This window comes from Bradyrhizobium ingae, from assembly GCF_055791185.1.
Genome location: NZ_JBVUBB010000007.1, coordinates 228925 through 283984 on the forward strand (window position 1 = coordinate 228925; position 55060 = coordinate 283984).

At 63.9% G+C, this 55060-nt stretch carries 61 protein-coding genes and 1 pseudogene (2 of these 62 running past the window's edge); 28 read left to right on the forward strand and 34 right to left on the reverse strand.

All coding sequences use genetic code 11. The annotated features are described in order from the left end of the window. The 6 genes and pseudogenes from ACV1FX_RS13775 to ACV1FX_RS13800 form a co-directional block, all read left to right on the forward strand. Positions 1–578, forward strand: the end of a protein-coding gene (locus ACV1FX_RS13775; RefSeq protein ID WP_473118094.1) for an MFS transporter. The gene continues 634 nt to the left of window position 1, outside the view; 578 of the gene's 1212 nt are visible here — the last part of the coding sequence; its start codon lies beyond the left edge, outside the window; the stop codon is at positions 576–578. A gap of 25 nt (positions 579–603) precedes the next feature. Then, complete coding sequence (crcB, locus tag ACV1FX_RS13780; protein ID WP_473118095.1) at positions 604–993, forward strand: fluoride efflux transporter CrcB; 390 nt, start codon at positions 604–606, stop codon at positions 991–993. A 5-nt stretch (positions 994–998) separates the two neighbouring features. Continuing rightward, the gene (gene crcB / locus ACV1FX_RS13785; RefSeq protein ID WP_473118096.1) at positions 999–1427 is read left to right on the forward strand and encodes a fluoride efflux transporter CrcB; all 429 of its coding nucleotides are present in this window, start codon (positions 999–1001) and stop codon (positions 1425–1427) included. A 2-nt stretch (positions 1428–1429) separates the two neighbouring features. Then, the gene (locus ACV1FX_RS13790; protein WP_473118097.1) at positions 1430–1783 is read left to right on the forward strand and encodes a DUF190 domain-containing protein; all 354 of its coding nucleotides are present in this window, start codon (positions 1430–1432) and stop codon (positions 1781–1783) included. A 39-nt stretch (positions 1784–1822) separates the two neighbouring features. After that, positions 1823–2128, forward strand: coding sequence for an ATP-dependent Clp protease adapter ClpS (gene clpS / locus ACV1FX_RS13795; protein WP_473118098.1), 306 nt, complete (start codon positions 1823–1825; stop codon positions 2126–2128). Between the two features lie 261 nt (positions 2129–2389). Beyond that, positions 2390–3860: pseudogene (locus ACV1FX_RS13800) on the forward strand (FAD-dependent monooxygenase). A gap of 23 nt (positions 3861–3883) precedes the next feature. Here ACV1FX_RS13800 and ACV1FX_RS13805 read toward each other — a convergent pair. The 5 genes from ACV1FX_RS13805 to fabI form a co-directional block, all read right to left on the reverse strand. After that, complete coding sequence (locus ACV1FX_RS13805) at positions 3884–5065, reverse strand: radical SAM protein (RefSeq protein WP_473118099.1); 1182 nt, start codon at positions 5063–5065, stop codon at positions 3884–3886. Between the two features lie 442 nt (positions 5066–5507). Next, positions 5508–6704 (reverse strand): adenylate/guanylate cyclase domain-containing protein, encoded by a 1197-nt coding sequence (locus ACV1FX_RS13810; RefSeq protein WP_473118100.1) that lies wholly within the window; start codon positions 6702–6704, stop codon positions 5508–5510. A gap of 55 nt (positions 6705–6759) precedes the next feature. Then, on the reverse strand, positions 6760–7848 hold the full coding sequence (gene aroC, locus ACV1FX_RS13815) for a chorismate synthase (RefSeq protein ID WP_473118101.1): 1089 nt from the start codon (positions 7846–7848) through the stop codon (positions 6760–6762). Positions 7849–8010: 162 nt separating this feature from the next. Then, positions 8011–8610 (reverse strand): histidine phosphatase family protein, encoded by a 600-nt coding sequence (locus tag ACV1FX_RS13820; RefSeq protein ID WP_473118102.1) that lies wholly within the window; start codon positions 8608–8610, stop codon positions 8011–8013. Between the two features lie 13 nt (positions 8611–8623). Next, on the reverse strand, positions 8624–9439 hold the full coding sequence (fabI, locus tag ACV1FX_RS13825) for an enoyl-ACP reductase FabI (RefSeq protein ID WP_473118103.1): 816 nt from the start codon (positions 9437–9439) through the stop codon (positions 8624–8626). 171 nt (positions 9440–9610) lie between these two features. On the opposite strand from fabI, the gene ACV1FX_RS13830 reads away from it, so the two are divergent. Further along, positions 9611–10099: a sigma-70 family RNA polymerase sigma factor gene (locus ACV1FX_RS13830; RefSeq protein ID WP_473118104.1), complete on the forward strand. Its 489-nt coding sequence runs from the start codon at positions 9611–9613 to the stop codon at positions 10097–10099. 130 nt (positions 10100–10229) lie between these two features. Then, complete coding sequence (locus tag ACV1FX_RS13835) at positions 10230–11000, forward strand: anti-sigma factor family protein (protein ID WP_473118105.1); 771 nt, start codon at positions 10230–10232, stop codon at positions 10998–11000. A 344-nt stretch (positions 11001–11344) separates the two neighbouring features. Here ACV1FX_RS13835 and ACV1FX_RS13840 read toward each other — a convergent pair whose 3' ends face one another. Together ACV1FX_RS13840 and ACV1FX_RS13845 are read right to left on the reverse strand one after the other, a co-directional pair. Next, positions 11345–12295 carry a DnaJ C-terminal domain-containing protein gene (locus ACV1FX_RS13840; protein WP_473118106.1) on the reverse strand — a complete coding sequence of 317 codons (951 nt, stop codon included), beginning with the start codon at positions 12293–12295 and terminating at the stop codon, positions 11345–11347. A 113-nt stretch (positions 12296–12408) separates the two neighbouring features. After that, positions 12409–12822 (reverse strand): RT0821/Lpp0805 family surface protein, encoded by a 414-nt coding sequence (locus ACV1FX_RS13845; RefSeq protein WP_473118107.1) that lies wholly within the window; start codon positions 12820–12822, stop codon positions 12409–12411. A 113-nt stretch (positions 12823–12935) separates the two neighbouring features. Here ACV1FX_RS13845 and pdxH point away from each other — a divergent pair, with 113 nt between their 5' ends. Genes pdxH through ACV1FX_RS13860 form a run of 3 tightly spaced genes read left to right on the forward strand, consistent with a single transcriptional unit; the run spans position 12936 to position 15148 of the window. Next, entirely contained in the window at positions 12936–13577 is a 642-nt protein-coding gene (gene pdxH, locus ACV1FX_RS13850) for a pyridoxamine 5'-phosphate oxidase (RefSeq protein ID WP_473118108.1), read from the forward strand. Positions 13578–13598: 21 nt separating this feature from the next. Further along, on the forward strand, positions 13599–14351 hold the full coding sequence (locus ACV1FX_RS13855) for an SDR family NAD(P)-dependent oxidoreductase (protein ID WP_473118109.1): 753 nt from the start codon (positions 13599–13601) through the stop codon (positions 14349–14351). Positions 14352–14377: 26 nt separating this feature from the next. Next, the gene (locus ACV1FX_RS13860) at positions 14378–15148 is read left to right on the forward strand and encodes a class I SAM-dependent methyltransferase (protein WP_473118110.1); all 771 of its coding nucleotides are present in this window, start codon (positions 14378–14380) and stop codon (positions 15146–15148) included. Between the two features lie 115 nt (positions 15149–15263). Here ACV1FX_RS13860 and ACV1FX_RS13865 read toward each other — a convergent pair whose 3' ends face one another. After that, a complete protein-coding gene (locus tag ACV1FX_RS13865) occupies positions 15264–15482 on the reverse strand; it encodes a hypothetical protein (protein ID WP_473118111.1) in 219 nt (72 codons plus the stop codon). 188 nt (positions 15483–15670) lie between these two features. Then, complete coding sequence (locus tag ACV1FX_RS13870) at positions 15671–16648, reverse strand: magnesium transporter CorA family protein (protein ID WP_473118112.1); 978 nt, start codon at positions 16646–16648, stop codon at positions 15671–15673. A 345-nt stretch (positions 16649–16993) separates the two neighbouring features. On the opposite strand from ACV1FX_RS13870, the gene ACV1FX_RS13875 reads away from it, so the two are divergent. Further along, positions 16994–17671 carry a L,D-transpeptidase gene (locus ACV1FX_RS13875; RefSeq protein ID WP_473118113.1) on the forward strand — a complete coding sequence of 226 codons (678 nt, stop codon included), beginning with the start codon at positions 16994–16996 and terminating at the stop codon, positions 17669–17671. Positions 17672–17705: 34 nt separating this feature from the next. Here ACV1FX_RS13875 and ACV1FX_RS13880 read toward each other — a convergent pair whose 3' ends face one another. Further along, positions 17706–18797: an extensin family protein gene (locus ACV1FX_RS13880; protein ID WP_473118114.1), complete on the reverse strand. Its 1092-nt coding sequence runs from the start codon at positions 18795–18797 to the stop codon at positions 17706–17708. A gap of 64 nt (positions 18798–18861) precedes the next feature. Between ACV1FX_RS13880 and ACV1FX_RS13885 the strand changes: the two genes are divergently transcribed. Beyond that, positions 18862–20490, forward strand: coding sequence for a fatty-acid--CoA ligase (locus tag ACV1FX_RS13885; protein WP_473118115.1), 1629 nt, complete (start codon positions 18862–18864; stop codon positions 20488–20490). Positions 20491–20551: 61 nt separating this feature from the next. Here the strand turns inward: ACV1FX_RS13885 and ACV1FX_RS13890 are convergent, their stop codons facing one another. Continuing rightward, positions 20552–21748 carry a hypothetical protein gene (locus tag ACV1FX_RS13890; RefSeq protein WP_473118116.1) on the reverse strand — a complete coding sequence of 399 codons (1197 nt, stop codon included), beginning with the start codon at positions 21746–21748 and terminating at the stop codon, positions 20552–20554. A gap of 196 nt (positions 21749–21944) precedes the next feature. Here ACV1FX_RS13890 and ACV1FX_RS13895 point away from each other — a divergent pair, with 196 nt between their 5' ends. Then, entirely contained in the window at positions 21945–22799 is an 855-nt protein-coding gene (locus tag ACV1FX_RS13895; protein ID WP_473118117.1) for a DUF1499 domain-containing protein, read from the forward strand. Between the two features lie 102 nt (positions 22800–22901). Here the strand turns inward: ACV1FX_RS13895 and ACV1FX_RS13900 are convergent, their stop codons facing one another. From ACV1FX_RS13900 to ACV1FX_RS13915, 4 genes are all read right to left on the reverse strand, one after another. Then, on the reverse strand, positions 22902–23822 hold the full coding sequence (locus ACV1FX_RS13900; protein WP_473118118.1) for an MBL fold metallo-hydrolase: 921 nt from the start codon (positions 23820–23822) through the stop codon (positions 22902–22904). Between the two features lie 183 nt (positions 23823–24005). Further along, positions 24006–25220, reverse strand: a complete 1215-nt coding sequence (locus ACV1FX_RS13905) for an acyl-CoA dehydrogenase (RefSeq protein ID WP_473118119.1) — start codon at positions 25218–25220, stop codon at positions 24006–24008. Positions 25221–25349: 129 nt separating this feature from the next. Beyond that, the gene (gene ribB, locus ACV1FX_RS13910; RefSeq protein ID WP_473118120.1) at positions 25350–26426 is read right to left on the reverse strand and encodes a 3,4-dihydroxy-2-butanone-4-phosphate synthase; all 1077 of its coding nucleotides are present in this window, start codon (positions 26424–26426) and stop codon (positions 25350–25352) included. A gap of 170 nt (positions 26427–26596) precedes the next feature. Further along, entirely contained in the window at positions 26597–28321 is a 1725-nt protein-coding gene (locus tag ACV1FX_RS13915) for a cation:proton antiporter (RefSeq protein ID WP_473118121.1), read from the reverse strand. Positions 28322–28388: 67 nt separating this feature from the next. On the opposite strand from ACV1FX_RS13915, the gene ACV1FX_RS13920 reads away from it, so the two are divergent. Beyond that, a complete protein-coding gene (locus ACV1FX_RS13920; RefSeq protein ID WP_473118122.1) occupies positions 28389–28922 on the forward strand; it encodes a DUF3124 domain-containing protein in 534 nt (177 codons plus the stop codon). A 65-nt stretch (positions 28923–28987) separates the two neighbouring features. Next, positions 28988–30223, forward strand: coding sequence for an aminotransferase-like domain-containing protein (locus ACV1FX_RS13925; RefSeq protein ID WP_473118123.1), 1236 nt, complete (start codon positions 28988–28990; stop codon positions 30221–30223). A gap of 8 nt (positions 30224–30231) precedes the next feature. Here the strand turns inward: ACV1FX_RS13925 and ACV1FX_RS13930 are convergent, their stop codons facing one another. Next, positions 30232–30504 (reverse strand): helix-turn-helix domain-containing protein, encoded by a 273-nt coding sequence (locus ACV1FX_RS13930; RefSeq protein WP_473118124.1) that lies wholly within the window; start codon positions 30502–30504, stop codon positions 30232–30234. Positions 30505–30707: 203 nt separating this feature from the next. Here ACV1FX_RS13930 and ACV1FX_RS13935 point away from each other — a divergent pair, with 203 nt between their 5' ends. Both ACV1FX_RS13935 and ACV1FX_RS13940 read left to right on the forward strand, forming a co-directional pair. Further along, positions 30708–31175: a hypothetical protein gene (locus ACV1FX_RS13935; RefSeq protein WP_473118125.1), complete on the forward strand. Its 468-nt coding sequence runs from the start codon at positions 30708–30710 to the stop codon at positions 31173–31175. An 87-nt stretch (positions 31176–31262) separates the two neighbouring features. Further along, the gene (locus tag ACV1FX_RS13940) at positions 31263–31484 is read left to right on the forward strand and encodes a hypothetical protein (RefSeq protein WP_473118126.1); all 222 of its coding nucleotides are present in this window, start codon (positions 31263–31265) and stop codon (positions 31482–31484) included. Positions 31485–31544: 60 nt separating this feature from the next. On the opposite strand, the gene ACV1FX_RS13945 is transcribed toward ACV1FX_RS13940, so the two are convergent. The 13 genes from ACV1FX_RS13945 to ACV1FX_RS14005 form a co-directional block, all read right to left on the reverse strand. Then, positions 31545–32363: an aldo/keto reductase gene (locus ACV1FX_RS13945; RefSeq protein WP_473118127.1), complete on the reverse strand. Its 819-nt coding sequence runs from the start codon at positions 32361–32363 to the stop codon at positions 31545–31547. Between the two features lie 154 nt (positions 32364–32517). Next, entirely contained in the window at positions 32518–34092 is a 1575-nt protein-coding gene (locus tag ACV1FX_RS13950; protein WP_473118128.1) for an alkaline phosphatase D family protein, read from the reverse strand. A 113-nt stretch (positions 34093–34205) separates the two neighbouring features. Continuing rightward, positions 34206–34616, reverse strand: a complete 411-nt coding sequence (locus ACV1FX_RS13955) for a hypothetical protein (RefSeq protein ID WP_473118129.1) — start codon at positions 34614–34616, stop codon at positions 34206–34208. 134 nt (positions 34617–34750) lie between these two features. Continuing rightward, positions 34751–36190, reverse strand: a complete 1440-nt coding sequence (locus ACV1FX_RS13960) for a M20/M25/M40 family metallo-hydrolase (RefSeq protein ID WP_473118130.1) — start codon at positions 36188–36190, stop codon at positions 34751–34753. Positions 36191–36285: 95 nt separating this feature from the next. After that, positions 36286–36777, reverse strand: a complete 492-nt coding sequence (locus tag ACV1FX_RS13965) for a RidA family protein (RefSeq protein ID WP_473118131.1) — start codon at positions 36775–36777, stop codon at positions 36286–36288. A 23-nt stretch (positions 36778–36800) separates the two neighbouring features. Then, positions 36801–37223: a c-type cytochrome gene (locus ACV1FX_RS13970; protein ID WP_473118132.1), complete on the reverse strand. Its 423-nt coding sequence runs from the start codon at positions 37221–37223 to the stop codon at positions 36801–36803. Beyond that, positions 37223–38818 (reverse strand): flavin monoamine oxidase family protein, encoded by a 1596-nt coding sequence (locus tag ACV1FX_RS13975; protein WP_473118133.1) that lies wholly within the window; start codon positions 38816–38818, stop codon positions 37223–37225. Before ACV1FX_RS13975 ends, ACV1FX_RS13970 begins: the two co-directional genes overlap by 1 nt. A gap of 147 nt (positions 38819–38965) precedes the next feature. Beyond that, positions 38966–39967, reverse strand: a complete 1002-nt coding sequence (locus tag ACV1FX_RS13980) for an NAD(P)H-dependent flavin oxidoreductase (protein ID WP_473118134.1) — start codon at positions 39965–39967, stop codon at positions 38966–38968. Positions 39968–40026: 59 nt separating this feature from the next. Next, on the reverse strand, positions 40027–40764 hold the full coding sequence (locus ACV1FX_RS13985) for an SDR family oxidoreductase (protein ID WP_473118135.1): 738 nt from the start codon (positions 40762–40764) through the stop codon (positions 40027–40029). 209 nt (positions 40765–40973) lie between these two features. Beyond that, a complete protein-coding gene (locus ACV1FX_RS13990) occupies positions 40974–42593 on the reverse strand; it encodes a DHA2 family efflux MFS transporter permease subunit (RefSeq protein ID WP_473118136.1) in 1620 nt (539 codons plus the stop codon). Next, positions 42590–43618 (reverse strand): HlyD family secretion protein, encoded by a 1029-nt coding sequence (locus ACV1FX_RS13995; RefSeq protein ID WP_473118197.1) that lies wholly within the window; start codon positions 43616–43618, stop codon positions 42590–42592. Before ACV1FX_RS13995 ends, ACV1FX_RS13990 begins: the two co-directional genes overlap by 4 nt. 336 nt (positions 43619–43954) lie before the next feature. After that, the gene (locus tag ACV1FX_RS14000) at positions 43955–44101 is read right to left on the reverse strand and encodes a hypothetical protein (protein ID WP_473118137.1); all 147 of its coding nucleotides are present in this window, start codon (positions 44099–44101) and stop codon (positions 43955–43957) included. Positions 44102–44133: 32 nt separating this feature from the next. Further along, positions 44134–44493: a PRC-barrel domain-containing protein gene (locus tag ACV1FX_RS14005; RefSeq protein WP_473118138.1), complete on the reverse strand. Its 360-nt coding sequence runs from the start codon at positions 44491–44493 to the stop codon at positions 44134–44136. Between the two features lie 153 nt (positions 44494–44646). Here ACV1FX_RS14005 and ACV1FX_RS14010 point away from each other — a divergent pair, with 153 nt between their 5' ends. The 7 genes from ACV1FX_RS14010 to ACV1FX_RS14040 all read left to right on the forward strand — a co-directional run bounded on the left by ACV1FX_RS14010 (position 44647) and on the right by ACV1FX_RS14040 (position 49890). Next, positions 44647–46434 (forward strand): thiamine pyrophosphate-requiring protein, encoded by a 1788-nt coding sequence (locus ACV1FX_RS14010; RefSeq protein WP_473118139.1) that lies wholly within the window; start codon positions 44647–44649, stop codon positions 46432–46434. A 3-nt stretch (positions 46435–46437) separates the two neighbouring features. Further along, complete coding sequence (locus tag ACV1FX_RS14015) at positions 46438–46665, forward strand: hypothetical protein (protein ID WP_473118140.1); 228 nt, start codon at positions 46438–46440, stop codon at positions 46663–46665. Positions 46666–46765: 100 nt separating this feature from the next. Next, positions 46766–47320 carry a DUF4142 domain-containing protein gene (locus tag ACV1FX_RS14020; RefSeq protein WP_473118141.1) on the forward strand — a complete coding sequence of 185 codons (555 nt, stop codon included), beginning with the start codon at positions 46766–46768 and terminating at the stop codon, positions 47318–47320. A 216-nt stretch (positions 47321–47536) separates the two neighbouring features. Continuing rightward, positions 47537–48427, forward strand: coding sequence for an SDR family oxidoreductase (locus ACV1FX_RS14025; protein WP_473118142.1), 891 nt, complete (start codon positions 47537–47539; stop codon positions 48425–48427). Positions 48428–48503: 76 nt separating this feature from the next. After that, on the forward strand, positions 48504–49073 hold the full coding sequence (locus tag ACV1FX_RS14030) for a phosphatase PAP2 family protein (protein ID WP_473118143.1): 570 nt from the start codon (positions 48504–48506) through the stop codon (positions 49071–49073). Then, entirely contained in the window at positions 49070–49417 is a 348-nt protein-coding gene (locus tag ACV1FX_RS14035) for a DUF3147 family protein (RefSeq protein WP_473118144.1), read from the forward strand. The genes ACV1FX_RS14030 and ACV1FX_RS14035 overlap by 4 nt, the downstream gene beginning before the upstream one ends. Beyond that, positions 49417–49890 carry a DUF3147 family protein gene (locus ACV1FX_RS14040; protein ID WP_473118198.1) on the forward strand — a complete coding sequence of 158 codons (474 nt, stop codon included), beginning with the start codon at positions 49417–49419 and terminating at the stop codon, positions 49888–49890. Before ACV1FX_RS14035 ends, ACV1FX_RS14040 begins: the two co-directional genes overlap by 1 nt. Here the strand turns inward: ACV1FX_RS14040 and ACV1FX_RS14045 are convergent. After that, positions 49879–50076: a hypothetical protein gene (locus tag ACV1FX_RS14045; protein WP_473118145.1), complete on the reverse strand. Its 198-nt coding sequence runs from the start codon at positions 50074–50076 to the stop codon at positions 49879–49881. The two genes, ACV1FX_RS14040 and ACV1FX_RS14045, sit on opposite strands and share 12 nt — an antisense overlap. 334 nt (positions 50077–50410) lie before the next feature. Here ACV1FX_RS14045 and ACV1FX_RS14050 point away from each other — a divergent pair, with 334 nt between their 5' ends. Continuing rightward, positions 50411–50659 carry a hypothetical protein gene (locus ACV1FX_RS14050; RefSeq protein ID WP_473118146.1) on the forward strand — a complete coding sequence of 83 codons (249 nt, stop codon included), beginning with the start codon at positions 50411–50413 and terminating at the stop codon, positions 50657–50659. Positions 50660–50799: 140 nt separating this feature from the next. Here ACV1FX_RS14050 and ACV1FX_RS14055 read toward each other — a convergent pair whose 3' ends face one another. The 3 genes from ACV1FX_RS14055 to ACV1FX_RS14065 form a co-directional block, all read right to left on the reverse strand. After that, on the reverse strand, positions 50800–51006 hold the full coding sequence (locus tag ACV1FX_RS14055) for a hypothetical protein (protein WP_473118147.1): 207 nt from the start codon (positions 51004–51006) through the stop codon (positions 50800–50802). Between the two features lie 94 nt (positions 51007–51100). After that, a complete protein-coding gene (locus ACV1FX_RS14060) occupies positions 51101–51235 on the reverse strand; it encodes a hypothetical protein (RefSeq protein ID WP_473118148.1) in 135 nt (44 codons plus the stop codon). 119 nt (positions 51236–51354) lie between these two features. After that, positions 51355–51552, reverse strand: a complete 198-nt coding sequence (locus tag ACV1FX_RS14065) for a hypothetical protein (RefSeq protein ID WP_473118149.1) — start codon at positions 51550–51552, stop codon at positions 51355–51357. 95 nt (positions 51553–51647) lie between these two features. Here ACV1FX_RS14065 and ACV1FX_RS14070 point away from each other — a divergent pair, with 95 nt between their 5' ends. Continuing rightward, the gene (locus ACV1FX_RS14070) at positions 51648–52172 is read left to right on the forward strand and encodes a DUF4142 domain-containing protein (RefSeq protein WP_473118150.1); all 525 of its coding nucleotides are present in this window, start codon (positions 51648–51650) and stop codon (positions 52170–52172) included. A gap of 4 nt (positions 52173–52176) precedes the next feature. Here the strand turns inward: ACV1FX_RS14070 and ACV1FX_RS14075 are convergent, their stop codons facing one another. Beyond that, on the reverse strand, positions 52177–52467 hold the full coding sequence (locus ACV1FX_RS14075; RefSeq protein ID WP_473118151.1) for a hypothetical protein: 291 nt from the start codon (positions 52465–52467) through the stop codon (positions 52177–52179). A 288-nt stretch (positions 52468–52755) separates the two neighbouring features. On the opposite strand from ACV1FX_RS14075, the gene ACV1FX_RS14080 reads away from it, so the two are divergent. Then, positions 52756–55060, forward strand: the 5' portion of a protein-coding gene (locus tag ACV1FX_RS14080; RefSeq protein ID WP_473118152.1) for a HAMP domain-containing protein. It continues 3983 nt past the right edge of the window; 2305 of the gene's 6288 nt are visible here — the first part of the coding sequence; its start codon is at positions 52756–52758; its stop codon lies off the right edge, out of view.

Genomic DNA, 55060 nt, shown 5'->3' on the forward strand with positions numbered 1-55060 from the left:
CCGCGGCGATGCGGCAGCTTGGTATGGCCTATTGGCACGTCGTGGCGATCGGCATCGTCTTCACGCTGGCGCGCTTCAGCGAGGCCTTTCTGATCCTGCGGGCGCAGAATATCGGGCTGAATGCGATGTGGGTGCCGGCGGTTCTGGTGCTGATGAATATCGCCTATGCGCTCTCGGCCTATCCGGCCGGCGCCTTGTCGGACCGTATCAACCGCACCGCCCTGCTGGCCCTCGGGCTCGCTTTCCTCGCCGGGGCAGATCTGGTGCTTGCGCTGCTCCCAAGCCTCGCGGGCCTTGGGCTGGGCGTCGTGCTGTGGGGCCTGCACATGGGACTGACGCAGGGGCTGTTCGCGGCGCTCGTCGCCGATACTGCGCCGTCAAACCTACGCGGCACCGCATTCGGCTACTTCAACCTGTTCACGGGGCTTGCCACCCTCGCAGCCAGCATCATCGCGGGCGCACTATGGGACGCCTATGGACCGGCCGGCACCTTCCTTGCGGGGCTCGGCTTTACGTTGATCGCGCTTGCGGGACTGCCTGCGATCGGCAAGAGCTTGGCGAAACCGACGGGGCATTGATGGAAAAACTGGGGGATCATTCGACGTGGTGAGCGGTATTCTTGCAATCGCAATCGGCAGCGTGCTCGGCGGCTGCGTGCGCTATTTCCTCTCCGGCGCGATCGCGCGGCGCTTCGGCGAGACGTTTCCCTGGGGCACGATGACCATCAACGTCACGGGCGCTTTCCTGATCGGTATTTTCGGTGCGCTGGCGACACATCCGGGCTCGATCTTCGCCGCCCCGACGCCATGGCTGTTCGCGGTGACCGGCTTCCTCGGCTGCTACACCACCGTCTCTTCGTTCAGCCTGCAGACCCTGACGCTGGCGCGCAACGGCGAGCAGCTTCACGCACTCGGCAACATCGTGTTCTCGGTCAGCCTGTGCCTCACCGCGGTGACCTGCGGCTTCCTGCTTGCTGACAGCTTCGGAGGCTAGAGGCGATGACCACCCTCACCTCCAAGGATCGCTGGCGCAGCGCTGTGCTTTACGCCTGGGTCGCCGCCGGCAGCATCGCCGGCGGGATGACGCGCTGGCTCGTGGGGCTCTTGCTTGACACCGGACCCGGTTTTCCCTTCGCGACGCTGTTCATCAACGCCACGGGATCCCTGATCATCGGCTTCTACGCGACGCTTACCAGCCCCGACGGCCGCGTGCTCGCGCGGCCCGAGCACCGGCAGTTCGTCATGACCGGCTTTTGCGGCGGCTATACCACCTTCTCGACGTTCAGCCTCGAGACCTTCCGCCTGTTCCATGGCGGCATGAAACATACCGCGCTGGCCTATATCGCCGCCTCGCTGATCTGCTGGCTGGTGTCGGTGTGGCTCGGCCATATGATGGCAAGCCGCTACAACCGCTTGAAAAGGAGCTGACCATGCAAATCCCAAATCAGGTCCCAAGGCAAGCAGTCCTGCTCCGCATCTTCATCGGCGAGAACGACCATTTCGATGGCAAGCCGCTCTATGAAGCGATCGTGATCAGCGCGCGCGAACGGCATCTTGCCGGCGCCACCGTGCTGCGCGGACCGATGGGTTTTGGCAAATCGAGCCGGCTGCACACCTCGAAAATCCTGCGGCTGTCGGAAGACCTGCCACTGGTGATCGAGATCGTCGACAGCGAGGACAACATCAACGCATTCCTGCCAATCCTGGATGGCATGATGTCGAGCGGGCTGATCACCTTGGAGAAGGTGCAGGTCCTGCAATATGGTGAGAAGGCCGCACCTTGAGCGCCGCGGCTGGAACCCCGGACGTGTTTCGGAGGCGGAATGAACGACACCGTCACCAAGCCGAAAACAAGGACGAAGACCAAGGTCGAGCGGCCGAGGCTGCACAAGGTCATCCTGCTCAACGATGACTACACGCCGCGCGATTTCGTCACCCTGGTGCTGAAGGCCGAATTCCGCATGACTGCGGACGAGGCCTATAAGGTCATGATCACCGCGCACAAGCTGGGCGCCTGCGTCGTCGCCGTCTTCACCAAGGACGTCGCCGAGACCAAGGCGACGCGCGCCACCGACGCCGGCCGCGCCAAGGGCTATCCCCTGATGTTCACCACCGAGCCAGAGGAATAGAGCGCGCCAGCGCGGCGCCCCGTCGAAGCAGCGCGCGATAAATCCGGAGCCCACAGCCTGGTGGCCAAGGGACAGAAAGACGCCAAGTCAAAACAAGCTGGGAAGACAAAACAAGCTAGGAAATTCCGCTCTGTCGCGGACGGACGGAGGACGGCAACACCATTGCCTCCCACTTAAATATGTAGCGCGCAAGGGTCTTGCTTCAAGACCCCGACCATCCCGTAGAACCGCCGCCCAAGCCAGAACCTGCGGGAGCGCGGAATGACTGAATTGCTGTGGACCAGGCATGCGGTGGTAATCGTCGGAGCAGGTCCGACGGGATTGATGCTGGCAGGCGAGTTGGCGCTGGCGGGCGTCGACGTCGCCATCGTCGAGCGGCGCGCCGACCAGGATCTTATCGGCGCGCGTGCCGGCGGATTGCATGCACGCACCATCGAGGTGTTCGATCAGCGCGGACTGGCCGACCGGTTCCTTGCACAGGGACAGGTGGCGCAGGTTGCAGGCTTCGCCTGGATCCGCCTGGACATCAGCGACTTTCCCACCCGGCACCCCTATGGCCTCGCGCTATGGCAGAACCAGATCGAGCGCATCCTCGCCGGCTGGGTCGATGAATTGGGAGTGCCGATCTATCGCGGACGCGAGGTGACCGGCATCGCGCAAGACGAGACCGGCGTCGCCGTCGCGCTCGCCGATGGCCATTCGCTGCGGGCGGACTATCTCGTCGGGTGCGACGGCGGACGCAGCGTGATCCGGAAAGGGGCCGGCATCGACTTCCCCGGCTGGGATCCGACGATCAGTTGCCTGCTCGCCGAGATCGAGACGGCCAACGAGCCGCAATGGGGCCTTCACCGCGATGACAGGGGCATCCATTCCTTCGCTCGCCTGCAGAACGGCCCGGTGCGCGTCATGGTGACCGAACGGCACGTCGCACGAACTGCTGAGCCCACGCTGAGTGATCTCAGCGAGGCGCTCATCGCCGTCTATGGCACCGATTATGGGATCCACAACCCCACCTCGATCTCCAGATTCACGGACATGACGCGGCAGGCGGCGTCGTATCGGAGCGGACGAGTCCTGCTGGCCGGCGACGCCGCACATGTGCATCCGCCGATGGGTGGACAGGGCCTCCAGATCGGTGTGCAGGACGCGGTAAATCTGGGATGGAAGCTTGCCCAGGTAGTGAACGGCACCTCGTCGGAAAGTCTCCTCGACACCTACCATTCCGAGCGCCATCCGGTCGCCGCGCGCGTCCTGCGCAACACGATGGCGCAGACAGCGCTGCTGCGCTACGACGACCGTATCGAGGCGTTGCGCGAGGCCGTGTCCGAACTCTTGGGCATGGATGAGCCGCGCAGGCGGGTCGCCGCGATGATGTCGGGTCTCGACATTCGCTACGATCTCGGTGCGGGACATCCACTGCTCGGACGCCGCATGCCCGATCTCGATCTCGTCACGGCGAACGGCCCGCTGCGAGTCTTCTGCACGACGCACGACCGGTCCTGCTCAACTTCGGTGAGCCTGCCCGCCTCGACATCGCGCCGTGGCAGGATCGGATTACGGCGCTCGATGCAAAATGCGCCGCTACCTGGGATCTTCCGGTGATCGGCGCAGTGGCGGCACCCGACGCCGTGCTGGTTCGGCCCGACGGCTATGTGGCGTGGGTGGGCGACCGGACGCGGTCCGGGCTCGCCGACGCGTCACCACATGGTTTGGACCGCGCGTTGCGGCGTAGCGTGGGTTCGGTTCACGCGTCCGTTAGGTACCCGCCAACGTGTCGCGCAAATTGATGCGGTCGCCGTCCGGCTTGCTGACATAGAGGTGGCTCGCCAGGGCGGATTGCATGGTCTCAAACATCGAATAGAGATCGTCGCAATAGACCGAGGGATTATCGTAGCCGTTCTTCTTGGAGAAACGATGCGGAAGATAGCCTCCCCCGCAGGCGTTCATGAATTTGCATGAACGACATTTCGCGCAGAGATTGATCGACGCATCGCGCGCGGCTTTCCAGCGAGGCTCGTTCCTGACCTCGTCGATCGCGTGATCGAAGATGTTGAAGCTCGTATTCGTGAAACCATCACCTGCAATCCGCAGCACGTCGTGAGCCTCGACGGTGCCATCGGTCATGACAGTGCAAAGCTCGACGGGTTTGTGGCCCACGCCCTCCGTCGGCGAATTGTTGCCAAGCAGGGCCGTGATCATGTCGGAAATGATACGGATATCGGACGTCGGCTTCGTGCGATTTGCCTCCAGCCACAGGTCGAACAGCCCTTTGTAGAATGCGGCAATGGATGGCGGCTTCTCGTCCACCGTCGCGTCCGGGATCATGATGTCGTAGTTGGAGATGCCGCACGCGGCGAAAAAGTCGGCATATTGCTGCGGCGCGTAGGCGGGATTGCAGACCGCCAGCGCAATGACGCTGATGTTGCGCGATGTCAGCATGCGCGCTGCACGCTCCACGGCGGCATGGGTGCCCGTGCCCTGAAACGTCTTGCGGTGAAGGTCGTGAATATGTGCCGGCCCGTCCAGACTGATCGCAACCGAGATGTTGCGGGCCTCGAAGCAGCTTAGCCATTCGTCATCGATCAAGACACCATTGGTCGTGACCGCAATGGGTATGTCGCAGCCCGTCCGTGACGAAATACTCTCGCAGGCTTCGGCAAACCGGTGGAAGTTCTCGACGCCCCACAGCAGCGGTTCACCGCCATGCAAAATGATGGGAAAATCGACGAGCACGTATCTGGCGACGTGCTCCTCGATGCGCTGCAGCAATTTCTGCTGCACATCAGGGCTCATCAGCTTGGGCTTGCTGTAAACGGAGGCGTCGCGGAACCAGTAACAATAGGAGCAGTCGATGTTACATCGCGTTGCGACCTTGACCAGCAACTGCGTGATCGGCTGATCCTCGAAGGCGGTTAAATCTGAACCGTCAGCCGACATGCCGACACCGAGACGGGGTTGTAGGACCTAGTATCCTCGAACAAATCCCCCTCGGCGGAACGCGCCCACGCCGGGAGCGTATCCCCCTCTGCGAAAGGCGCCAGCATTTGGCCCTTTGGCAAAAGCTCCTCGTCTGAAAGCGGCCTGGGTCACTACGGGTTCGCCGGAGACGACGCCTTGCTCCGCACTCTGCCCACGCAGGTCGTTCAATAGTGCGTCGATGCCCTGATGGTCGCTTTGAATTGTTGCGCCTGGCCCATGCAGCTGGATGAGGCTCGCCAAGACCTTCAGCGTCGTAATCGGCATGGTGATGCCCCTCTTTTCGCGACGCAATGCAGGATCGAACGAAAGGCCGGTGTGTCGAACCGGCTGAGCAATGACGAATAGTATACCCTTTCTATTGTAGCGGCAATGTGTCGGGCCCAGTCCCGCTGGATATGCCCTACGCCATCTCCACCGGCGCTTCCTCTGCAAGGCCATAGACGCGCTGCGCCTTCGAAAAGCCCGCGATCGGAAATTCGCCGAGCTCGTTCCACGCGGCGCCGCAGGCGCGGACGAAATTCTCGGAGGCCACCACCGTCCGTCCCATGCGGCCGGCGATCTTCTCCAATCGCGCGGCAAGATTCACGGCGGGACCGATGCAGGTGAAGTCGAGACGGTTGCCGCCGCCGATATTGCCGTAAAGGATGTTGCCGACATGCAGCGCGACGCCGAAGCGGAAGCGCTCGATCGCCTCACCAACCGGATACGCCAGCGCATCGACACTGCAGCGCGACTCGCGCGCGGCCTCGAGCACGCGCGCGCAGACGTGGTTCGCATCCCCGATATATTCGTCGATCGGAAACACCGCGAGCAGGCCGTCGCCCATGAACTTCAGCACCTCGCCGCCGTGAACGCGGATCGATGCGACCTGGCAGTCGAAATAATGGTTGAGGATCTCGACCACGGTCTCGGCCGGCAAACGGTCCGACAGCGCGGTGAAGCCACGCAAGTCGGAGAGCCAGATGACGGCCTGCATGCTGTCGGTGTGGCCGCGGCGGATCTGGCCGCCCATGATGCGCTCACCAGCACGGTTGCCGACATAGGTATCGAGCAGCGTCGTGGCGGTGCGGCGCAGCGTGATGATCTCGGTGAGGCGCGTCAGAGGTTTCGTCAACGCGCGCAACACCGCGACCTGCGCATCGCTGAAGCCGCCGGGTTGTTTGGTGGTCCAGGTCATCGCGTGGACGGTATCGTCGAGGAAGCGCAGCGGCGTCGCAACGTAATCCGTGGCGCCTTCCTCCTTGAGGTCCTGCAGAAAAGGAAAGCGCTCGACGTCGCCGGGATCGTCGGGATTGCCGCGCACCTCGAGACCCTGGTTGAAAACGAGGCTGAGCGGGCTCTTCTTGAACTCCGGCGTCTCCTGGATCTCGAAATCCACAGTGCCGACCTCGACCTCGGCCGCGCCTTGCCGCCAGATGAAATTGCGGCCGAAGATTTCGGGGTGCAGCGTGCGGATGAAGACGCCGACCCGCCACAACGGCAGTCCGGCCGCGACCAAGCGCTCGCAGCATTGGGACACAAGCTGGCTCGGCATCGGCGCCGAGCGTGCTCCGTCGATCAGCCAGTCGGTGATGGCGCTGATTTCAGATGCATCCATGGCGCCACAATTTGCGGGCGAACGGTTCGAGCCGTCAAGCAGCGCCGACGGCTAGTTAACGCCCGACCTGCCCGCGGTCGCGCAGGAAGTGGTCGGCCAGCACGCAGGCCATCATGGCCTCGCCCACCGGAACCGCGCGGATGCCGACGCAGGGATCGTGGCGGCCCTTCGTGAAGATCTCGGTATCAGTGCCCTTGCGATCGACGGTCAGGCGCGGCTGCAGGATCGACGAGGTCGGCTTCACCGCAAAACGCACCACCACCGGCTGTCCGGTGGAGATGCCGCCCAGCACGCCGCCGGCATGATTGGACAGGAAGCGCGTGCCGTCATTGCCGGTGCGCATCTCGTCGGCGTTCTCCTCCCCGGTGAGTTCCGCCGCGCCAAAACCTGCGCCGATCTCGACGCCCTTCACCGCGTTGATGGTCATCATCGCCGCCGCGAGATCGGAATCGAGCTTTGCGTAGATCGGTGCGCCCAATCCTGCCGGCACGCCCTCGGCCACCACCTCGATCACGGCACCGATCGAGGAGCCGCTCTTGCGGATGCCGTCGAGATAGCTCTCGAAGAACGCCGCCTTGTCCTTGTCCGGGCAGAAGAACGGATTCTTCGCGATCTCCTCCCAATCCCATTTGTCGCGGTCGATCTTGTGCGGACCGATCTGAACCAGCGCGCCGCGCACGCTCACACCGGGCAGCACCTTTCGCGCGATGGCGCCGGCGGCGACCCGCATCGCGGTCTCACGGGCCGAGGAACGCCCGCCGCCTCGATAGTCGCGCAGGCCATATTTGGCTTCGTACGTGAAGTCGGCGTGGCCGGGGCGAAACTTGTCCTTGATCTCGGAATAGTCCTTCGAGCGCTGGTCGGTGTTCTCGATCAGCAGCCCGATCGGCGTGCCCGTGGTCACCTGCTCGCCGGTCTCCGGATGCGCCATCACGCCGGAGAGGATTTTCACCTGGTCCGGCTCCTGGCGCTGGGTCGTGAAGCGCGACTGACCGGGCCGGCGGCGATCGAGGTCGCGCTGGATGTCGGCCTCGACGAGCGGGATGAGCGGCGGGCAGCCGTCGACCACGCAGCCGATCGCCACTCCATGGCTTTCGCCGAAGGTGGTGACACGGAACATATGGCCGAAGGTGTTGAAGGACATCGCTGCTCGCTGGATCGTAAGTCGGTTCGGACTTGTGGTAGCGCTCAGGGAGCGGGCGTTCAACCCTGTTCCCGTCATTCCGGAGCGCCCGAAGGGCGAACCCGGAACGACGAGTTTCCGGGTTCGGTGCTTCGCACCGCCCCGGAATGAAGACGCCCTGGGTTAACTATGCTTCTCCAGCCGGCCGTCCCGGAACACGTAAACGACACCCTGCTCGATATAGAGCTCGGCGGCGCTCGCGGGGGTCTCCAGCCCGAGCGTCACCATCAGGGCACGCGCGGTGCCGCCATGGGCGACCGCGACCGTGTCGGTCCGGAGCTGGTCGTACCAGTCGCGCATGCGGGCCTGGACGTCGGCATAGGTCTCGCCGTCCGAGGGCGCCACCGTCCACTTGTCGATCAGGCGCCGCGCGTAGACATCAGGGTCGGCGGCTTCGCTCTCCGGCAGCGTCAGTCCCTCCCAGGCGCCGTAGCCGATCTCGCGCAGGCGGTCGTCGAGCGAATAGTCGGCAATCGGAAGGCCGAGCTTGCCGCGCGCGAGCTCCATGGTCATGCGCGCGCGCCCGAGCGGGCTCGAGACATAGGGCAGCAAAGCCTTGTCGCGGCCTTCGCGAGCAAAGAGATCGGCGAGGATGCCGGCGGCCTGCACGGCCTGGCCGCGGCCGCGCGCGTTCAGCGGGATGTCCTGCGTGCCTTGAAGGCGCCCGAGCGCATTCCACTCGGTTTCGCCGTGGCGAAGGTAGTAGATCGTGGGCGCGGGCATTGTCGAACGGAGGTTAGTCCTTCCCGCCCAGCGCCATATCCGGCGCATCCGGCCGCTTCATGCCGAGCACATGGTAGCCGGAATCGACGTGATGCACCTCGCCGGTAACGCCGCGCGACAGGTCCGACAGGAAATAGAGCGCGCTGCCGCCGACGTCCTCGGTCGTCACGTTGCGCCGCATCGGCGCGTTGACCTCGTTCCATTTCAGGATGTAGCGGAAATCGCCGATGCCCGAAGCGGCCAGCGTCTTGATCGGCCCCGCCGAGATCGCGTTGACGCGAATGTTCTTCTCACCGAGATCGGCAGCGAGATAGCGCACGCTGGCTTCCAGCGCGGCCTTCGCCACGCCCATGATGTTGTAATGCGGCATCCATTTCTCGGCGCCGTAATAGGACAGCGTGATGATCGAGCCGCCATCCGTCATCAGCTTCTCGGCGCGCTGCGCGATCGCGGTCAGCGAGTAGCAGGAGATCAGCATCGACTTGGTGAAGTTCTCCTGCGTGGTGTCGACATAGCGGCCGTCGAGCTGCTCGCCATAGGCGATCGCGTGCACCACGAAGTCGATCTTGCCCCATTTCTCCTGCACGACCGCAAACGCCGCATCGATGGACGCAGCGTCCGTCACGTCGCAATGGCCGAGCACGAGGCCACCGATCTCGGCGGCGAGCGGCTCGACCCGCTTCTTCAGCGCATCACCCTGATACGTGAATGCGAGCTCGGCGCCGGCGGCGTGGCATGCCTTGGCGATGCCCCAGGCGATCGAGCGGTTGTTGGCAACGCCGAGGATCACCCCGCGCTTGCCCTGCATCAGACCCGAATTCTGCGCCATGCCTGTCATCCAATCGAGCTGGTCAAGAGATCTGGAGGTACACCAGCGCCTCCCTGCGGTACAGTCCTAATCCGCGGCGTTAACGCTGTTTCGTTTGCCGGAATAGCCGTTCCGTTCGGGTGTTATGATCAGTGAAGGCGCTCGCGCCGAACGAAGGACAATCGAGGCGGCATGAGCGCGTTTCGCCAGAGTGTTGAAGCCATGATCCCGGCGCTTCGGCGCTATGCTCGTGCGCTCGCACGCGACGCCGACATCGCCGACGATCTGGTGCAGGACACGCTGGTGCGCGCGCTGCGCTCGGAGCGGCTGTTTCTCGGGGGCGACGTCAGGAGCTGGCTCTACACCATCCTGACCAACCTCAACAAGAACCGTCGCCGCTCGCTTGCGAGGCGACCGCAGTTCATGCAGCTCTCCGAGAACAATCCCGACGCCAGCGGGACGGAGGCAGAAGGGCGGGACATCGAGAAGGCGCTGGCGACGCTGGTGGAGGAGCAGCGCTCGGTGCTGCTGCTCGTGATGCTGGAAGGCTTGAGCTACCGCGAGGTCGCCGACATCCAGGGCGTGCCGATCGGCACGGTGATGTCGCGCCTTGCGCGCGCCCGGGCCCACATCAAGGCGGCGCTGGACGGCGAGCGGCCGGTGCTGAGAAGGGTCAAATGATGGCAGGGTTCGAGCAAAGGCCCACACATCGGATTTTCCGCGGGATTTTCGTCGCTTTATGCATGCTGCGGGGACGAATGGATTTGAACGGCAAACGATATTTCGAGCCGACGAGTCAGAGACGAGCGAAATGACCGAGCGCAGGATTTCCGTAACCGAGGACGAATTGCACGCCTATGTCGACGGCGAGTTGCCGGCTGAGCGCCGCGCCGACGTCGAGGCCTGGCTTGCCGCCCATCCCGAGGAGGCCGCGCGGGTGAACTCCTGGCGCGCGATGGCCGAGTTGCTGCACGTACGCTACGGCACCGTGGCACAGGAGCCGGTGCCGAGACGCCTGGAGCTCGAGCGGCTGGTGCGCCGCCCCAGGCAATGGCTCTATGGCGCGGCGGCAGCGGCCCTGCTGGCCTTCGTCGCCGGCGGCGCGGCCGGCTGGGTGGCGCACGGCGCCGCCAACAGGCCCTCGACCTTCCAGAGCTTCACCGAGGATGCGCTGGACGCCCACCGCCTCTACGTCGTCGAGGTTCGCCACCCCGTCGAGGTCCCCGGCAATGAGCGCGACCATCTCCAGGCCTGGCTGACCAAGCGCTGCGGATGGACGGTGTTCGCGCCGAATCTCGAGGCGAGTGGCCTCAAACTCGTCGGCGGCCGGCTGCTGCCGGGGCCGAACGGCCCGGCCTCCTTCCTGATGTATGAGGGCGCCTCCGGCGAACGGTTCACGATCTACACCGCCAAGACCGCGACCGGCGAAACGCAGATGCGTTACACCACGATGGACAAGGATGGCGCCTTGTTCTGGGCTGACCGCGGCGTCGGCTACGTCGTGAGCGGCGGCGGCGACCGCGACCGGCTCACCAAGGTCGCGCGCGCCGTCTACGACCAGGCGGAGAAGAACGGCACCTAGACAACCGCACAAGCGCGTTCGCCAAGATTCCGACATTGAAAATTTGGAATCAAGACATCGACACGTCTCATTATCGCACCGGATGATCACGCGAAAATGAGTAGCGTTCGATCCGCCGATCGGCGCAGGCGGCCTCGATTGGGGTTTTTGGTACCGCGCTGGTCCCCCTCTCGAGGCCGCACTCTTTTCGCGGCTGCCTTGCGGCAGCCGGCACGCCGGACACGACTGCGCCAGAGCGCCGCCGCGCTCCATGCGTCTATCGGAGCATTACCTGTTGGGGAAAATGCTCTCTGCGAGCGCACGATCCATTCCGACGAGCGCACCCCGCTCGTCCCGATCATGCGTTAGCCGAGCCCACTACGCGGATTGTAGGGGTGCTGGTCCCGCCACTTCTGCATCAATGCTTCAAGCTCGGCATCGTTCCCGTCCGGCAGCATGATGCGGGTGGTGACGAAGAGGTCACCCGTCCCACCCGATTTCGGCAGACCCTTGCCCTTGAGCCGGAAAGTCCGGCCGCTCGAGGTGTTTTTCGGGATCGTCAGTTCGACCGCATTGCCGAGCGTCGGCACACGGACCTTGCCGCCGAGCACCGCCTCATAGAGCGTGACCGGCAAATCGATCCGCAAATCGGCGCCATCGACCTTGAAGAACGGATGCGGGCCAATGGTGACGGTGATGAGCAGGTCGCCCGGCGGATGGCCGGGGGCGGTCTCGCCCTGCCCCTTAAGCCGGATCTGCTGCCCGCTCGTAACCCCGGCCGGAATCTTGACGTTGAGCTCCTTGCCGGTCGGCAGCCGGACGCGCTTGTCCCCGCCATGGACCGCCTCTTCCAGCGATACAGTCATGGCGACGTTGAGGTCGAGATCGACCCCGACCCCGCCGGTGTCGAACTCGAATTGCGGGCCGCCACCGGGGCGTGCACCGCGTGCCGCGCCGCCGAACATGCTGTTGAGAATGTCCTCGAACGCGCCTCCACCCGGACCGCCGCCGCCGGAACGGAATGAGTATTCGAAGCCACCGGGGCCGGCGCGCCCGCGCGGGCCCCCGCCGCCCGGAAAGCCCTGGAAGCGCGGCTTGCCGTCGGCATCGATCTCGCCGCGATCGAACTGCTTGCGCTTGTCCTCGTCGCCAAGGATCTCGTTCGCAGTGTTGATCTCGGCGAAGCGCTCGGCTGCCTTCGGGTCGTTCTTGTTGCTGTCGGGATGATGCTTCTTGGCGAGCTTGCGATAGGCGCTCTTGATCGCGGCAGCGTTGGCGCTCCGCGGCACCCCCAAGACCTCATAGGGGTCGCGCATCCGTCACGTCTCCCTTCACGGAAATCGATGGTGTCAAAAAGGGCTCCCCGCCCCACCTGTCAATCATCTGGGGTGCCCGTGGCATTTTTGCAACTAGGCTCGCTGAGCGAATCCTAGCTCCGCCATGGCTTTAGCGTATGAATCTCCCAACGGCCATGGCCGGTCTGGCAGCCGGCGCCCTGGAGCCAGCTTTCGGTCCGGCCGTTGACGTAGCTCGCCAGGAAATCCCGGCATTTGCGGCCGTCTTCGGCGGCGTAGGACTGCGCGATCGGGGTCACCGAGCCGCGTGCTCCGGTCTGCGGATTTTCCCAGTGCTGGCTGGCATCCTTGTCGCCCTGGCTCAGCACGTCTGAGGCCGCGTTGCGGGCGAAGGCGAGATCGCTCTCGGTCGGCGCCTGAGCGGTGATCGCCCCGGTGACATCGCTGTCGTCCATCTTGGCGAACGGTCCCTTGGCCAAGGCGCTGCCGCCATCAGTGCGTGAGAGGCTGCAGCCGCCTGCGCCGAGCCCGATTAGAATCATTGTCATGACGAGGCCGGAGGGCCGGATCGCCGATAGGCCAACGGTGCCCCATGCCCTATATAGGGCGGAAGCGGACAACACCACGCTTTGGGCCGCAGAACGCAACTCGGACTCCAGACATGACCGACACGACCTCGATGAAACACCAGACACCCTTAACATCCGGTGATTTCACCGCCGCCGACGAGCCGTTCGCGCTGTTCGAGGCCTGGCTGAACGAGGCGATCAAGAGCGAGCCGAATGATCCCAACGCGATGGCGCTCTCGACCGTCGACGCGGACGGCCTGCCAGACGTGCGCATGGTGCTGATGAAAGGCTTCGATACCGACGGTTTCGTCTTCTACAGCCACATCGCGAGCCAGAAGGGCCGTGAACTCGCCGCAAATCCTAAGGCCGCGTTACTTTTTCACTGGAAGTCGCTGCGCCGACAGGTGCGCATCCGCGGCAACGTGACGCCGGTGACCGACGCGGAAGCCGACGCCTATTTCGCCACTCGCCCCAAGCAGGCGCAGATCGGCACTTGGGCCAGCAAGCAGTCCGAGGCGCTGGAGAGCCGGTTCGCCTTCGAGCAGGCGATCGCCAAGGTCGCCGCCAAGTACATCATCGGCGAGGTGCCGCGGCCGCCGGGCTGGAGCGGCTGGCGCATCACGCCATTGCGTATCGAGTTCTGGCACGACCGCCCGTTCCGATTGCACGACCGCATCGAATTTCGCCGTGACGCGGTGGGCCAGCCATGGTCCAAGACGCGGATGTATCCCTAAGGCCCGAAACTGAAAGACCCCATGCCGCATTCATCCAACGCGCCGCGCCGCACGCTGCTCCTGACCGGGGCGAGCCGCGGTATCGGCCACGCCACCGTGATCCGCTTCTCGTCGGCGGGCTGGCGCGTCATCACCTGTTCGCGGCATGCGTTTCCCGAGGACTGCCCGTGGGACGCCGGCCCGGAGGATCACATCCAGGTCGACCTTGCCGATCCCGCGGACACCTCGCGCGCAATCGATGAGATCCGCCGTCGCCTCGAAGGCGGCACGCTGCATGCGCTCGTCAACAACGCCGCGATCTCACCGAAGGGCCCCGGCGGCGGCCGGCTAGGCTCAGTCGATACCGATCTCGACACCTGGACGCACGTCTTCCACGTCAACTTCTTTGCGCCGATCATGATCGCGCGCGGGCTGATCGAGGAGTTGAAGGCTGCGAAGGGATCGGTGGTCAACGTGACATCGATCGCCGGCTCGCGGGTGCATCCCTTCGCGGGCGCGGCCTATGCCACCTCGAAAGCCGCGCTCGCCGCGCTCACGCGCGAGATGGCCTCCGACTTCGGTCGCGTCGGCGTGCGCGTCAATGCGATCGCGCCGGGCGAGATCGACACCTCGATCCTGTCGCCGGGCACCGAGAAGATCGTCGACCAGCAAATCCCGATGCACCGTCTCGGCACGCCTGACGAGGTCGCCAAGATCATATACGTGCTATGCACGGAAACGTCGTCCTACGTGAACGGCGCCGAGATCCACATCAACGGCGGCCAACACGTGTAGATGAGGAAAGGACCGCGGGAGGAGCGATGGGTCGGTTCGCAACGACGGCTGCGCTCTACGAGGACCTGCGGCCACCTTATCCGCCGGAATTCTTTCGCAGCGTCGCGCAGAAGCTCGCCCTCACCGAGCGATCCGCGCTGATCGACCTCGGCACCGGCCCCGGGCTGCTCGCTCTGGGCTTCGCCCCCTATGTCGGCCGCATTGTCGGCGTCGACCCGGAACCGGACATGGTCGAGGCCGCACGGCGTGCGGCCGCGCGCGCCGGCCGGAATCTCAGGCTGATCGAGAGCAAGGCCGAGATGCTTCCGGCCGGCATCGGCACTTTCGACCTCGTGACAATCGGGCGTGCCCTGCATTGGATGGATCGTGCGTCCATCCTTGCAGTGTTCGAGCGGCTGGTCGCGCAAGACGGCGCGATCGCCATCTGCGTGTCGTTTTCAGCCCCCGATGGACGCAATCCGTGGCTCGACGATTACAATGCGGTGCGCCGCAACTGGTCACAAGCCGGCTTCTGGGCGGATGCCGGCCGCGGCGAGCGAATACACCGCGACCTGCCGGACTTTTTCCAAGGTAGCGCATTTCACGTGGCGGACGTGATCAGGGTCGAGACGAGGCACGAGATCAGCGTGACTGATCTGGCGCGGCGCGTGCTCACCTTTTCCTCGTCATCGCCCGAAGTATTGGGTGACAATGTCGAGGCGATGCTGCGCGATGTCGAGGAGCGTCTTGCGCCCTTCAGCCGCAATGGCGTGATCACCGAAACGCTGCTGACTGTGGCGGAGATCGTGAGGCGCTAAGGGATTGCGCGACGATGCGGCTTTTTTTCAAGTATGACCCGTACCTGGAAACGGAAGCAAGGCAATCCAGACAAAGCCGCCGCAAGACCTGGATTGCCTTAACCCCTCCCGTTTCTCAATCGGCACGAATGCGACGCGACGTCTCGCGCAGCCGCGGAGCGGCTACGTTGAATGCTGTCGAGCAGTCGTCGTCGTTCTCACCATCGAGCAGCGGAGCACCACAGTGCCGGCACAGCCGTGCCGACATCGACGACGCCTTGCCGTTCGCCACGACCTGACGATAGCTCGCCAGATCGATGACGTTGCGGAGCGTCGTTATGCTTTTTTCAACCATGGCTGTTCCTCGCGGCTTACCCGCTGCTTATCGCAGACAAGTTTCGCCCAAACGTTCAGCCCAACACTCAAATTTTAGCTGAGGAAATGAGGCAGAGATTGTGACCCAGATACTGTCTACACAGCGCCACATTTCACAACGCGCGTTCACCGTCTCTCCGCAAACGGCGTAACCGTTCGGTAGCTATCTCACAGCCACTTCTTCCACTTGAATATCCAGTACGGAACAATCGCGGCAGCAAGCATCATCACCAGCGCCATCGGATAACCATGCGCCCATTCGAGCTCCGGCATCGCCTTGAAGTTCATGCCGTAGATTGACGCGATCAGCGTCGGCGGCATCAGAACCACGGCCATCACCGAGAACAGCTTGATGATGTTGTTCTGCTCGAGGTTGACGACGCCCAGCATGGCGTCGAGCACGAAGGTGATCTTGTTCGAGAGATAGGAGGCATGGTCGGTCAGCGATGCCACGTCACGCTGCATGGTCTTGAGCTGCTCGCGCATGTCCTTGGACCATTTCACGCCTTCCACGATCGCCGACAGGAAGGTGACGACGCGGCCGATCGACACCAGACTCTCGCGAACCTTCGACGTCAGGTCGCCCTTGCGGCCGATTGCGATCAGTATCTGGGAATATTGCTTGGCATGACCGTGGCGCTCGCTCTCGGGCTCGAAAATGTCGTGCGAGACTTGGTCGATGTCGGCGCCGCAGCGTTCGAGAATGTCGGCGCAGCGGTCGATCACGGCGTCCAGAAGTTCCATCAGTACCATCTCGCCGGTGATGGCGGGGGTGCAGGCGCGGGCCAGCTTGGCCTCGACCAGCGCGAAGGGCTTCGGCAGGTCATAACGTACCGTCACAAGCCGATGGTCGCCGAGGATGAAGGTGACCGCGGTGGTCCGGGGCATGTCGGTATCGGAGTGGCACATCAGCGTCGCCGTCATGTAACGCGCGCTGTTCTCGATATAGAGACGGCTGGAAATCTCGATCTCCTGCATGTCCTCCCGGGTCGGGATCGCGATACCTGCGAGCCGTTCCACCGCTTTGTCCTCCGCGGCGGTAGGATTGAACAGGTCGATCCACACCGCGTTCTCCGGCAGCACCGCGAGATCTTCTACGACGGCCTTCTTCAGGGAGGACTCGGAGGGAACGAACACGGAAAACATGAACTACTCCAGTGGGGGACCGAAAGGCGGGTTTACGGCCCTTAGCGCGATTCTGGCAGGTGCGGGATGACAATCACATTAACGGGGCGTTCGCATTTGTGGCCGGCCGATGGCGCAACCGTGGCGCGGAATCGCCTACTCGGCATCACTTGCTCAAAAATCGGCCCAGAGCCCCCAAAACTTGCGGCAAAAAAGCCACAGCTTGGGCCTTGCAGCGCGGGATAAAGCCCTAAAAGCTGGAATTGTGGCAGGTTTCAACCGATAATAGGTCTATCGGAATCGTGGAACTTGGGCGGCAAGCTCGAGGCCCGCGCATGGGTATTTGTTTCGATTGGAACCAAGCCAATGTCGTCGCTGAAAGTTAAGTTGGGAATCCTGGCCGCCGGCCTGATGCTGTCGGGCTGCATGCAAGCCACGCATTACGAGGCGACCGATACCAAGGCCTTCAAGCCGAAGGACAAGGAACTCCTCGCCAAGATTCGGTACGAGAACACCCCCGTCGCCGAGCCGTTCCGCCGCGCCATCGTCGATTACCACCGCAAGGAATCGCCGGGCTCGATCGTGGTCGATTCCGACAATCATTACCTCTACTACGTGATGGATGGCGGCAAGGCGATCCGCTACGGCATCACCGTCGGCGAAGAAGCCATGGCGTGGTCGGGCATCGCCAAGGTCGGCAGCATGACCGAATGGCCGGCCTGGCATCCGACCCCCGGCGAAATCTCGCGCCTGGGCGTGCCGACCTATGTGGCGCCGGGTCCCGACAATCCGATGGGCTCCCGCGCGATGTATCTCTACTCGGGCGGCAAGGACACGCTGTTCCGCATCCACGGCACCAACCAGCCCGAATATATCGGCGCCTCGATCTCGTCGGGCTGCATCCGCCTGACCAACGAGGACGCGATCGACCTCTACAACCGTGTCAAGGTCGGCACCATCGTGGTTGTGCTCGAGCCGAAGCACGGCGATTCCCCGTACAATTCACAGCTCGCGCTGCGCGGTGGCGGCAATTCACAGTACTAGGCTTGTCTGAGGCTTTCGAAAAAGCGCCGGCTCGCTACCGGCGCTTTTTTGTTGCCGGCTTCCGGGGCGCCTGGGGCGCGCCGGCGGGCTCGTCCGGCTGTGGCGCGCCAGACCTCGCCGCATCGCCCTGCTCCGCGCCCTCCTTGGTCTCCTCCGACTTGGAAGCCGACTTGGCATCGGACTTGGCATCCGACTTGGCCGCCACCTCGCGCGGCGGGGCTTCCTCAGGCCGTTCGGCCGGCAGCAGCGGCGCGACCTGCGGCAGTTGATCCCAGACGTTCCACTGACAGATCCGGTAGTTGTTGCGGCGCTGCATCAGATCGAGATGGATATGGTCCTCGTGATACCAGTCCGATCCCGGCCCCAGCACGGTCGAAAAACGCGCGCAGACCGAATGCAGCACGCGCTCGCGCAACTCCCGCGGCACGGTACGGTCGGTCAGCCCGATCGACTGCCCGTTGGCGAGCTTGAACGCGCGCACGTCGAGCGCGTTGGCGCGGCCATGCTCGGACAGCATAGCGCCAACGATACGATTTCGGCCGCGACACTCGAAGGAATCGAAATTGTCGAGATCGCTGATGGTGCTTCCAAGGCTCGTCGCGAGCGGCGCCATGTCCGAGCGCACCCAGTCGGCAATGGCCGACGCCATGCCACAGCGAAGGATAGCGGCCGGCTTGACCTGCACCTTGCGCTTGTCCGGCAGCACGATCGCCTCGAGCCGCACCAGATCCTCGCCGCCGCAGGCCCCCGGACCATGAATGTCGGGGATCGAGGGTGCGATGGCAATTTCCTCGGTCAGGGCGAGGCGACAGGCCGAGGCCTGCTTCTCTGGCGGCGGCGCCGGTTCGACCGTCTTGTCGGCAGGCGGCTTGCCTTCTGCGGCCGGAGCTTGCGGCTCGGTTTTTGGCGCTTCGTCCGGCCGTGGCTTCGGCAAGGGGATCTTGGCCGCGTGAACCGTTCTGTGAGGCCAGGGCGCGCCGAGGCCGAACAGGTCAAACGGTGGGGCGAATTTCCGCGCCTCGGCAGGCGCGAGCGACAGCAGCGCGACGGTAACCATTGCCGCGCCGGCGGACATATAGCCGCGACAAGACCATTTGCGGCAAAAGTCCGGCACGCTAAAATTCATGACAATTCTTTGGCCCAGAGCTGAGAGCAATAACAAGTCCAGCCCTATTCGGAGGAACATCGGAATGCTTGGTTTGATGCAAGATTGGCCTCTGCTCTGCCACCGGATCATCGAACATGCCGCTCGGATTCATGGCAAGCAGGAGGTCGTCACGCGCTCGGTCGAAGGACCGATCCATCGCACCAACTATGCCGAAATCCACGCGCGCGCCCTGAAAGTTTCGCAGATGCTGGAGCGCGACGGCATCAAGCTCGGCGACCGCGTCGCCACGATCGCCTGGAATACCTGGCGCCATCTCGAGGTCTGGTACGGCATCATGGGCATCGGCGCCATCTGCCATACCGTCAATCCCCGGCTTTTCCCCGAGCAGATCGCCTGGATCATCAACCATGCGCAGGACCGCATCGTGATGGCCGACATCACCTTCGTTCCGATCCTGGAGAAGCTCGCCGACAAGCTGCCGAGCGTGGAGCGCTATGTCGTGCTCACCGACAAGGCACATATGCCGCAGACCACGCTGAAAAACGCCGTCGCCTATGAGGAGTGGATCGGGGAGGCCGACGGCAAGTTCGCATGGAAGGATTTCGACGAGAACACGGCCGCCGCCATGTGCTACACCTCCGGCACGACGGGCGATCCCAAGGGCGTCTTGTATTCGCATCGCTCCAACGTGCTGCACGCCCTGATGGCCAACAATGTCGACGCGCTCGGCACCAGCGCGTCCGAGACAATGCTGCCGGTGGTGCCGCTGTTCCATGCCAACAGTTGGGGCATCGCCTTTTCCGCTCCTTCGCAGGGCACCAAGCTCGTGATGCCCGGCGCCAAGCTCGACGGCGCCTCGGTCTATGAACTGCTCTCGACCGAGAAGGTGACCCACACGGCAGGCGTGCCCACGGTGTGGCTGATGCTGCTCCAGCACATGGCCGCCAATAATCTGAAGCTGCCGGACCTGAAGATGGTGATCTGCGGCGGCTCGGCGATGCCGCGCTCGATGATCAAGGCCTTCCTCGACATGGGCTCGAACGTGCGCCACGCCTGGGGCATGACCGAGATGAGCCCGATCGGCACCGTCGCGGCGCTGAAGCCTCCGTTCCAGACTGCGACCGGCGAGGCCCGGCTCGACGTGCTGCAGATGCAGGGCTACGCCCCGTTCGGCGTCGAGATGAAGATCACCGACGATGCCGGCAAGGAGCTGCCTTGGGACGGCAAGACCTTTGGCCGCCTCAAGGTCTCCGGCCCTTCGGTCGCCAAGGCCTATTACCGCGTCGACACCAATATCCTCGACGACGAAGGCTTCTTCGACACCGGCGACGTCTCGACCATCGATGAGGCCGGCTACATGCGGATCACCGACCGTTCCAAGGACGTGATCAAGTCCGGCGGCGAGTGGATCTCCTCGATCGATCTGGAAAACCTCGCGGTCGGCCACCCCGCGGTGGCGGAGGCCGCCGTGATTGGCGTCTACCACCCGAAATGGGACGAGCGTCCGCTCCTGATCGTGCAGCTCAAGCAAGGCCAGAACGCCACGCGCGAGGACATCCTGAAGTTCATGGACGGCAAGATCGCGAAATGGTGGATGCCCGACGACGTCGCCTTCGTCGACGGCATCCCGCATACCGCGACTGGCAAGATCCTGAAGACGGCGCTGCGCGACCAGTTCAAGGATTACCGCTTCCCGAACGCGGCGGCGTAACGCATCGCAAGCATCAGCAATGCGGCCCCTGCGAGATCGGGGGCCGCATCGTTTCGGGCGCTCACAATTGCGAGCAGCGAAAGCCCTCCTCCGGCCGGCTGAAGAACATCCGCTGCTCCTTCACGACGAGCACGAGTTGATTGCGGTCGCGCAATGTGCCGCACAGGTCTTTCGCAATGGCCTTGAATACGCGTGTCTCGGCATAGGGCGTCACGTTGAGGTCCTCGATCGCCCAGCGCTGGAGATTGAGCACATTAGTGTTGTCGGAGGTGTGGACGAGGCGCGACCTGACGCTGCTCGGCGTTGTCGCTGCGCCGAGATCGCTGAGATAGATCTGCGCCTCCGTCAGATTGCCGGAATAGAGCGCCGAAGACAGGTAGGAATCCCAGAGATTGAAGAAGCTCAGCATGGGCAGCACGGCGAACAACGCCAAGGCCGCGCCGTGACGAAGGTCGCGTACGTTCCACACGACGTCGCGCCAGGAGAAGTCAGCCTCCCCCGAAAACAGCAGCACGTCGAAGACCCCCATCGTCGCGGTCCATGGCCAGACGACGTTGTTCCAGTTCAGCCCGAGCGGGCCGAACATCGCCAGGATGAAGACATGCATGGCGACCGCGGCGACCAGCGAGACGCGACGGAAACGCCGCGTCAGCAAACCAGCGCCGAACGCCACCTGGATGAAGGGGACCGCAAAGCCGAAGGCATTGAGAACGCTGCCGAGCGACGGGAGCAGGCCCGTGATCGGCGTGACGACCCAGGGAAAATCGTACTCCATGAAGTTGAGGTTGATCTTCTGGAGACCTGAGAAGACGTAGGTGAAGGCAACGACCAGCCGGGCTACGTTGAGCGTGCGCAGGTCCTCGGCATGATCCGCGCCGCGGCTTTCCCCGAGCACCAAGATCGCGAGTAGGCAGCTGTATTGAAAGACCCAGGGTTGCCACCGCGTCTGGTCCGCGAGGCAGAACGCTGCGACGATGGCGAGGAAGCCGGTGACCGACCAAGGCGAGCGGGGAGCCAGCACGGCGAGTCCCGCCAACACGAACAGCGCGCCATAGAGGATGACCGCGACGGTGCCCTCGATCGGGGGCAGGATCGAGACGACCGGCACCTCCGGATAGGAACGCGGCCCGATCCACAAGGCCGGACACATCAACAGCCCGACGCAGAACGCAGCGAGGATGGCCAGACGGAGCAAAAATAGCCTCTGCGCCAGAGCCGCATCGCCAAGACGATCGCGCCGATTGTCCCGCCTCACCATGGTCCCTCCCCCGCAAACAGCCATACACAATTGGTGGTTTACGAAGGACTATGGTTCGATCGCCGCGGTTGGGGGACGGAACGGGGGATAAGACCGGGGATAAACCGCTTCACAGGCCTGCGGAAAATGCGCTAGGTCAGCTTGCTCCCGTCGCCCGTGTCCCGCAACCGGCGACTGACATCGATGATGGAACAGCATGGCTCGCAGGTTTTCCGCTCCCTACCAGTCGGAGCCCGTCTCCGGGCTCGCCAGTTGGGCGCGCAATCTGGCTGTGTTCGCGGTGGTGGCGGTCCTGGTCTCGATCATCATCGTCCGCTTCGGCTTTCTGGAGATCAAGCCGGCGCTGGCGACCTTCTTCGGCGGGCTGGCGATCGCGGTGCTCTCCATCCTGTTCGGGCTCGCGGGCTTTGCTGCGATCTGGCAGAACGGCTCGCGCGGCATGGCGCGCATCCTGCTCGCCTTCCTGATCAACGGGCTGATCCTCGCCTATCCCGCCTATCTCGCCTTCCAATACCGCAGGCTGCCGGCGATCCACGACATCACCACCGATCCGATCGACCCGCCGCGCTTCGAGGCCTTGGCGCGCCTTCGCACCGGCGACGGCGCCAATCCAGCCGTCTATGCCGGCCTCTATTCGGCCGAGCAGCAGCGCCATTTCTATCCGGACATCGAGCCGATCGAGCTCGAGATTTCCGTCGACCGGGCCTACGCACTGTCCCTCCAGATCGCCAACAAGCGCAAATGGCTGATCATCGACGAGCGTCCGCCGCAACCGCCGCGCCGCATCGGCCGCATCGAAGCGGTGGCACGCACACCGATCATGGGTTTCCGGGAGGATGTCTCGATCCGCATCGTACCTGACGGCGACGATTCCCGCGTCGATATCCGCTCGGCCTCGCGTTACTTCGACAGCGACCTCGGCAGCAACGCCGCACGCGTCAGCAAGTTCATCGACGATCTCAACACCGCGGCCGACGCCGATGCGCTGAAGCCGGCGAAGAAGGCACCGGTCGTCCCCGTCAAGCCGCCGGCGAAGACGGTGAAGAAATAGCGCTCTAGCGTCATCCCGGGGCGATGCGCAGCATCGAACCCGGATCTCGATATTTGTGGCGCGAAATTCCGGGTTCTCGCTTCGCGAGCCCCGGAATGACGATCAGGCTGCCAGCCGATACGTCCCCGAAATCACGGGATCGCCGTCCGTCGCCACCACGCCACGGGCGACGAGGTCCTCCAGATGCGCCAGCACCGAATAGCCGGCCGCCGTCGTGAGCCTCGGATCGATGCCGATATAGATCGCGCGTACCATGGTCGGGATGTCAGCCTCGCCCTTGGCAAGGCGATGCAGGATCGAGGCTTCTCGCGCCTTGCGGTGGCGGATCAGGAAGCGCACATAGCGCGGCCCTTCGGGAATCTCGGCGCCGTGGCCGGAGAAATACAGATCCTCCTCGCGCGCAGCGAGCCGGTCGAGCGAGTCCATGTAATCGATCATCGAACCGTCGGGCGGAGCCACGATCGAGGTCGACCAGCCCATCACATGATCGCCGACGAAGCTGAATTTCCGTTCGGGCCAGGCGAAGGCAAGATGGTTGGCCGTGTGGCCCGGCGTCGCGACGGCTTCGAGCCGCCAGCCTGAGCCTTCGATGATGTCGCCATGCACCACCCTGACGTCGGGCACGAAGTCACGATCGGACCCCGATTCCGGATTGTGCTTCTCGCTCTCGAAGCGCGGGCGCGAGGCGCGATGCGGGCCTTCGGCATAGACAGTTGCGCCGGTCGCCTGCTTGATGCGGCCGGTATTCGGCGAATGGTCGCGATGAGTGTGAGTGACGAGAATATGCGTCACGGTCTCGCCGCTGACGGCATCGAGCAGCGCCGCCGCATGGGCTTCGTTGTCGGGACCGGGATCGATGATCGCAACCTTGCCCTGGCCGACAATGTAGCTGACGGTACCGGTGAAGGTGAACGGGCTCGGATTGTTGCAGAGCACGCGGCGCACGCCGGGACGGACTTGCTCGACGACGCCGGGCTTCAGCGGAAAATTGCGGTTGAACGGGACGTCGTCGTTGTCGGACATTGGGCTTCCTGCACGTACCGCCACACCTTGGTCATACCCCGCGAAGCGGGGTATCCAGTACGCCGCAGCGTCCGAGGCGAAGGCGAGGTCTCTGGAATACTGGATCCCCCGCCCCAGTGCGCAATTGAGCACAAGGCGGGCGATGACAACGAAGCAGATCAACTTCGTCCGAGAACTTGCCGCTCAGAAAAACGCCTGGATGCCCGTGATCGCGCGGCCGAGGATCAGGGCATGGACGTCGTGCGTGCCCTCGTAAGTGTTGACCGTCTCGAGGTTATGGACATGGCGCATGACGTGGTACTCGATCGAGATGCCGTTGCCGCCATGCATGTCGCGCGCGGCGCGGGCGATATCGAGTGCCTTGCCGCAATTGTTGCGCTTGACGATCGAGATCATCTCGGGCGCGAACTTGCCTTCATCCATCAGGCGGCCGACGCGCAGGCTGGCCTGGAGGCCCAGCGCGATCTCGGTCTCCATATCCGCGAGCTTCTTCTGCACGAGTTGGGTTGCGGCGAGCGGCTTGCCGAACTGCTTGCGATCGAGCGTGTATTGCCGGGCGCGGTGCATGCAGTCCTCGGCCGCGCCGATGGCGCCCCAGGAGATGCCGTAGCGGGCGCGGTTGAGGCAGCCGAACGGCCCCTTGAGGCCGGACACGTTGGGCAGCAGCGCACTTTCGGGCACCACGACCCCGTCCATCACGACCTCGCCGGTGATGGAGGCACGCAACGACAGCTTGCCGCCGATCTTCGGCGCGGAGAGGCCCTTCATGCCCTTCTCCAGCACGAAGCCGCGGATCTGGTTGTCGTGCTCGGCCGACTTGGCCCAGACCACGAACACGTCGGCGATCGGCGCATTCGAGATCCACATCTTGCTGCCGGTGAGGCGATAGCCGTCCGAGACCTTCTCGGCGCGCGTCTTCATGCCGGCCGGATCGGAACCGGCGTCGGGCTCGGTCAGGCCGAAGCAGCCGACCCACTCGCCGCTGGCAAGCTTCGGCAGGTATTTCTTGCGCTGGTTCTCGTCGCCATAGGCGTAGATCGGATACATCACCAGCGAGGACTGCACCGAGTTCATCGAGCGATAGCCGGAATCGACCCGCTCGATCTCGCGGGCGACGAGGCCGTAGGCGACGTAGCCCGCATTGGCGCAGCCATATTCCTCCGGCAGCGTGATGCCGATCAGGCCGAGTTCGCCCATCTCGTTGAAGATCTCACGATCGGTCTTCTCTTCGAGATAGGCCTTGGTGACGCGCGGCAGCAGCTTGTCCTGGGCGTAGGCTCGCGCGGTGTCTCGCACCATGCGTTCGTCTTCGGTGAGCTGCTCGTCGAGCAGCAACGGATCGTCCCACTGAAAAGAAGCCGCAGCCGGCTTGTCCTTGGCCTGAGGGCGCACGCTCATGAAACGTCCTTTCGCGTCTGGTTCCGTATAATTGACCGTTAAATTAAAGCGCCGAAGCGCGAGTTGCAATTGCGTCCTGGTTACGGGCGTTCCGGGACCGGCGTGGTGCAAGCACGGAACGACCGCGCGTCAGCTCTCGAATGGCTCGTTGGCCACGATCTCGATGCCGAAGCCGGACAGGCCCTTGTAGTCATGCACCGACGACGTCAGATGCCGGATGGAGGTAACCCCGAGATCGCGCAGGATTTGCGCGCCGACGCCGACCTCGCGCCATTGCCGGTTGCGGTCGGCCTCAGCCGTTGATTCATCCGGCAAGGGCGCCACGGGAACGCCGGCCGCGCCATCGCGCAAGTAGACCAAAACGCCGCGACCGGCCTTCTTGAAATGATCGAGCACGAGCTGCATGCGCTTGTGGCCGGTGAAGATGTCCTTGACGATGTTCGGCTTGTGGAAGCGCGTCAGCACGTTCTTGCCGTCGCCAACGCCGTTATAGACGAAGGCGACATGGGCGATGGAATCGAAGGGCGAACGGTAGGCATAGCCCTGCAACGGCCCGATCGGGCTTTCGGTCACGAAGGTCGCGACCCGCTCGATCAGCTTTTCGCGCGCCTGGCGGTATGCGATCAGGTCGGCAATCGTGACATGCTTGAGCTTGTGCCGGGCGGCAAACTGGGCGACCTGCTCGCCCTTCATCACGCTGCCGTCGTCGTTCATCAGCTCGCTGATGACGCCGACGGGCGGCAGGCCGGAGAGCTTGCAGAGATCGACGGCGGCCTCGGTATGACCGGAGCGCAGCAGCACGCCGCCATCCTTGGCGATCAGAGGAAAGATGTGGCCAGGACGGGCGAAATCGCCGGCGCCGACGTTGGGATTGGCGAGCGCGCGGCAGCAGGAGGCGCGCTCCTCGGCCGAGATGCCGGTGCCGCCGTCGGGCTTGTAGTCGATCGAGACCGTGAAGGCCGTGGTGTGGGCGGAGTCGTTATGGGCGACCATCGGATCGAGCCGCAGGCGCCGCGCGTCCTCCGTGGTGATCGGCGCGCAGACGATGCCCGAGGTATGGCGGATGATGAACGCCATCTTCTCGGCGGTGCAGAGCGAGGCGGCGACGATGAGATCGCCCTCGCCTTCCCGGTCCTCGTCATCGGTGACGACGACGAGCTCACCCTTGGCAAAGGCCTGCAAGACTTCCTGTATGGTATCGGGCATGTCCAATCTCTGGCTATGGTGGCCGGAGGCTTAGCCGGACTTCGATCCGCGCGCTAGTGTCCCGGACGCAACCGCTTATGCCTTCGGCAGGTCCCGCCAGCACGGGCTTGCGCCGGAAATACCAGAGATATAGGCCCCGCCCGGCCGCGTGGAAGGCCGCCCGAGCGAGCCTATGGCAGCACTTCGCGCCGCTCGCTCAATCGCAGGTCAAGCTCGGTCCGCTTGTCCTCCAAAAGGCCGGCCTGAGCTGCCTCGATCACCGTGAACAGCTCATGCGCATCGCTGAGGCGGGTGACGGTGACATAGTTGGCGCCCGCCGCGTAGAGTTCGCCGACATCGGACAACAGATCGGCGGTCGCCACGATCAGGGCGCTCGGGTTGAGCGCCCTGACGTGGCGGACCAGCTTCTCGTTGGTGGCGCCTTTCAACAGCGCATCGGGCACGCTGAGAATAATTATCTCGGACTTGCCGACGCCGGCATGGACGAGCGTGTCGACGTTGCTGATGTCGCCATAGATGACATGCAGGCCGCGCGAAAGCAGCGTCTGGTACACATTCGGGTTGAAATCGACGACCGTGATCTGCTCCAGCAGCACCGGCGCCTGCCGCTCGATCTCCGCGAGCAGCGCGCTCGCCGCACGGAAAAAGCCGAGGATGACGATCCGCCGCGCCTCGTCATGGCTCCCTTCGTGCCCTTCCTCGGCGTGAGCGTGATCGAGGTCGCGCAGGCCAATCCGCTTCAAGGGGATGATCGCCCGGCGTGTGATCTCGTCGCTCCTCACCATCACGAAGGTCGAGAGCACTGCGAGCACCACGAAGGCGAAGGAGGCGGCGTTGGCCGTTTCCTGGGCTATGTGGTTGTCGGTAACGCCGGTCTGGATCACCACCAGCGAAAACTCGCTGATCTGCGCCAGGTTGATCGCCGGCAACAGGCTCGCGCGCAGGCCCTGCTGCATCAGATAGAGCGGCACGAAGGTGGTCACCAGCCGGCTCACAACCGTGAAGGCCGCGATCATCAGGGCCAGCCCGATCACCGACACGTTCGGCACCGGAATGGTCATCCCGAGCGCAACGAAGAACAGCGTGATGAAGAAGTCGCGCAAGGTCGTGACCTTGGCGGTGACGTCGAGCGCGTAAGGAAAGGTCGAGAGCGAGACGCCCGCGATCAGCGCCCCCATCTCGCGCGACAGCGACAGCCGCTCGGCGGTCTCGGCGACGAGGAAGCACCAGGCGAGCGCGCCGAGCAGGATCAGCTCGGGGCGGCGGGCAATCTGGTGGAACAGGCGCGGCAGCACGAAGCGGCTGACGAGAAGCGCGGCCGTGACCAGCACTGCGACGCGCGCAATCGAGAGCAGGACGACGCTCGCTTGCAGATCCGCAAGGCTCGGCTGCACGGCGAGGAAGAGGATGGCGAAGATGTCCTGGAGCACAAGGACGCCAAGGGTGATGCGGCCGGGCAAGGTGTCAAGCTCGCGCTTCTCATAGAGCACCTTGACGATGATGACCGTGCTAGAGAGCGCGCAGGCGACGCAGAGATAGAGCGCATCGAAATGACCGCCGCCAAGCGTCAGGCCGATGGCGGCGAAGAACAGGATGCCGAGCAGACAGCCGCCGAGGAGTTGGCCACCGGCTGCGAACAGGATCACTCGTCCCGCCCGCACGATCTTCTTCAGATCGATCTCGAGCCCGATCATGAACAGCATGAAGATCAGGCCGAGCTCGGAAATGACGCTGATCGATTCCTGTGACTTGACCCAGCCGGCGCCGAATGGACCTATGCAGAAGCCGGCGATAAGATAGGCCAGGATCAGCGGCTGGCGGGAGAAATGGGCCACAAGCCCAAGCATCCAAGCGAACAAGATACAAAGAGTGATATCGCCAATGAGTTCGTGCATCTCGAAGCAGTCCTTTTTGCCGCACCCTAGAGGCGGGGTGCAGCGCGGCAAACGAGCAATTCGTCACATGCCAATCGTCCTGGCAATCATGCTCGCATTGATAGGTGGCCTGCTCGGCGCGGCGCTGCCTGCCGCGGCACAGCCCAAGGTCAATATCGAGCAGAGCTTCGCTGATTCGCTCACGCTAATGCCGAAGGAAGAACTCGCCGTTTCCGGCGGCTTCTACGTGCCGGCTTATTCCAGCGTCGCGATGAGCCAGGGCAAGCTGCGGGTCGACTTCTCGGTGACGCTGAGCATCCACAATGCGTCGGAAACCCTCCCTTTGGTGCTGAAGCGAATCGCCTATTTCGACACCGCCGGCAAGATGATCGAGAGCTACCTGAAATCGCCCGTCACGCTGAAGCCGCTCGCGACGGTCTCCATTGTCATCCCGACCGAGGACGTCCGCGGCGGGACGGGCGCCAACTTCATCGTCGACTGGGCGGCAGCGAGCGAGATTGCCGAGCCTGTGGTCGAAGCCTTGATGGTTGGCGGCGTTGCCAATGCGCACTACGCTTTCATCAGCCAGGGACGCCCGACCCGGACGGTCGGCAAGAACTAAGGCAACAACCACAAGGCCTGCCGGCGCAACGCCGGCCGGCTCAACAAGAACAGAGGAAACTGCCCATGACCGCCAAGTTCGACTTCGCGCCCCTGTTCCCGCCGGGGCTGCCGGCTCCTTCTGCGCGCTGGACCGGGCTTGCCAAATACAGCTTCGTCGGCGGCAACAATGATTCCGAGCAGGTGCCCGTCGATGGCCTGATCGAGGCGGTTGATACGGTGCTAAGGCGCGAGGGTCGCAACCTCGCCACATACGGACTGGCGCATGGGCCGCAGGGTTACCTGCCCTTGCGCGAATTCCTGAGCGCGAAGCTGAAGCGCGATGCCAACATTAGCTGCACGATCGACGATATACTGATCGTCTCCGGCTCATTGCAGGCGCTCGACCTCGTCAACCAGACGCTGCTCGCGCGCGGCGATACCGTGATCGTCGAACAGGAAACCTATCAGGGCGCGCTCAACCGCCTGACGCGGCTCGGCGTGAATACCGTTGGCATCCCCCTCGACGGCGAGGGCATGCGCATGGACACGCTCGCATCTGTGCTCGCCGACCTGAAGGGCCGCGGCATCCGGCCGAAATACATCTACACCATCCCCACCGTGCAGAATCCGACCGGCAGCATCATGCCGGAAAGCCGCCGCGCCGAGCTGTTGCGGCTTGCGGCCGAGTATGGGGTCCCGATCTTCGAGGATGATTGCTATGCCGACATCGTTTGGTCAGGAGAACGGCCGCGGGCCATCCATGCGATGAGCGACAAGGGCGGCGTCATCCATATCGGCTCGTTCTCCAAATCGATCGCGCCGGCGCTCCGCGTCGGCTTCATCGTCGCGCCCTGGGAGGTGATGTCGCGGATGCTCGCGCTGAAGACGGATGCCGGATCCGGCGCGCTGGAACAGATGGTGCTCGCCGAATATTGCCGGCCGCATTTTTCGACCCACGTGCCGGCGCTGACGCGCGTGCTGCGCACCAAGCTCGACACGCTGATGGAGGCACTGAACGAGCAGTTCGGAACGGCTGCCGAGTTCGAGGAGCCCAAAGGCGGCATCTTCCTCTGGGTGAAGCTGCCCGACCATGTCGACACGCTAAAGCTTTATCAGGCAGCGCTCGCGGCAGGCGTCTCGATCAATCCGGGGCCGGAATGGTCGACCAGCAAGGGCCACGCGGGCCCGCGGCTGCGACTCTGCTTTGCCAGCCCGACGCACCAGCAGATCCGCGAGGGGGTTGCCGTGCTCGCCGAGGTCTGCCGCAGGGAATTCGGCGTGCCGGCGCGGATCGCCAATGTCGAGAAGGCGCGCGCCTGAGACAGACGTCAGGCTGCCTGCGCCTGGCTGCCGTGGATCGCGGACGCCAGCCGCAGCAGGAGGACGATCGAAACGTTGCCCTTGCCGGCCTCGATCTGCGCGATGTAGCGCTCGGAAATTCCGGACCTGCGCGCGAGCTCCCGCCGCGACAGATCACAGCGCATGCGCGAGGAGCGCACGCGCTCGCCGAGTTCGGCCAGGAACTCGGTTTCGGAATAACGCGGAACGGCGTTGCCGCCCGGCAGCGCTTCGCCCGCGAAATCGGTGACTTCATCCAACATTGATCTATCCACGATGGCCTCCCGAAATCTCATTATGGCGCGACTTCGGGCCGCCTCATTGACGCGGATCAAACAGCAGAACGATCGGCTGGCGCGGCGGCAGGCCCGCCAACCCGTCTCGTGAGTTGCGACGCGAAATAAGGATGCTAGGATTCCGGCGTTTGCCGGGGGACTGGGGGTACGACGTGAGACGATGTCTTTTGATGCGCGGGACGATGGCCGCGCTGGTCTGGCTTGGGCTCGCGTCTGCAGCCAGCGCCGAGACGCTGGCAGCGACGATCATCAACTGGGGACTGCTCGGCTCCTGGGCGATCGATTGTTCGCTCCCGCCCGACCGAGACAAGGGCGCGGTGCTCACCTACGAGGTCAGGCCGGACGGCAGGGTAATGTACCGCCGCAACTTCGGTGATGCCACAGACGAGAACGAAGTGGTGGGTGCTTCAACCGACGCAGACGGCCAGCTCATTATCATGGTGTTCTTCCCATCTCTGCATCAGGCGCGCGAGTTTGGCCTCGCGTTGCAGGAGGGCGGCAGCCTGCGCGCGATCTACAATCGGGGCGAGCGCGGAGACTACACCATCCGCGACGGCAAATTCGTCAAGACCGCAGCGCCGACGCCTGCGCAGCACCGCTGCGGCAACAGCACTTGGGCGCGCGCAAGCCGAAGCTGAACAGACGTTCAGAATTCTCCTGCCAGTTCCTCCGGAACGTTCGCCTGCATACGCGGTTTAAATTGGCGTTCATTGGAGGAGGATATCATGAGGAAGCTTGGCTATGTCGTCGCGGCTCTGGGTGCACTTGCGATCGCGGTGCCGACGATGGCGAGCGCCGAGACGGTGGTGATCAAGAACCATCATCACGGCCCCTACGGCGCCCGCGCCGAATTCCGCGAGCACCGCGACTACGGCTGGCATCGTGGCTGGCGCCACCATGGCGACAATGTCGTTGTGATCAAGCGCGGTCATCGCCATTACGACTAGCGCATGTTGAAATGGCCCCTGATGGGGCCATTTCTTTGTGTAGACGGATGAGCGGAAAAATTAGTCCCACACCGGCGCAAAGCCGGGATTGACGCAGCGCCTGTCCTTCGGCAGCGCCGCAATCCTTTTCCGATCGGTGTCGTCGAGCGTGATCTTCAACGCACCGAGATTGGCCTTTTGGCTCTCCGGCCGCGACGCTTTCGGAATTGCCGCAACGCCATTCTGATCGAGCAACCATTTCAGCGCGACCTGCGCAGCGGTCGCTTCGTGCTTGCGGCCGATCTCATCCAGCACCGCATCGGAGGCGATGCGTCCCTGCGCGAGCGGGCAATAGGCAACCAGCGGAATCGATTTTGCGGCGAGATAGTCGACGACCTTCGATTGATCGAGCATCACGTGATATTCGACCTGGTTACAGGCGATCGGCGCCCTGATCTCCTCGACCGCGAGCTTCAGCAGCGCGGTGTTGAAATTGGCGACGCCGATGGCCCGGGTGCGGCCCTCTTCCTTCAGCCTCATCAACGTCTCGAATACCGCCGGCCAGTTCGCATTGCGCGACGGCCAGTGCACGAGATAGAGGTCGACCTGGTCGAGCCGGAGCTTGTTCAGGCTGGCGTCGCAGGCGCGGCGGATCGCGTCCGGTGCGAGGTTCTCGTGCCAGACCTTCGTCGTGACGTGCAGCTCGCCACGCGGCACGCCGGCGCCAGCAATCGCTGCGCCAATTGGCTCCTCATTGGCGTACATCTCGGCGGTATCGATGTGGCGATAACCGATCGACAGCGCGCTTTCGACCGCCGCGCGGCAGGCATCGCCCTGCATGCGGAACGTGCCGAGGCCGAGCTTGGGCATGCTGAGACCCTGGGTTTTCAGATTTTCCATGAGAACACTCCTGACGAATTCCAGCCCGCCGAATGCGCGCGGCAAATGCCGCGCAAGCAGACTTTTCGATAGTGGAAGAGCGATGACGGGGTGAGCACTATAGCGGGGCGCCACCGCGCGGCCAATCAAGATCGGGTTAGCTGGCGCCAGCCCTTCAAGAGTGCTGTGCCACCACGGCGGGACGCACTTGGGGCTGCGGGGGAATATCGACTGACCAGAGGTCGCGATTGTCGACGTCCTTCAGCGTCACGGTCATGACCTCCGTGCCGCCGTCGATGTCGACGCGGCCAAAGAACTGGAGCCCGAAGCAAGGTGCGAGATTCTCGCCCTGCTCAGCACTGCAGCCGTGCTGATAGATCGCGAGAGGTCCAAAGGTGTTGTCGAGTTCGCCGGGTCCCCAGGTGCCGGCGTGGAGAGGGCCTGAAACGAACTCCCAGAACGGTTCGAAATCCTGGAACACCGCGCGGTTGGGATCGTAGTAATGCGCGGCGGTGTAGTGCATGTCGGCGGTGAGCCAGACCATGTTACGCACGCCGGCGCGCTTGATGAAGGAAAGCAGGTCCGCGATCTCGTGCTCGCGCCGGTCGGGCGGACCGTCGCCGAGCGCGACGGCATCGAGGCTGATCAGGCCGATCGGCAGGTCGGCCGCGATCACCTTCCAGGTCGCGCGAGAGGCCGCAAGCTCCCGCTTCAGCCAGGCGAGCTGATCACGGCCCAGGATCCAGCCATTGTGGTCCTCGCCCTTGTTCCAGGTGCCGTCGCGGTAGCTGCGCATGTCGATCATAAAGACGTCGAGCAGCGGTCCGTAAGCGATCTTGCGATAAATGCGGCCCTGCTTCTGCGGGAACTCGCGGATCGGCATGAAGTCGAAGAACGCGCGCCGGGCGCGCGCGACGAGGCGTGAGGTGCCGTGGGCGTCGAAGCCGGCCTCGTCGAAGCTGCCATGAGGCGACCAGTCGTTGGTCACCTCGTGGTCGTCCCATTGCGCGAACATCGGCACCTCCGCGTGGAAGGCGCGGAAATTCTCGTCGAGGTGATTGTATTTGTAGTTGCCACGAAACTGCGCCAGCGTGTGCGCGATTTCCGATTTCTCTTCGGTGACGAGGTTGCGCCAGGTCTCGCCGTTCGGCAGCTTCAACTCGGCAGGAATGGTGCAGTCGGCATAGATGTGATCGCCGGAATGGATGAAGAAATCCGGGCGATTATCGAGCATCGTATGATAGCTGCGCATGCCGCCGCGCGAGGTATCGATGCCCCATCCCTGCCCGGCTGTGTCTCCGGACCACACGAACGAGACCGATCGGCCAGCGACCGGCGCGGTACGGAAATGTCCGGTGCGCGTTTCGCCGGCGACGCCGGTCGCGATGTCGTCGAAGCGTACGCGATAGAAGACGTCCTGTCCGGGCGGAAGGTCGCGCAGCAGCACCTTTGAGGTGAAGTCGGCATCCGGCAGCGCGTCGGTGGCTACTTTACACAGGATCGTCTTGAAGCTTTCGACGGTGGCGCATTCAACCTGCATCCGCGCGGGCCTGTCGGCGCGCGCCCAGATGACGGCGGAGCCTTCGGACACATCGCCCGACTGGATGCCGCCCGCAATCAGCGGGCGGTCAGCGGCGCGGCTGAGATTCGGTTTGGCGAGAGAGCCGAGGCCGGCGAGCGCGAGGGAGGATGTGGAGCGGACCAGAAATTGCCGCCGGGTCCATGCGCGCGAGGCGCGGGGCGTTGCCATGCAGGAAACCTTCGTCGAATCGCGACGAAGGGTGCCTGCGCTCCTTGACTCCAGGCCGACGTTTTCTTGACTCCGCGCCTACCGTTTTGCGACCGGCGGATGACGCTGCTCGTTCAATGCTTCCAGTTGCAGATGCCGCCCGACCTGCACGGCCAGGTCTGGATGCGTGTGTCCATCGCCTGCGCATCCAGCGGACTACTGTGCCGATGCGCAAGCTTGGTGCGGGCAGCGCCACGCGGTTGCGCACTCTTCGCATGGGCAACCCGCGGCTCCGGCGCCTTCACGCGCTCGGTCACGACCGCCTTCGGCGTGACGTCGGGCACGGCGCGCGCCGCGTCACTTCTTGCTTCCACCTGAACCGGCGCGAATTGCGTCGCGGGGCCGAGCCGCTTCGGCGACAGCACCGCCTTGGAGAGATCGAGGCCGAGGTATTCGTCAGGCTTGTAGTCGTCAGCCATCGCCGCGCTGCTGCATGCGAGCATGAGCGCGGTGGCGAGGCCGAGAGAAACGCTTTTCAGGACCAAGAGAGGCCTCCTGAAATTCAATTAAGGGCAATTTACCCCTATTTAGGAGGCGCGAGGCGGATTTCCAGCGGCAGATTGCCATCACGGTTACCGCCCGCAGAAGCCAATCCCCCATTCACAGGCCTTTTGCAGGCTCAGGAACCGCCGGCCAGCGTCTTGACCAGTCGATAGAGATACTCCTGTCCGTTGTAGAACGACGCCACGGGAACACGCTCGTCCTTGCCGTGGATGCGGTTTTCCCCAATATCGATCGCCATGCCGGAATGGCCATAGGTCGGGATGCCCGCATTGCGCAGGTAGCTGCCGTCGGTGGCGCCGGAACTCATGACCGGAAGCACGATCGCGCCGGGGAAGAACTCGCCCGAGAGCTTTTCGATCGCGCCCATGATCTCCTCGTGCAGCTCGCTGGGCGCACTGATGACAGCCGTATCGATCTGCGTCAGCTTGATGTCGGGATCCGCCAGCACCTGCTCCAGCGTTGCCTTGACCTCCTCGACCGGCTCGCCCGGCATGATTCGGCAGTTGACCTTGGCACTGGCCGACTGCGGCAGCGCGTTGATGGCATGTCCGCCCTGCAGCATCGTCGCGACGCAGGTCGTGCGGAGCTGGGCGTTGTAGACGGGGTTCGCAGCGAGCCGGACAAACGATAGAGCCGCCGGATCGGGCTTGTCGGACATCACGGCGCGCATGTCGGCCGCGGTCTGGTCGTTCTCGAACTGCGCGCTCTTCTCGAAATAGCCTCGGGTCGTCGCGTTCAGCTTGAGCGGGAAGTTGAACTTGGACAGGCGCACGAGGCCTTCGGCGAGCTTGTAGATCGCGTTGCTCTTGCGCGGCACCGAGCTGTGACCGCCGGGATCGGTGACGTCGAGCTGGAAGCTGACCGGGATTTTTTCGCTGGTCTGGACGCCGACGCGAATGGGCTTGCCGTCCTTCAGCCCGACGCCGGCGCCCTCGTTGAGCGCAAATTCGGCATCGATGAGGTCGCGCTTGTTCTTGATCAGCCATTGGATGCCGAGGCCGTCGCGGTCGAAAATCTCCTCGTCCGTCTCCAGCGCGACGATGATGTCGCGTTCGGGCTTGTAGCCCTCCTGCTTGAAACGGATCATGCTGGTGATGAAGGCGGACGCCATGTGCTTGTCGTCGGCGGTACCGCGACCGTAGTAGTAACCGTCCTTCTCCGTGAATTTGAACGGATCGACCGACCAGTCCTCACGCAGCGCCGGCACGACGTCGAGATGCGCGACCAGCAGGATGGGCTTGCGCGCACCGCTACCGTGCAGGCGGGCGACAAGATTGCCCTTGCGCGGCGCGGGCGAGAAGACCTGCACGTCCGACTCGGAAAAGCCTGCCGCCTTCAGCCGCGCCGCCATCGCCTCAGCCGCGCGCTTGGTGTCACCGGTCGCGGTGGTGGTGTCGATCTCGACAAGCTCCTTGTAAACGTCGTGGGAGAGCTGCTGCTGCGGGCTCAGGCCTTCGGCAGCCGCCGCGCCGCCTGCGAGCAGCAGGGCCGCGCAAGCCACTGAAAGAAGCGCGTCCCGGCACGAGAAATTGTTGTTGGCGATCGTCTTCTTCATATCATGCTCCCGGAATGCGGCCTCGCTGAATTCAGACAGCGGAGGTGCGCTTTGGCAAGCGCGATCATCCTGTCGTTTTTGCAACCGCCCCCAGCCTATTTCGCGTCCTTGACCGCGATCACCTCGATCTCGACCAGGAAGCCGGGATTGGCGAGCGAAGCAACGCCGACCACCGAGCGGGCCGGAAGATTGGGCTGGCTGCCGCCGAAAAACTGGGTGTAGCCCTCCATGAATGCCTTGAAGTCCATCGGTGCCGACGCATTGTGCACCAGGAAGACCTGCATCTTGACGACGTCGCCCATGGTGAGGCCGAGCCCCTCCAAAATGCCTTTGATGCGGTTGAGCACGCCGACAGTCTGAGTTTTGGTGTCGCCATAGGCCTCCCGGCTCTGGGGATCGGCATCCTTGTTGGCGACCGGCGGCACCTGGCCGCTGACATAGTAGGTGGTGGCATTGCCCGTCACCTGCACGGCCTGCGCGATCGGAAAGGTCGAGTTCGGAATGGGATGCCGGATGACCTCGGCACGAACCGTGCCCGCATGGGCAATCGCGAGCAGCCCAATGACGGCGGCGGTTCTGAAATTCATTGGTTTCCCCTTTTGCCCGGACGTCAGCGACGCGCGTCCCTCACCTCGTTCGCCGTCACTGAATCGTCGTAAGTATTGCCGAAATGGGTGCGCAGATAATTCACGACAGCGGCGATCTGCGCGTCCGTCATCATCTCGCCAAACGGCGGCATGGCACGCCGGCCATTGAGCACGAGATAGACGGGATAGCCGCGCGCCTGCAGATTCTTGTCGGCGACGAGCGACGGATAGACGCCGGCGCCAGAGGCTCCGCCGGCATCCGGCATATGGCAGCCCTGGCAAACATTGGCAAACAGCTCCTCGCCCGTGGTTTCTGCGAAATTGAAGCCCGAGCTGAAGATCCGGCTTTCGGGGCCGTCATGCGCCCGCGCAGTTGCCGACAGCATCATGAGTGCCGACAAGGCAAGCCGCGCCGACCATCGCTCCCGTCGAAAGCCCTGATTCATCACGTCTTCACCACACGGTCGTGCAGCCGCGCAATCGCGTCGAGCGCGGAGAGGATCGCTCCCTCCTGCCAGGCCGGCAGCGCGGAGGCGTGCTCGCCCGCGAGCACGATGCGGCCGTCGATCTGGCAGAGGTTGTCATAGTGCGCGGCGCGCGCCTCATCGCTCCAGTCGCCGCTGCAACCGAGCACGAACGGGACCCGGTGCCACGCAACCGCGATACCATTTTCGAATTCGCTTTTATATTGCGGGTGAATGGCGGCGCCGAACTCGACGGCACGCGCAATCCGGTCGGCCGGCGACATTGCGGTGAATTCGTAGGAGTTCGGACCGTCGAACAAATAGGCGCCGAGCAGCACACCGCGCCCTGCGCGGTTGTAGTCGTAGTTCGGATAGGCGATCTGGCGGATCGGCAGATCGGTGTAGCTGATGCCGCCATAGATCGCTTCGTCCTCCTCCCAGAACCGGCGCTTGAATTGCAGACCGATCTTGACGGAGGCGGCATAGGGAACGGCATCGATCGCCGACTTCATCGCGGCGCTGACATCGAGCGGCAGCTGGCTCAGGATGGTCAAAGGGATGGTGCAGACGCACCAGTCGGCGTGCACCTGCTGCACCGCGCCCGGCTTCCTGGCATCGACATAGCTGACCGTGACGCCGCGCGCGTCCTGCTGGATCTGCGTCACCTTGGCGTTGTAGCGGATGAGATCGCCGACCTCCTTCGCAAAGGCCTTGCCGATCATGTCCATGCCGCCGACCGGCTGGAACATCGTGGTCTGGAAATTGTAATGCGCAAAACCGCGCAGATAGCGCCAGAGCCGCGACTTCAGCACCTCCGACAGACCAACCGGCTCGCTCGGCTCCGGCATCGCCGTCAGTCCGCCGCCGGGATCCCTGGTGTAGCCGCGGAATTCGGCCGAGATCAGATTGGCTTTGTAACCATAGCCATTGTCGAGCGCGCCCCAGGAGCGCAGCGCCTGGAGCAGGATCTCCTGATCCTCTTTCGACACGGTTTCGTCGAGCTTGCCCTGCTGCGTCACCTTTGCGAGCAGCTCGGCGATCTGGCCCTGGAAATCCGCCTTCACGGCGCGCAGCCGCTGCGGCTTGCCGCCGAAGGCGCGCACCGAATGCAAGAGAGCATTGTGATTGAGCTGATTGAATGGCTCGAGCGCGACGCCCAGGCGCCTGCAATAATCGAGCAGCGCTCGGTGATGGTAGGGAATGCGCCACGGCCCCGGATTGAGATAGAGACCGTCCTCGAACTCGCACACCTGCTTGTGGCCGCCGAGCTCGGTAAAGGCGTCGCCGCCCCGCAGCGTCCAGTTGCGGCCGCCGGGGCGGCTGTTGAATTCGAGGATCTGGACCTTGTAGCCGGCGTTGCGCAACTCCAGCGCCGCGGTCATGCCGGCGAGGCCCGCGCCAAGCACGAGCACGGAGGCGCCCTTCGGATCGCCTTCCAGCCGGATCGGCCCCTTGTAGCGCGACTCCGACGCGAGCCCGAGGCTCGTCATCGCATGATACATGGCCGCGCTGCCGGCCACCGTGCCGATCAACGCAAGAAGATCACGTCGCCTGACGGCCGCGGGTTCGCTTTGCATGGCGTTACGGGAGAGGGCCCAGTCCTGAACCGTCAGCAAACAGCACACCGCGAAGCGAGGCAACACACGCGTTGTTGATCAGCGCGCATACGCAGCATGATGGCATAGCTGATTGCGATGCTCATCATTTGCGCCGCCAATACGACGTCATGCGACCTTGCGCGCCGCCGCCGTGCCGTCGAGGAAGCCCATGAGGCGCCCGCGTATGATCGCATCCGCCTCGCTCATGATGCGGTCGACCAGTTCCTTGCACGACGGGATGTCGTGGATGAGGCCTGCGACCATGCCGCAGCTCCAGGCGCCGGCATCCATCTGGCCCTCGATCATGATTCTGGGATAGACGCCCGCCACCTGGTCGTGGATGTCGTCGATCTTCAATTTATCGCCTTTCTCGCGCTCGACCTCCAGCAGACGATCGACATTGGCGTTCTTCAGCACGCGCTCGGTATTGCGTAGCGCACGCATGATCAGGCGGGTGTCGAGCTCGGTCGCGGTGACCAGCGCGTTCTTCACGTTCTGGTGCACCGGCGCTTCCTTGGTGGCAATAAAGCGCGTGCCCATGTTCATTCCGCTGGCGCCCAGCGACAACGCGGCGACGAGGCTGCGGCCGTCGGCCATGCCGCCGGAGGCAACGAAGGGAATCTTCAGCTCCTCTGCCGCACGCGGCAGCAGGATCATGTTGGGTATGTCGTCTTCGCCGGGATGTCCGCCGCATTCGAAGCCGTCGACGCTGACCGCATCGCAGCCGATACGCTCGGCTTTCAGCGAGTGGCGCACCGAGGTGCATTTGTGGATCACCTTGACGCCGGCCGCTTTCAAGGCGGGCATGTATTGTTCCGGGCTGCGCCCTGCGGTCTCCACGATTCGGACACCACCCTCGACGATCGCGGCGATGTATTCGGGATAGGGCGGCGCTGAGAAAGTCGGGAGGAAAGTGAGATTCACGCCGAACGGCTTGTCGGTCATCTCGCGGCAGCGCGCGATCTCCCTGGCGAGCAGATCCGGCGTCCTCTGGGTGAGCCCGGTGATGATGCCGAGACCGCCGGCATTGGAGACCGCCGAGGCAAGCTCGGCAAAGCCGACGAAATGCATGCCGCCCTGGATGATCGGGTGCTCGATGCCGAACAGTTCGGTGATCGCGGTCTTCACGTAGACGTCCTCCCGGATGATTTATCTCGCGCGAGTTTAGCCGTAGTCTTGCGCCGCGGTCACCATTTCTCTCCAAAGGGACGAATCTCCATCTCGAAGGTCCAGGCACTCTTGGGCTGCTGATAGAGTTGCCAGTAGGATTCCGCGACGGAGGCCGGCGGCATCAGGAGATCGGGATTGTCGAGCGCGTCGGGACCGAGCGCCTCGAGGCGGCGCTGCCGTACCCACTCGGTATCGACACCGGAATCGATGACGAGATGCGCGACATGAATGTTCTTCGGCCCCAATTCGCGGGCCATCGCCTGGGCGACCGCGCGCAGGCCGAACTTGGCGCTTGCAAACGCCGCATAGCCGCTGCCACCGCGCAAGGACGCGGTTGCCCCGGTGAAGAAGATGTTGCCGCCACCGCGCGGCAGCATCAGCCGCGCCGCCTCGCGGCCCGCCAGAAAGCCGGAATAGCAGGCCATCTCCCAGACCTTCCGGAACACGCGCTCGGTGGTGTCGAGGATCGGAAAATTGACGTTGGCGCCGACGTTGAAGATGCAGACCTCGAGCGGCGCGCGCTTATCAGCGTCGTTGAGGAAAGCGATGATCTCCTCCTCCTTGCGCGCATCGAGCGAGTGGGCGTGGATCTCGCCGCCGGCCGCTTCAACGTCCTTCACCAATGGCGCAAGCTTGTCGCCGTTGCGACGGCCGGCGAAAACGGTGAAGCCTTCAGATGCAAACTTCTTGGCGATCTCGGCGCCGATATAGTCGCCGGCGCCGATAACCGCAGCCGTGGCGTTTCGCTTGGGCAAGGTCGCCTCCTCTCCTGGAGCCATGCCGCGGCGGCGACGACCGCCCACACGGCGCGGGCCGTTGGTGATATTAAGGTCGAGGCTATAGTTCTAAAATAGAACTGTCAAATTCCTCCCATACTGGCCGTAAGTCAGGTCAAAATGTCCAGATCTTTCATATGGGTTCCTTTTCAGACCATTCAGTGAACCTTGCGAACCCAGCAAAGCCATCAATGGCCGCGGGCCGGAGCTTGCAGGTCGATCGGGCGTAGGATCGCAGCAACGGGGATCATCAGGACGGCGATGATCGCGAGCGTCCAGAACACGTCGATATAGGCGAGGAAGTCGACCTGCTGCTGCAAGGTCCTGCCGACCCAGGCGATCGCCTGCGCTGCCGCATCCGACGCGTTCGAGCCCTGTGCCTGGAAGAACCGCGTCATCGCATCCACACCCTGCTGGTAGCCGAGATCGGACGGCGCGAGATGCTCGATCAGCCGGCTTTGATGGAATTGCTGGCGCTGGGCGAGGATGGTCTGCGCCAGCGCAACACCTATCGAGCCGCCGATATTCCGAGCGACGTTGATGAGCGCAGATGCCTGGTTCGTCTTGTCCGGCGGCACGCCATCATAGGAGGCCGTCGTCACCGGCAGGAACAGGAAGGGCAAACCGAGCGCGAGCAGAATGCGCGCCATCGCCGCATAGCCATAGGTGATGTCGCCGTTGATACCGGTGAGATGCCACATCGCGACGGCGCAGATGGCAGCGCCAACCATGATGAGATATTTCGGCTGCACCATGCTGACGAGACGGCCGACCACCGGCATCAGAACCAGCGTTGCGACGCCGCCGGGCGACAGAGCAAGGCCCGCAAGCATCGCAGTGTAGTTCAGCTCGGTCTGCAGGAGCTGCGGAATGAGCTGCGTGGTCGAGATCAGCACTGCGCCGGTACCCAGCATGACTACGAAGCAGGCGCCGAACTGTCGCCGCCCGAGCAGGCGGATGTCGACGATCGGATCCTCGCGCGTTAATTCCCACGGAATCAGCGCGAGCAGGCAAAACGCGGAAAGGCAGGCAAAGGCAACGATCATGTTCGATCCGAACCAATCGTTGCGCTGGCCTTCGTCGAGCACGAACTCGAGCGAACCGAGACCGATCGCGACAAGGATGAAGCCGATATAGTCGACACGCAGCCCCTTGGCGAGCAGCTCCGCCCTTTCCTCTTGCGCACCGGATGGTTCTTTCACCAGCGTGCCGACCAGGAACAGCGAGATGAGACCCATCGGCACATTGATCAGGAACACCCAGTGCCAGGAATAGGTGTCGGTGATCCAGCCGCCGAGCGTCGGACCGATCACCGGCGCAACCACGACGGCAACGCCATAAATCGCGAATGCCTGCCCGCGCTTGTGCGGCGGAAAGGAGTCGGCAAGGATCGCCTGCTCGCTGGTCGCCATACCGCCGCCGCCGAGCCCCTGCAGGATGCGGAACAGCACCAGAGCCTCGAGACTCCAGGCGAAGCCGCAGAGCAGCGATGCCGCCGAGAAAGTGGCAACGCACATCATGTAGAAGCGCTTGCGGCCAATCACGGTCGAGAGCCAGCCCGAGATCGACAGCACGATGGCGTTGGCGACGAGGTAGCTCGTGATGACGTAGGTGCTCTCGTCGAGTCCGACCGCGAGCCCGCCGGCAATGTGGCGCAGCGAAACGTTGGCGATGGTGGTGTCCAGCACCTCCATGAAGGTGGCGATGGAGACCACGAAGGCGATCAGATAGGGATTGTGTCCCCCCGCCGCGGAGCGCTCCGGTGACCAGCCGCCCGCCGCCGCGCCGCCCTGCGCGATGTCGGTCATCGCACCTTCGTCCAGGGCACGACCGACATCCCCGGCCCCACCGGCAGATCGGCCGGCCAGTTGTCGACCACGATCTTCACGGGCACGCGCTGCACCACCTTGACGTAATTGCCGGTCGCGTTCTCCGCCGGCAGCAGGCTGAAGGCTGTCCCGGAGCCCGGCTGCACCGACGCCACGCGACCGGTGAGCTTGCGGTCGGGATAGGCATCGATGCGAATCTCGACCGACTGGCCCGGCCGCATGTCCTTGAGCTGCGTTTCCTTGTAATTCGCGACGATCCAGACATCGTCGGGCACGAACATCATCAGGCTCTGGCCCGGCGTGACGTAGGTGCCCTTGGCTCCGCTGAGCTTGACGACACGCCCCGGCTGCGCTGCGAGCACGCTGGTGTAGTCGACGTTCAGCCTGGCCTGATCGCGCTGCGCCTCGGACTGCTTGAGTTGCGCCTTGGCACCTTCGAGCTGCGCCTCGAGCGTCTTGATGCCGAGTTCGGCGCTGCTTACCGCGGTCCTCGCGCGCTCGGTGTTGGCCTGCTGCGCCTGGAGGTCGGAGTGAGTCTGCTGCGCACGCTGGACGGTACCGGCTCCCTTCTGAACGAGATCCTGCGCCCGCGCGTCCTCCTCCTGCGCAAATTTGAGTTGGGCCTCGGCCTGCTCGAGCTGGGCCTTGGCCTGGTTGATCTGCTCCTTCTGGGACTCGATCTGGGCTTCGACGTTGCCGATATTGGCCTGCGAGGCGGCGACCTGCGCCTCGGCCTGGTCGAGCGCAATCCGATAGTCGCGCTCGTCGATCCGCGCCAGGAGATCGCCAGCCTTGACGTGCTGGTTATCGGTGACGGGGACATCGACGACGTAGCCGCCGACCTTCGAGGCGACGGAAAAACTACGCGCGGCGATGAAGGCATCGTCGGTGGATTCATAGTGGCGAATGTTCAGCCAGTAAACGAGGCCGGCCACCAGCACGGCGATCAGGACAAGGGCGCCCGACGTCGCGAGCAGCCAGTGCTCGCGCAGGCGGTCATGCAGCGACGACGCGGGTGATGCATCAGCCGCCTCGCGGGCCTTGTTCGAGACGTCCTGGGGGCTGTCCTTGTGCGGGGGCAACAGCGGCTGCTCCGCGGACGGCCCACGCGCTCGTGTTTGAGCATCCACGATTCAGTACCTCGACTAATTCAGACGTACTGACAGCTCGTCCGCATTTCACGCGTACGACCGCCGTCATGCCCCGGCTTGACCGGGGCATGCAGTACGCCGCGGCAACCGTCTCTGGAATACTGGATCGCCCGGTCGAGCCGGGCGATGACACCGACAAAGTGGCGCGCGCTCTCGCCCGTGGCGACGAACTCCCCGGCTCTCGCACGGTCAATGCGTCTTGCTCTCCTGCCACTTCTCCAGATCGGGTTTCGCCTTGCCCGAGCTCTGTTCCTTCTCCGGATTGCCCTTCGTCTGTGCGTGCGATCCCCAGTCATTTTGCTGGCGGGGATCGTCCGTGGGCTTTTCCCTGCTCATCGGAAACTCCTGCTCGAAAGCGCATGGACGCTCTAGATGATCGGCACGCCGTAGTAAGCGTTCAGCGCGCGGACCCTCGCCTCGTCACTCCAGTTCCACTCGGCCGCCTCGCCATAGTGCGGGGCGCCGCGCAACTCCTTGGCGGTGATGCCGGTGACGTAGCCGCCGAGGTCGGTATCGTATTTCAGCGACTGCCAGGGCAGCGGATAATGGTCGTGGCCGAGCCCGAGGAACCCGCCGAAGCCGAGCACGGCGTAAGAAACCCTGCCGCTCTTCTTGTCGATCATGACGCGCTCGATCGAACCAATCTTGTTGTGGTCGATGCCATAGACCGAAGTCCCCTCGACCTTGTCGCTGCCGATCAGCGTGCCTGTTTCGCTTTGATCCATCATGGTGAGATCTCCGTTGAGACTCGCTTTTCGGATCAACCAAGCCGCGAAGCGATCGTTCCGGCGCTCTCGTCGCGTGTTCCCCGCAGCGGCCTGGAACAAGGCTGAAAAGCAGCGGTTCTCCCATCACCGATGCACGAAAACGGGAGCGCGCGGATGTCTCAGACCGTCTCCGACTTTGTAGTCCAACGTCTGCATCAATGGGGCGTGCGCTACATTTTCGGCTATCCCGGCGACGGCATCAACGGCGTGTTTGGCGCGCTCAGCCGCGCCGATGAAAAGATCGGCTTCGTCCAGGCGCGGCACGAGGAGATGGCGGCGTTCATGGCGGCCGCATACGCAAAATTTTCCGGCCAGCTCGGCGTTTGCATCGCGACCTCGGGCCCGGGCGCCTCGCACCTCGTCACCGGCCTCTATGACGCGCTGCTCGATCATCAGCCGGTGCTCGCGATCGTCGGACAGCAGGCCCGCAACGCGCTCGGCGGCCAATATCAGCAAGAACTCGACCTTGTCTCGATGTTCAAGGACGTCGCCGGCGCCTATGTCGAGCAGGCCTCCTCGCCGGCACAGGTTCGGCACCTGATCGATCGCGCCGCCCGGATTGCGCTCGCCCGCCGCACCGTCACCGCGATCGTACTGCCGAACGATCTCCAGGAGGAGGCTTACGAGGATCCGCCGCGCGCGCATGGCACGCTGCGCTCCGGTATTGGCTACAGCGCGCCAAGGATCACGCCACAGGACGTCGACCTCGATCGCGCGGCCGAGGTGCTCAATGCCGGTCAGAAGGTCGCGCTGCTTATCGGCGCGGGTGCGCTTCACGCCACCGACGAGGTGATCGCGGTCGCCGACCGCTTATCTGCCGGTTGCGCCAAGGCTCTTCTCGGCAAAGCGGCGCTGCCCGACGACCTGCCTTGGGTAACGGGCTCGATCGGCTTGCTGGGCACCGAGCCGAGCTACGATATGATGATGGAATGCGATACGCTGCTGATGATCGGCTCCGGCTTTCCGTATGCAGAGTTCTTGCCGAAGGACGGCAAGGCACGCGGCGTGCAGATCGACATCGACGCCAGCATGTTGTCGATCCGCTTTCCCATGGAGGTCGGCCTCGTCGGAGACGCTGCAGAGACGTTGCGCGCACTGTTGCCGCGATTGAATCCGAAGACTGACGGCGCCTGGCGCAAGGGAATCGAGGATAGCGTTGCTGCGTGGTGGAAGACGTTGGAGGAGCGCGCGCATCAGCCGGCCGCACCGGTCAATCCGCAGCGCGTGACCTGGGACTTGTCGCCGCGCCTTCCCGACCGCGTCATCGTCACCAGCGATTCCGGCTCCTGCGCCAACTGGTACGCGCGCGACCTGAAGATGCGACGTGGCATGATGGCCTCGCTTTCCGGCGGGCTCGCTTCGATGGGTGCCGCTGTGCCTTACGCGATCGCTGCCAAATACGCTCACCCGGACCGGCCCGTGATCGCGCTGGTCGGCGACGGCGCGATGCAGATGAACAACATGGCCGAGCTGATCACGGTTGCAAAATACTGGCGCGAATGGCGCGAGCCGCGTTTCATCGTCTGCGTCTTCAACAATGAGGATCTCAACCAGGTGACGTGGGAGCAGCGCATCATCAATGGCGATCCCAAGTTCGAGGCCTCCCAGCGCATCCCCGATGTCTCCTACTCGCGCTTCGCCGAGCTGATCGGGCTGCGCGGCATTTTCGTCGACCGGGCGGACCTCGTGGCGCCTGCCTGGGACCAGGCGCTCGCGAGCGAGATGCCGGTGGTGCTGGAGGTGAAGACCGATCCCGAAGTGCCGCCACTGCCTCCGCACATCACGCTGCAACAGGCGAAGAATTTTACCCTGGCGCTGGCCAAAGGCGATCCCAACGAGAGCGGCGTGATCAAGGGCGCCGCGCGGCAGGTGCTCGAATCCATTCTGCCGGGAAAGGAGTGAGACATGAGCGACTTTCGCGACATCCAGCATGGCGTCAACGATCCCGTGGGCGGCGTCGACGTGAAGCGGCGGATCAACAACAACGAAACCCCGCACGAGAGGGCGCAGCGCTACGCCGACGTGCGCGCGGTGCCGAGTGCGCAAGCCGGCGAGCCGTTCCTGCCCGAGGGGCTGCGCCGGCCGCCGACCAAACCGCTCAACCCGCGCACCGGCCGCAATCCGACCGACTAGTCGCGCATTGGAACAAGCGCACAACCCGAATGTTGGTCGCCACACGACATCAGTGCGGCAACCGCTTTCCGTGCGCCGCCAGGTTCGGAGGATGAGGATCATGAGACGTACACTGATCGCACTGGGCTGCTGCCTGCTCGCAAGTCCCGTGCTCGCGCAATCAGTCGGCGAGAAAACCGGCGTGAACTCGGTGCTCGGCGTGGCTCCCGCCACGGCCGATTTCGTCAAGGAAGTTGCGATCAGCGACATGTTCGAAATCGAATCGAGCAAGCTCGCCGAGCAGAAGGGCAATGCGCAGGAGAAGACCTTCGCGCAGCAGATGGTGACCGATCACACCAAGACCTCGACGGAACTGAAGCAACTCGTCAGCAGTGGCAAGGTCCAGGCGACTGCGCCGACCACGCTCGACAGCTCGCACCAGAGCAAGCTCGACAAGCTCAAGGGCGCGTCGGGCAAGGACTTCAGTTCGGATTACGACTCCTATCAGCTCAGCGCGCACAAGGATGCGGTGTCGCTATTCGAGCGCTATGCCAATGGCGGCGACAATCCCGAGCTGAAGAGTTGGGCCGGCAAGACGCTGCCGGCACTGAAGCACCATCTCGAAATGGCGGATGAGCTCGGCAAGGCACCGAGCGTCGGTCAGTCCAGCAAGTAAGGACGCTGCGCCGCAATGCGGATGCCGACGGACTCGTCGGCATCCCACCACTTTCTAGCAACGATGCCTCTCCGCGCGCGTTGGGAGCAAAACCGGCGGAGAAGGCGCAAGAGCCCCCTCAGGCAATCGACATCGCGCAGGCACGTCGTCCCACGCAGCAGGCGCAAGCCTGCCGCAGCTTCGCTGCCGTCCGCACCAGCGAAAGGAGACGAGCACATGGCCGAAGAAAAACTCATCGACCCGACATCGCGCTACCCGAAACCGCCCTTCAAGAAGCAATCGCAAGCCTGGCCCGGACTTGCGAGCCAGATGGATCCGCGGCCCGACCACGGCGAGACCAGCTACAAGGGCTCAGGCCGGCTCGTTGGACGCAAGGCGCTGATTACCGGCGGCGATTCCGGCATGGGCCGCGCGGCGGCGATCGCCTATGCGCGCGAAGGCGCCGATGTCGCCATCAACTACGTACCGAACGAGGAGCCGGACGCACAGGAAGTCATCGCGCTGATCAAGAAGGAAGGCCGCATCGGACTTGCCTTTCCCGGCGACCTTCGGAGCGAAACGTTCTGCAAGGAGCTCGTCGAACGCGCGGTTCAGGGCCTCGGCGGGCTCGACGTCGTCGTCTGCAACGCCGCGCGGCAGCAGGCGCGCGACTCGATCCTCGATGTCTCCTCGGAGGATTTCGACGCGACGATGAAGACCAACATCTACGCGCCATTCTGGATCATCAAGGCGGCGCTGCCGCATCTGAAACCGGGGGCCTGCATCATCGGCACCACATCGGAGCAGGCCTACGACCCCTCGCCCGATCTCTACGACTACGCACAAACCAAGGCAGCGACCATGAACTACGTCAAGTCGCTGGCAAAGCAGCTAGGCCCGCGCGGTATTCGCGTCAACGGTGTCGCGCCCGGTCCGATCTGGACGCCGCTTCAAGTCTCCGGCGGCGCCTCGATGGAGAAGTTGGAAAAGTTCGGCGGCCAGACGCCGATGGGACGTCCCGGCCAACCGTCGGAACTCGCCTCGATCTATGTGCAGCTCGCCGCTGCTGACGCGAGCTACGCCACGGGACAGGTCTATGGTTCGGCGGGTGGATCGGGGCAGCCTTAACGGCCAGGAAGCGGAACTTCGCTCTTGCCTCCGCTTTACAACCCTGACACGGAGCCCCCTCGCCGACCGAGCAACGATGGCACTCGTTACAGTCAAGCCGACCCGGATCGATATCGCGATCGCCGATGAAATCGCCGCGCATGCCAGCCCGGGCATGGAAGAGGCCGCTGAGTTTCTCACCTGGGGCGCCGACGAGCACGTGCTGCTCGCCCTTGCTGCCGCCGGTTGGCTCTACGCCTGGACGCGACGTCCCCCGGCGCGACCGGTTGCCAATCATGTGCTTGCGGTGTCGCTCGTGACGGCCGTGCTGCCGCATATCCTGAAATCGATCTTCGATCAGACCAGGCCCGACAGGCTCACTGTCCGCGGCCATCGGCGCGGGATTCCGATATCGGGACGATCGCGCGACGCCTTTCCATCCGGACATGCCGTTCACATGGGCGCGCTTGCCTCTGCTGCCGGTCTGTTGCGGCGCGGTCCGCGCCGCGCCTTGCGCGCCATTGCAGTCGGACTGTCGCTGACACGCATCGTGCTGCTGGCGCATTGGGCGAGCGATGTGGTGGCAGGCTTTGCGCTCGGCGCCGCCGTCGAGCGGCTGTTGAGACCGCGCGCGCTCGTGAAGCGCGATGCGCGGGGATGGCCGTGACCGAGCACCTCCTACGCTTCGTTGCGGGAGGCCTGATCGTATCCGCCTTCGCGATCCTGAGCGACATGCTGCGACCGAAGAGTTTTGCCGGCCTGTTGGGCGCCGCCCCCTCGGTCGCGCTGGCGACGCTCGGCATTGCCGTCGCCCAGCATGGCGCGACTTACGCCGCGGCCGAAAGCTGGACGATGGTCTATGGCGCCGTTGCCCTCGCCTGCTACAGCTTCGTCGTGTGCCAGTTGCTGATGCGATGGCACATCCCGGCGCTGTCCGCGACGATCGTCTCCTTCGCGGTCTGGCTCGCGGTCGCGTTCGGCCTGCTGGCGAGCCTCGGAGGATTCACATGATCCCCGTCAAGCTCTCACCGTTGTCCCTGAAGCAGACACATTGGTACGAATATCTGATCCGTTTCGTGCTTGGCGGTGCGGCGACTGTTCTGGCCGGTCTCATCGGCAAGCAATTCGGCACGTCCGTGGGCGGCCTCTTCCTCGCGCTTCCCGCGATCTTCTGTGCCAGCGCCACGCTGATCGATCGCCACGAACGCCGCAAGAAGGAGAAGGCTGCTCTGAACGGAGAAAGGCGCGGCCGGCAGGCTGCCGCCCTCGATGCTGCAGGCGCCGGATGGGGAAGCATCGGCCTCGCCGCCTTCGCCGCCGTGTTCTGCCTCACCGTCCCGGCAAGCGTTGCAGTAGCCTTTGGCGTCGCGCTGCTCGCGTGGGGAACCGTCGCCGTGTCGATGTGGTGGCTGCGTCGCAGGCTGCGCATCGTGCGCCATCACAGGCAGCAGGGCCACGCTTCGGCCAACCGGCTAACGTCGTAGCGTCAGAAACTCGTGCATCTCGGCGGCGGCCTGAAGCTGCTCGAGACGCGCCACAAGCAACTCGCGCTGGCGTCCACCCTGCAGTGTTTCGCTCCGCAGTTTTGCAAGCTCGTCTTCGAGCCGAAGTCGGTGCTGTTCGAGCCGTTGCTCGAATGTGTGGGGATCAGAACGTTTCCGTTTCCGCATCGCGACCTCGTGGGGGTTGCAGGCCGGGGCTGTTGGCCCAGCGATCGAGTTGCTCAATCACCCTCCGATGGCTTGGCCGGCGCGGCTCGGGCGCCTCGGGCTCTTCGGATAGTTTCCGCGGCAGTCTGACCTGATCGGTCATGGCGTCTTTCCAGTTCGTGGAGCAATCTTGAGCTTCAGCATGAAGCCCTTTCAGCCCCCCACACAATCACATAAGTTATTGAGTTTTCATAATAATTCAGCTCACTTGGCGAATTTTGAGGAACCTGCGGAACCCGCGCCGAGTTGGTTTGTTGAGTAAACTACTCACCTTGCCAACTTTGAGTGGCTGAACATGAACGATCTTCGCGCCGAGCGACTGCAGGTCATGCTCTCGCCTGAAGAACTGAGTGCAGTCGATGATTTCCGCTTCCGCCACCGCATGCCGACGCGCGCTGCGGCGGTGCGTGAACTTCTCAAGCTTGGTCTCGCCAGTGCCGGCATTGATGGCCTGGCTGGCGTCAAGTCGAGCGACTATGGCGTATTCGGTCGCGGCCCCGATGGCCACACGCCGGCACCTGGCGACGGCGACGTCGAGGATTGATCGCGCCTAACAGAGTCCAGAGCAAACGGCCCCGGCACGGGAGTGCCAGGGCCGTCCTTGGAGATTGCCTTCGGCCCACCGGGGTATGAAGCCGTAAGCAATCCACTTACGCGTCCGAGATGGATTCGTTCCTCCGAATCTCAACCGGTCGGCGGCGCGCCGGAATCATCAGGGGTCATACCCGAGCCTGGCGTCTTGGCCTCATCATTCAGTTCGGGATCGCGCGTTGCTTCCTTCGACGGCGAGCCCTTCGCTCCGGATCTGTGCACGGTCTGCGCGCGCTTCTTGTCGCGCGGCTGTTCCTCGGCGCGCTTGTCGCGAACGATGCCATGGTTGGAATGCGTCATGGTATGCTTCCCGCTTTTCGTCTGTGTTCAAGACGCTTACGCGCCGCAGCCGCAATGGTTCCGGTGCGTCAGCGGGGTTCAGGAGGTCAAGCGCCTAGCTGCGCGCATGCTGCGCGGCAGGCGGCGACGAATGTGCCAAATGGACTTGCCGCAGCGTCGTCACGGTCGCGAAGGTGGCGGAAATGCCAAACGCCGTGATGAGGACGAACAGAGCCAGACGGGGAGCCATTGCAATCCTCCTGCTGGAAATGAACAATGGGGTTTGTAGCGACTTTTCCGGATCATCGTAAGTTGGTCGCTCGCCCTCCGGGAGCGGTCTCACACGAGGGCTCACGAAAGCGAGAGCGGCTATGATGCCTGCCTCTTTTGCGGCACGCGTTGGGCAACTGGCGGGATTTCGCCGTCAAGCCAGTCCTGCTCCGCCGCGAGCGCCGACCAGGCTTCCGCCATCCGCTGGTAGCGTTTGAAGGCAGGTTTCCCTTCGGCCCGCTCGGCGAGATGCAGGCAGTTCTCGGCGTTGTCCCTGAAGATATCGGATTGCTTCATTCGGAACAGGTGGGGAGCAAAGCTACCGCACGCAACAGCCCTTACCGGATCGTAATGTCGCGGGAACTTCCGCCGAAGCCCGCCATTGACGGTGCATGCGCATCATCGTCGCCACTGTCCTGTTGTTCATGAGCACCGCTGTCCTCGCGGACAATAGCGGTGAGCGAACATGGGCGGGCCGCGATTCCGCCCGCACGCCGACGGCAACCGACGTCATCAGCGGCCTCTATGCGTTCGGGCGATTCCAGCAGGGATTGCTCGAAAGTGCCGACCTCAGGGGCAACCAGGAGATCAAGACTCTCGCGATCTCGCGAGCCGAGGATGCGGCCAGGCGCGACAAGGCGCTGAAGCAGATCCAGCAAGCGATCGGCGCCGAGCCAAACGTTCGCAAGGCCTCGGCAGCCGACGCCGCCCTGGCCAGCCCCGACGACTCCGAAGGGCCGGCCTATGTCAGGCAGTTCTACGCTGCGCAGGTCGCCGAGTATCAAGAGACCATAACCCTGCTCGAGCATTATCTGCGGGCGCCGGACAATGATGCGCTCGAAGGCTTTGCGCGCGAGCAACTGCCGGTCCTGCGATCACAGCTCCGGGACGCCGCGCGCACGATGGCCGACAAGTAGCAGCTCACCGTTCCGGATGATGCTGTTCGCCCTCCGGCTTCACCGTGCTGTTGCTGTCGGGCATCCTGTCCCTGCCCTGATCGCCATTGTCGTCCCGGCCGCCGGAGGTGGATGTGCCGCTACCGCTCCGGCTCGGGCGCGTCGCAGCCCCCGTCGTCGGGGCGGAGCCGGGCGTCGCCGAACTCGCCGCCGGATCGCCTGTGACGGCCCCGCGGCCACTGGGTGCACCATTCTGCGCGTAGGCCGTACCCGCGATCAGCAAGGCGCCTGCGATGGCTACGGTTACTATTTTCATAACTGGCTCCTTCTCTTCGCGGGTCTAACCGGGGGTCGCCCGCTCCGTTCCGAACAGCCTCGTCCCGTCGTTCCGCATCCGGAACGGTGCTCGCAAGCCAAAGAAAAAATTCCTGAAATCGGATGGAACCGTGTTCCCTGCCGACGCGTTGTTTTGGCCGGGCTGAGCGAGGCAGGTTCCAGTTTTTCATGCTGCAATGTTGCGGCTTGATTTGGAATTTCGCTGACGTTCTATTTCCAAAGTGTGTATTTGCTTTGGATTCGGAAACGCACCTGCGGGGGGAATGACATGAGCGACCTCGATCCCGGACCAGTTTCGCAATCCGGTCGTCGCGTTCCCAAACGAAAAGTGAATGACACTCCGGAAGCCGATTCCCGGCAGGAATTGCTGCTGGCGTTGCAGGCGATGCGCAGCGGCGATTTCTCCGTGCGCATGAGCGGTGACTATCTCGGCATCGACGGCAAGATCGCCGACACCTTCAACGAGATCATCGCCGCCAACCAGCGCATGGCACAGCAGCTCGAGCTGGTCGGCCAGGTGGTGGGGCGCGAGGGCAAGACGCGCCAACGCGTGAAATTCGGGCTCGCCTCCGGCTCATGGGCCGACATGGAAGGCTCGGTCAACACGCTAATCGACGATCTGCTGTGGCCAACGCGTGAAGTGACGCGCGCGGTCGCGGCCGTGGCGCAAGGCGACCTGCTGCAAACCGTCAAGCTCGACGTCGACGGCCGCCCCTTGCGCGGCGAATTCCTGCAATCGGCGACCATCGTCAACACCATGATCAAGCAGCTCGGCGTGTTCACCTCCGAGGTGACACGCGTCGCGCGCGAGGTCGGCACCGAAGGCAAGCTCGGTGGCCAGGCCCAGGTGCCGGAAGTCACCGGCGTCTGGAAGGATCTGACCGAGAGCGTCAACTCGATGGCGAACAACCTGACCAACCAGGTGCGCAACATCGCGGAGGTCACCATCGCGGTCGCCAACGGCGACCTCTCCAAGAAGATCACTGTCGACGTCCGCGGCGAGATCCTGCAGCTCAAGGAAGCCATCAACACGATGGTGGACCAGCTTCGCTCCTTTGCCTCCGAAGTGACGCGCGTCGCGCGTGAGGTCGGCACCGACGGCAAGCTCGGCGGCCAGGCCATCGTGCCGGGCGTCGCCGGCACTTGGAAGGACCTGACTGACTCGGTCAACGCGATGTGCGGCAACCTGACCGCCCAGGTGCGCAACATCGCCCACGTGACGACGGCGGTGGCGCGCGGCGACCTGTCGCGAAAGATCACCGTGGACGTACGCGGCGAAATTCTGGAGCTGAAGGACACCATCAACACCATGGTGGACCAGCTCAACTCCTTTGCATCCGAAGTGACGCGCGTCGCGCGCGAGGTCGGCACCGAAGGCAAGCTCGGCGGCCAGGCCCAGGTGCCCGGTGTAGCCGGCACCTGGAAGGACCTCACCGACAACGTCAACTTTATGGCCTCCAACCTGACGGCGCAGGTCCGCAACATCGCCGACGTCGCGACCGCGATCGCGAGCGGCGACCTCTCCAAGAAGATCACGGTGAACGTGTCGGGCGAGATCCTTCAGCTCAAGGAAACGCTCAACACCATGGTCGACCAGCTCAACGCGTTCGCCGGCGAAGTGACGCGCGTGGCGCGCGAAGTCGGCACCGAAGGCCGGCTCGGCGGTCAGGCCAACGTGCTCGGCGTCGCCGGCACCTGGAAGGACCTGACTGAGAGCGTCAACTCGATGGCGTCGAACCTCACCGCCCAGGTCCGCAACATCGCCGAAGTGACGACCGCCGTCGCAGGCGGCGACCTCTCGAAGAAGATCACCGTGGACGTGCGCGGCGAGATCCTGGAGCTGAAGGACACCATCAACACCATGGTGGACCAGCTCAACGCCTTCGCCGGTGAAGTGACGCGCGTCGCGCGCGAGGTCGGCACCGAGGGCAAGCTCGGCGGTCAGGCCCAGGTGCGTGGCGTCGCCGGCACATGGAAGGACTTGACCGACTCGGTCAACTCGATGGCCTCGAACCTGACCGGTCAGGTCCGCAACATCGCCGAGGTCGCCACCGCCGTGGCCAAGGGCGACTTGTCGAAGAAGATCACCGTGAACGTGTCGGGCGAGATCCTTCAGCTCAAGGAAACGCTCAACACGATGGTCGACCAGCTCAACGCGTTCGCCGGTGAAGTGACGCGCGTCGCCCGCGAGGTCGGCACCGAAGGCAAGCTCGGCGGCCAGGCCGAGGTGCCAGGCGTCGCCGGCACCTGGAAGGATCTCACCGACAGCGTGAACTCGATGGCGGGCAACCTCACCGCCCAGGTCCGCAACATCGCCGAAGTGGCAACCGCCATCGCCGGCGGCGACCTGTCACGAAAAATTACCGTCGACGTGCGCGGCGAGATCCTGCAGCTCAAGGACACCCTCAACACGATGGTCGACCAGCTCAACCGCTTCGCGGGCGAGGTGACGCGCGTCGCCCGCGAGGTCGGCACCGAAGGCCGGCTCGGCGGCCAGGCCAATGTGCCCGGCGTGGCCGGCACCTGGAAGGATCTCACCGATAGCGTGAACTCGATGGCGGGCAACCTCACCG

Coding starts and splice junctions, on each gene's coding strand:
- crcB (WP_473118096.1), top strand. CDS start 999: ATGACCACCCTCACCTCCAAGGATCGCTGGCGCAGCGCTGTGCTTTAC.
- ACV1FX_RS13790 (WP_473118097.1), top strand. CDS start 1,430: ATGCAAATCCCAAATCAGGTCCCAAGGCAAGCAGTCCTGCTCCGCATC.
- clpS (WP_473118098.1), top strand. CDS start 1,823: ATGAACGACACCGTCACCAAGCCGAAAACAAGGACGAAGACCAAGGTC.
- ACV1FX_RS13805 (WP_473118099.1), bottom strand. CDS start 5,065: ATGTCGGCTGACGGTTCAGATTTAACCGCCTTCGAGGATCAGCCGATC.
- ACV1FX_RS13810 (WP_473118100.1), bottom strand. CDS start 6,704: ATGGATGCATCTGAAATCAGCGCCATCACCGACTGGCTGATCGACGGA.
- aroC (WP_473118101.1), bottom strand. CDS start 7,848: ATGTCCTTCAACACCTTCGGCCATATGTTCCGTGTCACCACCTTCGGC.
- ACV1FX_RS13820 (WP_473118102.1), bottom strand. CDS start 8,610: ATGCCCGCGCCCACGATCTACTACCTTCGCCACGGCGAAACCGAGTGG.
- fabI (WP_473118103.1), bottom strand. CDS start 9,439: ATGGCGCAGAATTCGGGTCTGATGCAGGGCAAGCGCGGGGTGATCCTC.
- ACV1FX_RS13830 (WP_473118104.1), top strand. CDS start 9,611: ATGAGCGCGTTTCGCCAGAGTGTTGAAGCCATGATCCCGGCGCTTCGG.
- ACV1FX_RS13835 (WP_473118105.1), top strand. CDS start 10,230: ATGACCGAGCGCAGGATTTCCGTAACCGAGGACGAATTGCACGCCTAT.
- ACV1FX_RS13840 (WP_473118106.1), bottom strand. CDS start 12,295: ATGCGCGACCCCTATGAGGTCTTGGGGGTGCCGCGGAGCGCCAACGCT.
- ACV1FX_RS13845 (WP_473118107.1), bottom strand. CDS start 12,822: ATGACAATGATTCTAATCGGGCTCGGCGCAGGCGGCTGCAGCCTCTCA.
- pdxH (WP_473118108.1), top strand. CDS start 12,936: ATGACCGACACGACCTCGATGAAACACCAGACACCCTTAACATCCGGT.
- ACV1FX_RS13855 (WP_473118109.1), top strand. CDS start 13,599: ATGCCGCATTCATCCAACGCGCCGCGCCGCACGCTGCTCCTGACCGGG.
- ACV1FX_RS13860 (WP_473118110.1), top strand. CDS start 14,378: ATGGGTCGGTTCGCAACGACGGCTGCGCTCTACGAGGACCTGCGGCCA.
- ACV1FX_RS13865 (WP_473118111.1), bottom strand. CDS start 15,482: ATGGTTGAAAAAAGCATAACGACGCTCCGCAACGTCATCGATCTGGCG.
- ACV1FX_RS13870 (WP_473118112.1), bottom strand. CDS start 16,648: ATGTTTTCCGTGTTCGTTCCCTCCGAGTCCTCCCTGAAGAAGGCCGTC.
- ACV1FX_RS13875 (WP_473118113.1), top strand. CDS start 16,994: ATGTCGTCGCTGAAAGTTAAGTTGGGAATCCTGGCCGCCGGCCTGATG.
- ACV1FX_RS13880 (WP_473118114.1), bottom strand. CDS start 18,797: ATGAATTTTAGCGTGCCGGACTTTTGCCGCAAATGGTCTTGTCGCGGC.
- ACV1FX_RS13885 (WP_473118115.1), top strand. CDS start 18,862: ATGCTTGGTTTGATGCAAGATTGGCCTCTGCTCTGCCACCGGATCATC.
- ACV1FX_RS13890 (WP_473118116.1), bottom strand. CDS start 21,748: ATGGTGAGGCGGGACAATCGGCGCGATCGTCTTGGCGATGCGGCTCTG.
- ACV1FX_RS13895 (WP_473118117.1), top strand. CDS start 21,945: ATGGCTCGCAGGTTTTCCGCTCCCTACCAGTCGGAGCCCGTCTCCGGG.
- ACV1FX_RS13900 (WP_473118118.1), bottom strand. CDS start 23,822: ATGTCCGACAACGACGACGTCCCGTTCAACCGCAATTTTCCGCTGAAG.
- ACV1FX_RS13905 (WP_473118119.1), bottom strand. CDS start 25,220: ATGAGCGTGCGCCCTCAGGCCAAGGACAAGCCGGCTGCGGCTTCTTTT.
- ribB (WP_473118120.1), bottom strand. CDS start 26,426: ATGCCCGATACCATACAGGAAGTCTTGCAGGCCTTTGCCAAGGGTGAG.
- ACV1FX_RS13915 (WP_473118121.1), bottom strand. CDS start 28,321: ATGCACGAACTCATTGGCGATATCACTCTTTGTATCTTGTTCGCTTGG.
- ACV1FX_RS13920 (WP_473118122.1), top strand. CDS start 28,389: ATGCCAATCGTCCTGGCAATCATGCTCGCATTGATAGGTGGCCTGCTC.
- ACV1FX_RS13925 (WP_473118123.1), top strand. CDS start 28,988: ATGACCGCCAAGTTCGACTTCGCGCCCCTGTTCCCGCCGGGGCTGCCG.
- ACV1FX_RS13930 (WP_473118124.1), bottom strand. CDS start 30,504: ATGTTGGATGAAGTCACCGATTTCGCGGGCGAAGCGCTGCCGGGCGGC.
- ACV1FX_RS13935 (WP_473118125.1), top strand. CDS start 30,708: ATGCGCGGGACGATGGCCGCGCTGGTCTGGCTTGGGCTCGCGTCTGCA.
- ACV1FX_RS13940 (WP_473118126.1), top strand. CDS start 31,263: ATGAGGAAGCTTGGCTATGTCGTCGCGGCTCTGGGTGCACTTGCGATC.
- ACV1FX_RS13945 (WP_473118127.1), bottom strand. CDS start 32,363: ATGGAAAATCTGAAAACCCAGGGTCTCAGCATGCCCAAGCTCGGCCTC.
- ACV1FX_RS13950 (WP_473118128.1), bottom strand. CDS start 34,092: ATGGCAACGCCCCGCGCCTCGCGCGCATGGACCCGGCGGCAATTTCTG.
- ACV1FX_RS13960 (WP_473118130.1), bottom strand. CDS start 36,190: ATGAAGAAGACGATCGCCAACAACAATTTCTCGTGCCGGGACGCGCTT.
- ACV1FX_RS13965 (WP_473118131.1), bottom strand. CDS start 36,777: ATGAATTTCAGAACCGCCGCCGTCATTGGGCTGCTCGCGATTGCCCAT.
- ACV1FX_RS13970 (WP_473118132.1), bottom strand. CDS start 37,223: ATGAATCAGGGCTTTCGACGGGAGCGATGGTCGGCGCGGCTTGCCTTG.
- ACV1FX_RS13975 (WP_473118133.1), bottom strand. CDS start 38,818: ATGCAAAGCGAACCCGCGGCCGTCAGGCGACGTGATCTTCTTGCGTTG.
- ACV1FX_RS13990 (WP_473118136.1), bottom strand. CDS start 42,593: ATGACCGACATCGCGCAGGGCGGCGCGGCGGCGGGCGGCTGGTCACCG.
- ACV1FX_RS14000 (WP_473118137.1), bottom strand. CDS start 44,101: ATGAGCAGGGAAAAGCCCACGGACGATCCCCGCCAGCAAAATGACTGG.
- ACV1FX_RS14005 (WP_473118138.1), bottom strand. CDS start 44,493: ATGATGGATCAAAGCGAAACAGGCACGCTGATCGGCAGCGACAAGGTC.
- ACV1FX_RS14010 (WP_473118139.1), top strand. CDS start 44,647: ATGTCTCAGACCGTCTCCGACTTTGTAGTCCAACGTCTGCATCAATGG.
- ACV1FX_RS14015 (WP_473118140.1), top strand. CDS start 46,438: ATGAGCGACTTTCGCGACATCCAGCATGGCGTCAACGATCCCGTGGGC.
- ACV1FX_RS14020 (WP_473118141.1), top strand. CDS start 46,766: ATGAGACGTACACTGATCGCACTGGGCTGCTGCCTGCTCGCAAGTCCC.
- ACV1FX_RS14025 (WP_473118142.1), top strand. CDS start 47,537: ATGGCCGAAGAAAAACTCATCGACCCGACATCGCGCTACCCGAAACCG.
- ACV1FX_RS14030 (WP_473118143.1), top strand. CDS start 48,504: ATGGCACTCGTTACAGTCAAGCCGACCCGGATCGATATCGCGATCGCC.
- ACV1FX_RS14045 (WP_473118145.1), bottom strand. CDS start 50,076: ATGCGGAAACGGAAACGTTCTGATCCCCACACATTCGAGCAACGGCTC.
- ACV1FX_RS14050 (WP_473118146.1), top strand. CDS start 50,411: ATGAACGATCTTCGCGCCGAGCGACTGCAGGTCATGCTCTCGCCTGAA.
- ACV1FX_RS14055 (WP_473118147.1), bottom strand. CDS start 51,006: ATGACGCATTCCAACCATGGCATCGTTCGCGACAAGCGCGCCGAGGAA.
- ACV1FX_RS14060 (WP_473118148.1), bottom strand. CDS start 51,235: ATGGCTCCCCGTCTGGCTCTGTTCGTCCTCATCACGGCGTTTGGCATT.
- ACV1FX_RS14065 (WP_473118149.1), bottom strand. CDS start 51,552: ATGAAGCAATCCGATATCTTCAGGGACAACGCCGAGAACTGCCTGCAT.
- ACV1FX_RS14070 (WP_473118150.1), top strand. CDS start 51,648: ATGCGCATCATCGTCGCCACTGTCCTGTTGTTCATGAGCACCGCTGTC.
- ACV1FX_RS14075 (WP_473118151.1), bottom strand. CDS start 52,467: ATGAAAATAGTAACCGTAGCCATCGCAGGCGCCTTGCTGATCGCGGGT.